Source organism: Nitrosomonas sp., from assembly GCA_031316255.1.
Lineage (GTDB): Bacteria > Pseudomonadota > Gammaproteobacteria > Burkholderiales > Nitrosomonadaceae > Nitrosomonas.
Genome location: JALDQW010000001.1, coordinates 3,690,755 through 3,737,323, shown reverse-complemented (window position 1 = coordinate 3,737,323; position 46,569 = coordinate 3,690,755). Strand labels below are relative to the sequence as shown.

At 46.7% G+C, this 46,569-nt stretch carries 40 protein-coding genes, 3 tRNA genes and 2 pseudogenes (1 of these 45 running past the window's edge); 23 read left to right on the top strand and 22 right to left on the bottom strand.

Annotation, left to right across the window (positions count from 1 at the left end; genetic code table 11):
- Positions 1–113: 113 nt before the first annotated feature.
- The gene (gene traJ / locus MRK00_16660) at positions 114–527 is read right to left on the bottom strand and encodes a conjugal transfer transcriptional regulator TraJ (protein MDR4518999.1); all 414 of its coding nucleotides are present in this window, start codon (positions 525–527) and stop codon (positions 114–116) included.
- 416 nt (positions 528–943) lie between these two features.
- Here traJ and MRK00_16655 point away from each other — a divergent pair, with 416 nt between their 5' ends.
- The 5 genes from MRK00_16655 (at position 944) to MRK00_16635 (ending at position 3,668) form a co-directional block, all read left to right on the top strand.
- A complete protein-coding gene (locus tag MRK00_16655) occupies positions 944–1,267 on the top strand; it encodes a TraK family protein (GenBank protein MDR4518998.1) in 324 nt (107 codons plus the stop codon).
- A complete protein-coding gene (locus MRK00_16650; GenBank protein ID MDR4518997.1) occupies positions 1,267–1,998 on the top strand; it encodes a conjugal transfer protein TraL in 732 nt (243 codons plus the stop codon). The genes MRK00_16655 and MRK00_16650 overlap by 1 nt, the downstream gene beginning before the upstream one ends.
- Positions 1,995–2,423, top strand: coding sequence for a conjugal transfer protein TraM (locus tag MRK00_16645; GenBank protein ID MDR4518996.1), 429 nt, complete (start codon positions 1,995–1,997; stop codon positions 2,421–2,423). The genes MRK00_16650 and MRK00_16645 overlap by 4 nt, the downstream gene beginning before the upstream one ends.
- 25 nt (positions 2,424–2,448) lie before the next feature.
- Positions 2,449–2,778 (top strand): helix-turn-helix domain-containing protein, encoded by a 330-nt coding sequence (locus MRK00_16640; protein ID MDR4518995.1) that lies wholly within the window; start codon positions 2,449–2,451, stop codon positions 2,776–2,778.
- A gap of 77 nt (positions 2,779–2,855) precedes the next feature.
- Positions 2,856–3,668 carry a site-specific integrase gene (locus MRK00_16635; GenBank protein ID MDR4518994.1) on the top strand — a complete coding sequence of 271 codons (813 nt, stop codon included), beginning with the start codon at positions 2,856–2,858 and terminating at the stop codon, positions 3,666–3,668.
- Between the two features lie 35 nt (positions 3,669–3,703).
- Here the strand turns inward: MRK00_16635 and MRK00_16630 are convergent.
- Positions 3,704–3,779, bottom strand: a tRNA-Thr gene (locus MRK00_16630).
- A gap of 179 nt (positions 3,780–3,958) precedes the next feature.
- Between MRK00_16630 and MRK00_16625 the strand changes: the two genes are divergently transcribed.
- A complete protein-coding gene (locus MRK00_16625; protein MDR4518993.1) occupies positions 3,959–4,966 on the top strand; it encodes a metal-dependent hydrolase in 1,008 nt (335 codons plus the stop codon).
- Positions 4,967–4,987: 21 nt separating this feature from the next.
- Here the strand turns inward: MRK00_16625 and MRK00_16620 are convergent, their stop codons facing one another.
- Entirely contained in the window at positions 4,988–5,689 is a 702-nt protein-coding gene (locus tag MRK00_16620; GenBank protein MDR4518992.1) for a type 1 glutamine amidotransferase, read from the bottom strand.
- Between the two features lie 186 nt (positions 5,690–5,875).
- Between MRK00_16620 and MRK00_16615 the strand changes: the two genes are divergently transcribed.
- The 5 genes from MRK00_16615 (at position 5,876) to MRK00_16595 (ending at position 12,135) form a co-directional block, all read left to right on the top strand.
- On the top strand, positions 5,876–7,261 hold the full coding sequence (locus MRK00_16615; protein ID MDR4518991.1) for a DUF2868 domain-containing protein: 1,386 nt from the start codon (positions 5,876–5,878) through the stop codon (positions 7,259–7,261).
- Between the two features lie 6 nt (positions 7,262–7,267).
- A complete protein-coding gene (locus MRK00_16610) occupies positions 7,268–8,686 on the top strand; it encodes a GTPase/DUF3482 domain-containing protein (protein ID MDR4518990.1) in 1,419 nt (472 codons plus the stop codon).
- Positions 8,687–9,526: 840 nt separating this feature from the next.
- Positions 9,527–10,222 (top strand): transposase, encoded by a 696-nt coding sequence (locus tag MRK00_16605; GenBank protein MDR4518989.1) that lies wholly within the window; start codon positions 9,527–9,529, stop codon positions 10,220–10,222.
- 736 nt (positions 10,223–10,958) lie between these two features.
- Positions 10,959–11,498 carry a glutathione peroxidase gene (locus MRK00_16600; protein ID MDR4518988.1) on the top strand — a complete coding sequence of 180 codons (540 nt, stop codon included), beginning with the start codon at positions 10,959–10,961 and terminating at the stop codon, positions 11,496–11,498.
- 4 nt (positions 11,499–11,502) lie between these two features.
- Positions 11,503–12,135, top strand: coding sequence for an HIRAN domain-containing protein (locus MRK00_16595; protein ID MDR4518987.1), 633 nt, complete (start codon positions 11,503–11,505; stop codon positions 12,133–12,135).
- 1,079 nt (positions 12,136–13,214) lie between these two features.
- Here MRK00_16595 and istB (MRK00_16590) read toward each other — a convergent pair.
- On the bottom strand, positions 13,215–14,042 hold the full coding sequence (istB, locus tag MRK00_16590; GenBank protein ID MDR4518986.1) for an IS21-like element helper ATPase IstB: 828 nt from the start codon (positions 14,040–14,042) through the stop codon (positions 13,215–13,217).
- Positions 14,035–15,378, bottom strand: a pseudogene (gene istA, locus MRK00_16585) (IS21 family transposase). Before istA (MRK00_16585) ends, istB (MRK00_16590) begins: the two are co-directional and overlap by 8 nt.
- 172 nt (positions 15,379–15,550) lie before the next feature.
- On the opposite strand from istA (MRK00_16585), the gene istA (MRK00_16580) reads away from it, so the two are divergent.
- From istA (MRK00_16580) to istB (MRK00_16570), 3 genes are read left to right on the top strand one after another with little or no spacing between them, the layout of a single operon-like run.
- The gene (gene istA / locus MRK00_16580; protein ID MDR4518985.1) at positions 15,551–16,132 is read left to right on the top strand and encodes an IS21 family transposase; all 582 of its coding nucleotides are present in this window, start codon (positions 15,551–15,553) and stop codon (positions 16,130–16,132) included.
- A gap of 17 nt (positions 16,133–16,149) precedes the next feature.
- On the top strand, positions 16,150–17,046 hold the full coding sequence (locus MRK00_16575) for a hypothetical protein (protein MDR4518984.1): 897 nt from the start codon (positions 16,150–16,152) through the stop codon (positions 17,044–17,046).
- Complete coding sequence (istB, locus tag MRK00_16570) at positions 17,036–17,782, top strand: IS21-like element helper ATPase IstB (GenBank protein MDR4518983.1); 747 nt, start codon at positions 17,036–17,038, stop codon at positions 17,780–17,782. The genes MRK00_16575 and istB (MRK00_16570) overlap by 11 nt, the downstream gene beginning before the upstream one ends.
- Before the next feature lie 49 nt (positions 17,783–17,831).
- On the opposite strand, the pseudogene MRK00_16565 reads toward istB (MRK00_16570), so the two are convergent.
- From MRK00_16565 to MRK00_16545, 5 genes and pseudogenes are all read right to left on the bottom strand, one after another.
- Positions 17,832–17,984, bottom strand: a pseudogene (locus tag MRK00_16565) (IS21 family transposase).
- A 240-nt stretch (positions 17,985–18,224) separates the two neighbouring features.
- Positions 18,225–19,073 (bottom strand): hypothetical protein, encoded by an 849-nt coding sequence (locus tag MRK00_16560; GenBank protein ID MDR4518982.1) that lies wholly within the window; start codon positions 19,071–19,073, stop codon positions 18,225–18,227.
- A gap of 622 nt (positions 19,074–19,695) precedes the next feature.
- Positions 19,696–20,709 carry an IS110 family transposase gene (locus tag MRK00_16555; protein ID MDR4518981.1) on the bottom strand — a complete coding sequence of 338 codons (1,014 nt, stop codon included), beginning with the start codon at positions 20,707–20,709 and terminating at the stop codon, positions 19,696–19,698.
- Positions 20,710–20,874: 165 nt separating this feature from the next.
- Positions 20,875–22,380 (bottom strand): YifB family Mg chelatase-like AAA ATPase, encoded by a 1,506-nt coding sequence (locus MRK00_16550; protein ID MDR4518980.1) that lies wholly within the window; start codon positions 22,378–22,380, stop codon positions 20,875–20,877.
- Positions 22,381–22,458: 78 nt separating this feature from the next.
- Positions 22,459–22,755 carry an accessory factor UbiK family protein gene (locus tag MRK00_16545; protein MDR4518979.1) on the bottom strand — a complete coding sequence of 99 codons (297 nt, stop codon included), beginning with the start codon at positions 22,753–22,755 and terminating at the stop codon, positions 22,459–22,461.
- Between the two features lie 238 nt (positions 22,756–22,993).
- Here MRK00_16545 and MRK00_16540 point away from each other — a divergent pair, with 238 nt between their 5' ends.
- The 8 genes from MRK00_16540 to MRK00_16505 all read left to right on the top strand — a co-directional run bounded on the left by MRK00_16540 (position 22,994) and on the right by MRK00_16505 (position 33,373).
- The gene (locus MRK00_16540; protein MDR4518978.1) at positions 22,994–23,995 is read left to right on the top strand and encodes a phosphotransferase; all 1,002 of its coding nucleotides are present in this window, start codon (positions 22,994–22,996) and stop codon (positions 23,993–23,995) included.
- 19 nt (positions 23,996–24,014) lie between these two features.
- Positions 24,015–24,713, top strand: a complete 699-nt coding sequence (locus tag MRK00_16535; protein MDR4518977.1) for a nucleotidyltransferase family protein — start codon at positions 24,015–24,017, stop codon at positions 24,711–24,713.
- A 34-nt stretch (positions 24,714–24,747) separates the two neighbouring features.
- Positions 24,748–26,055, top strand: a complete 1,308-nt coding sequence (pepP, locus tag MRK00_16530) for a Xaa-Pro aminopeptidase (GenBank protein MDR4518976.1) — start codon at positions 24,748–24,750, stop codon at positions 26,053–26,055.
- Complete coding sequence (locus MRK00_16525) at positions 26,052–26,459, top strand: hypothetical protein (protein MDR4518975.1); 408 nt, start codon at positions 26,052–26,054, stop codon at positions 26,457–26,459. Before pepP ends, MRK00_16525 begins: the two co-directional genes overlap by 4 nt.
- 24 nt (positions 26,460–26,483) lie before the next feature.
- Positions 26,484–26,753 carry a DUF211 domain-containing protein gene (locus MRK00_16520; GenBank protein MDR4518974.1) on the top strand — a complete coding sequence of 90 codons (270 nt, stop codon included), beginning with the start codon at positions 26,484–26,486 and terminating at the stop codon, positions 26,751–26,753.
- Positions 26,754–26,866: 113 nt separating this feature from the next.
- Positions 26,867–26,941: transfer RNA gene (locus tag MRK00_16515), tRNA-Gly, on the top strand.
- Between the two features lie 82 nt (positions 26,942–27,023).
- A tRNA-Cys gene (locus MRK00_16510) sits at positions 27,024–27,097 on the top strand.
- 870 nt (positions 27,098–27,967) lie between these two features.
- Positions 27,968–33,373: an Ig-like domain-containing protein gene (locus tag MRK00_16505; GenBank protein MDR4518973.1), complete on the top strand. Its 5,406-nt coding sequence runs from the start codon at positions 27,968–27,970 to the stop codon at positions 33,371–33,373.
- 546 nt (positions 33,374–33,919) lie between these two features.
- Here MRK00_16505 and MRK00_16500 read toward each other — a convergent pair.
- From MRK00_16500 to MRK00_16485, 4 genes are read right to left on the bottom strand one after another with little or no spacing between them, the layout of a single operon-like run.
- Positions 33,920–35,401 carry a glycoside hydrolase gene (locus MRK00_16500; protein MDR4518972.1) on the bottom strand — a complete coding sequence of 494 codons (1,482 nt, stop codon included), beginning with the start codon at positions 35,399–35,401 and terminating at the stop codon, positions 33,920–33,922.
- 9 nt (positions 35,402–35,410) lie between these two features.
- Positions 35,411–36,253 (bottom strand): hypothetical protein, encoded by an 843-nt coding sequence (locus MRK00_16495; protein MDR4518971.1) that lies wholly within the window; start codon positions 36,251–36,253, stop codon positions 35,411–35,413.
- Positions 36,253–37,179, bottom strand: coding sequence for a hypothetical protein (locus tag MRK00_16490; protein MDR4518970.1), 927 nt, complete (start codon positions 37,177–37,179; stop codon positions 36,253–36,255). Before MRK00_16490 ends, MRK00_16495 begins: the two co-directional genes overlap by 1 nt.
- Positions 37,179–41,363: a tape measure protein gene (locus tag MRK00_16485; GenBank protein MDR4518969.1), complete on the bottom strand. Its 4,185-nt coding sequence runs from the start codon at positions 41,361–41,363 to the stop codon at positions 37,179–37,181. Before MRK00_16485 ends, MRK00_16490 begins: the two co-directional genes overlap by 1 nt.
- 162 nt (positions 41,364–41,525) lie before the next feature.
- Between MRK00_16485 and MRK00_16480 the strand changes: the two genes are divergently transcribed.
- A complete protein-coding gene (locus MRK00_16480) occupies positions 41,526–41,708 on the top strand; it encodes a hypothetical protein (protein ID MDR4518968.1) in 183 nt (60 codons plus the stop codon).
- Between the two features lie 13 nt (positions 41,709–41,721).
- On the opposite strand, the gene MRK00_16475 is transcribed toward MRK00_16480, so the two are convergent.
- The 8 genes from MRK00_16475 to MRK00_16440 form a co-directional block, all read right to left on the bottom strand.
- Complete coding sequence (locus MRK00_16475) at positions 41,722–42,105, bottom strand: hypothetical protein (GenBank protein ID MDR4518967.1); 384 nt, start codon at positions 42,103–42,105, stop codon at positions 41,722–41,724.
- 72 nt (positions 42,106–42,177) lie between these two features.
- Positions 42,178–43,110, bottom strand: coding sequence for a hypothetical protein (locus MRK00_16470; GenBank protein MDR4518966.1), 933 nt, complete (start codon positions 43,108–43,110; stop codon positions 42,178–42,180).
- Positions 43,100–43,366 carry a hypothetical protein gene (locus MRK00_16465; GenBank protein MDR4518965.1) on the bottom strand — a complete coding sequence of 89 codons (267 nt, stop codon included), beginning with the start codon at positions 43,364–43,366 and terminating at the stop codon, positions 43,100–43,102. Before MRK00_16465 ends, MRK00_16470 begins: the two co-directional genes overlap by 11 nt.
- Positions 43,366–43,803 carry a hypothetical protein gene (locus MRK00_16460; protein MDR4518964.1) on the bottom strand — a complete coding sequence of 146 codons (438 nt, stop codon included), beginning with the start codon at positions 43,801–43,803 and terminating at the stop codon, positions 43,366–43,368. The genes MRK00_16465 and MRK00_16460 overlap by 1 nt, the downstream gene beginning before the upstream one ends.
- Positions 43,803–44,108: a hypothetical protein gene (locus MRK00_16455; protein ID MDR4518963.1), complete on the bottom strand. Its 306-nt coding sequence runs from the start codon at positions 44,106–44,108 to the stop codon at positions 43,803–43,805. The genes MRK00_16460 and MRK00_16455 overlap by 1 nt, the downstream gene beginning before the upstream one ends.
- On the bottom strand, positions 44,095–45,618 hold the full coding sequence (locus MRK00_16450) for a hypothetical protein (protein ID MDR4518962.1): 1,524 nt from the start codon (positions 45,616–45,618) through the stop codon (positions 44,095–44,097). Before MRK00_16450 ends, MRK00_16455 begins: the two co-directional genes overlap by 14 nt.
- A gap of 4 nt (positions 45,619–45,622) precedes the next feature.
- On the bottom strand, positions 45,623–46,042 hold the full coding sequence (locus MRK00_16445; GenBank protein ID MDR4518961.1) for a hypothetical protein: 420 nt from the start codon (positions 46,040–46,042) through the stop codon (positions 45,623–45,625).
- 15 nt (positions 46,043–46,057) lie between these two features.
- Positions 46,058–46,569 carry the 3' portion of a hypothetical protein gene (locus tag MRK00_16440; GenBank protein ID MDR4518960.1) on the bottom strand. 1 nt of this gene lie beyond the right edge of the window, so only the last 512 of its 513 coding nucleotides appear in the window; its start codon straddles the right edge of the window (only 2 of its three bases are visible, at positions 46,568–46,569); the stop codon is at positions 46,058–46,060.

The window sequence follows — 46,569 nt, the reverse complement described above, 5'->3', positions numbered from 1 at the left end:
CGGTCAGGTACTTCACCAAAGCAGAAAAATTGCTTTTGCGTATCGATTTGATGGGTATGATTTTAGCGATCATGGTGTTTAAGCGGCTTAAGTAAGTTTGATTATTCCGAATGTCATTTCCTGAGCTTTATGATTTCATTGAGCATCACACTTTGTGTTTCCCGGATTGTGTCCAGCGTCATATGTAATTGTGATTTGCCGATGTATTTTGTGCGCTTATCATTGGTAAGCCATAATTTAATCAACCCACCAAGTCGCCCCAGGTCGGCATTGATTTTAAGCAACGCATCCACTTGCCGGTTATCGATGATGCTCGGCACGCTATAACCCAGACCCAGATTGCGCAGATACTCTGCAATCGTTAATCCGGCTTCACTGGCTTTTGCTTTAATCATCATTTCTTCCTCCGGCAATACAGGAACTCTGAGGCGCTTGTCACGTTTGGTGTGCTTTGCATGCTTTGTTCCTTTGTTTCGATTAACAATCTTCCGTTTTTCATCACTTCTTTGGCGCTCCAAAACTGTCATTTCCGCTTACCTCGTAGAGCAAGATCAACGTTGAGCAAAATATTTGCGAATAAAGTTTGCGTGGAGATGGCCATCTCCACATATCTTGCCCTGTTGTGTTAGTTTTTTAAAATATACTACCACTATATTATAAGTTTGCAAACAGTTTATTTTCGTTATATTATAATTTCAACTGCTTTAAAAATGCTTTCAAGAAGCTTCTTTCAAGTAAAAGAAAGTGCTTTTGAAACAAAAAGAAAGGATAAAAAAGCAAAAGAAACGGATTGAAACAAAATGAAACCGAAAGAAACGCTTTTGCAAGTTAATGAAACTTGAAAATGCTTAAGAAGTTTTTTTAGCGAAAAATCAAAAAAAACAAAAAGCAACACAAAAAAATTATTTTCACCAAAGAATAATTGGATACGGAGAACATTGTGATGACCAAAACCTTATCAGAACGTATCGCGCTATTTACAGACAAGAACAAAAATACCGGCAAACAGTTTTTGCCGGTATTTATCGCATTGAAGCAGGATATCGAACAGGCATTACAGGATGGTTGGACGGTGCACCAAGTATGGATCACGTTACATGACGAGGGAAAGATTAAATGTTCGTACCAGTGGTTCAGAACGTTGGTTAATCGCCATATCGCTGATGACAGTAAACAAAGGCTGCGCACTGTAACAGGAAAATCAGCAACCACTGATCAGGATGGATTTCGTTTTAATTCTGCAACTGAAAAAGAGGAGCTTATCTAATGGCCAAGATACATATGATTCTGCAAGGAAAGGGCGGCGTTGGCAAATCGTTTATCTCATCGACATTGGCACAGCATAGGATCGCCAAAGGCAAGAACCCTTTGTGCATCGATACCGATCCGGTCAATGCCACATTTTATGGTTTCAAGAAACTCAATGTTAAGCAGATTAATGTCATGAACAACGACGAGATCGATCCCAGGAAGTTTGACGATCTGATCGAACTCATCGCCAATACAAAAACCGATGTCATTATCGATAATGGTGCGAGCACTTTTGTGCCGATGTCGCATTACCTGATCAGCAACCAGATTCCCGCATTGTTGCTGGATATGGGCCATGAACTGGTTGTGCATACGGTAATTACCGGCAGCCAGGCATTGCTGGATACACTTAACGGTTTTGTGCATCTCGTCAAGCAATTTCCGAAGGAAGCATTGTTTGTAGTCTGGCTTAATCCTTACTGGGGTGAGATCACCATGAACGGCAAACAGTTTGAGGAAATGAAAGCGTATCTTGATAACAAAACCCGCGTGTCGGCCATCATTAGAATTCCACATTACAAACCGGAAACATTTGGAAAGGATTTAAGTGAAATCCTGCAATCGAAATTTACGTTTGATGAAGCACTTAAAAACAGCTCCCTGCCGGTCATGGTTCGCCAGCGGTTAACCATTATAAGAAGGCAGTTGTTTACCAATCTTGAAAACGTGGCTGCGGTTTTGTCATGAACAACGACAAGCTGGATGCATTGATCAAACGAATCGCGTCAGAACACGGCATTGTTCTGACAAAAGATGATCCGGTATTGATGATGCATACACTCAATGAAGTATTGCTGGAACAGAATGAAAAAGCGCATGCTGAATTGTTGAACAAATATGAAGCGATTCTGCAGGAAAGTTTTAACCAATGGCATTCATATGCCTGCAAAAAAGCGAATGCACTGATTAATGCACAGCAAAATCATTCCAGCAAAAGCGATAACCCGCTAATAGATCAAAGCATACAGTTGATCAGCGAAAAAATTAGTATCACGATCAATCAAGAAATCCGCGAGCTGACCCGAATTTCCAGGCAGGCGGCCATTATGAATCTACTGGCTGCTGTCTTGGTATTGGTTTCAACAGTTATTGTTTCATTCACGCTGTTATAGCATTTACTCAAAGGTTGGACGGCTTATGAAAACCTTAAACCTAACCGAAGCGGCACAGTTTCTGAAACTGCATCCTGAAGAAGTGCGCCGTCGCGCCAAAGCCGGAATCATTCCCGGCGCCAAATTAGGAAAGCGCTGGGCATTTATTGAAGATGACCTTGCCGATCACATTCGCTCGTTATATGCTTGTACCCGGCAAGCGTTGCAAGTGGGACATGAGGAGAAAAAATTATGTCACTCTTTAAACGCGGTAAAACGTGGTGGATTCGATTCACCGCACCAAGCGGCGAGCGCATTAGATGCTCTGCTGCAACAGAAGACAAAACCCAGGCGCAGGAATTCCACGACAAGCTGAAGGCGGAAGCGTGGAGAGTTGCGAAGGCTGGTGAAAAACCAAAATACACCTGGGATGAAGCTGCTTACAAGTGGTTGATGGAAACGCAGCACAAAAAAACACAGCATGATGATGTTTCTAAAATTAGCTGGCTCCAGCAATTTTTCCGGGGCAAATATCTTCATGAGATCACTCGTGAGGAAATTGCCAGGATAGGTGAGTTAAAGTTAAAAACAACCACTCCGGCTACGGCAAATCGGTTGTTGGCGTTGATTCGTTCTATTTTCCGACGGGCTACTTTTGAATGGGAATGGATTGATAAAGTGCCAACTATTAAGTTGTATCGGGAGCCAAAGCGACGGGTACGTTATTTGAGTGTTGATGAAGCCAATAAGCTCATACAGGAATTACCGGTGCATTTGGCGGATATTGTGCAATTTTCACTAGCAACAGGTTTGCGGCGAGCAAATGTTACAAAACTGGAATGGTCGCAAGTTGACATGCAGCGCAATGTTGCATGGATACATGGCGATCAAGCAAAAGCTGGGAAACCGATTCATGTTTCACTCAATTCTACGGCTATGGATGTTTTAGCGAGGCAAATTGGAAAACATCCTAAAACAGTATTTACTTATAAAGGTAAGTCCGTTATTCAAGTAAATACCAGAGCCTGGCGTAAAGCACTAAAACGTGCTGGTATTGAGGATTTCCGCTGGCATGATTTGCGCCATACCTGGGCAAGTTGGCTAACCCAAAATGGTGTGCCATTAAATGTCATCCAAGAGATGGGGGCATGGGAATCAGCAGAGATGGTTCGACGATATGCACATTTAGCGCCAGCTCAGTTTGCTGCACATGCGCGTGTCGTAGATGCTATGTTTTCTGGCACAAATTTGACACAATCGAAATAATACTTATGTGGATGTGCTTATAAGTTATTGATTATTGGTGCTGTTGCGCGGAATCGAACCGCGGACCTACTGATTACGAATCAGTTGCTCTACCATCTGAGCTACAACAGCATATAAGTACTTCGAGAAATAACAAGTAACCCAGCATTATAATTGCTTGTAGTTAAGCGGGCAAATTAATGATCTGCTTTTTATGAAAGCCCAAACAATTTTCAATGCATATGCATATATACTATGCATGATCAGTATTAAAAAATAATCTTTTTGATTCTATTTTCAAAAACCAAACTATGGATTTATTGACTCAGGGCCTGTTGGGTGCCAGCATGGCACAGTCTGGAGCAAGGCATGATGAAACACGAATTGCCGCTGGAGTTGGATTTCTTGCAGGGGTTATTGCAGATGCAGATATTCTGATTCAGTCAGAAAACGACCCGTTGCTCAATATCGAGTTTCACCGGCATTTTACCCATTCGATTTTTTTTGTTCCATTTGGCGCGTTAATTGCTGCCATAGTGTTATGGCCATTTTTACGCAAGCACCTGCCCTTTGCGCGTATCTATTTGTTTGCTTTTCTGGGGTATTGCCTGAGCGGTGTGCTGGATGCGTTTACCAGCTACGGCACACATTTGTTGTGGCCGCTCAGCGATGAACGTACGGCGCTAAACATGATTTCCGTTATTGATCCGGTGTTTACATTAATGCTGCTGGTGGCAGTTATTTTTGCGCTCAGGAGAAAAACAGTGACTGCAGCACGAGTGGGATTGTTACTGGCGGCCATTTACTTGTCGTTTGGATGGATGCAGTTGCAGCGCGCTGAAGATATAGCCAGGACGCTGGCAGTTGAGCGCAATCATTCCATTGAGCGGCTGCTGGTTAAGCCAACACTTGGCAACCTAGTACTTTGGCGGTCGATTTATCAGACTGACGGTCGTTTATATGTCGACGCTATTCGGATTGGTCCGTTTTCCGATGCGCGTATTTACCCGGGCGATTCGATTGAATTATTCAATTTGACGCGGGATATGCGTGATTTGCCTAAATCGTCCGTACTGGCTGGCGACATTGAACGTTTTACAAAATTTTCCGATGGTCTGGTAGCGCTTTCGACTGAACATTCCGAAGTACTGATTGATGTGCGTTATTCCAATTTACCGATGACGCTGTCTCCGCTATGGGGCATTGAGCTGGATACCACACAACCGGAACGTCATGCCAAATACACGTTATATCGAGATGCGTCGAACGAAACCAGGGAAAAATTCATAACATTACTTATGGGAAGAGATTTGGATTAAGTCGCTCTAATAAGTGAAACACTATTCCAGTGCGGAGATCCATTTAGCATACAGGCGGTCAGCAACGGCGTTCAGTTTTGCCACGCGTTCGGCCAGATTTTTTTCCATCTCGGCGGGCGACTGCACCGCCGGTTCATTCATCTGGATGATTTCCTGGAAATTGACATCACTCCAATCCTTGACCATGCGCTCCGTCATTTCAACATGGCATTGCATGCCCAGATGAATACCCATGGCGAATGCCTGATTTTCGCAGTGAGGGCTGGAAAGAATACAGGTTGCGCCTTCAGGAGGGCTAAAAGTTTCGCCATGCCAATGGAAAGTTTCGAATTCAGTAATGTCATCAAACCATGCACGCGCCACTTGATTTTCTGCCACTGTTACGTTTCCCCAACCCATTTCCTTGAATAAATTGTGTGTGACAAAGCCGCCGAGTGCCTTCGCGATCAGTTGCCCCCCCAGGCAATGCCCCAACAAAGGCACATCATGCCTGACTGCAAGCCGGATCAAGTTCATGGACGGTTCAATCCAGGGCAAATCGTCATTGACGCTCATAGAACCGCCCATAAAAACAAGTCCGCTGTACGAATCTATGTTTGCCGGCAATTTTGCACCCGCATCAATCTTGATCAATTCCCATGGGATATGATTGTTATCGAGAAATGTGGCAAAATAGCCGGGGCCTTCAATGGGCAAATATCTGAAAATTGCAACTGGCTTCATGGGGTTTCCTGATGAAAATAATTAAAAAACTTACGGCTGTGTACTTTATGTGCGCTCATCATATTTTCTCCTGATAACTGATGTCAATTTTGCCCATGTTTTCTTATCCCGATTCCTTTATGATCGAAATGATTTTCTGCGTATAAACCCGTTGGCCTTATTTATTTATCGAAATTTTATTATTCAATGTCTGTGAAAATAAATCCATTTACTGATCTGGTACGTATTGAGCAATTGCGCAAAATAGAATCTGCGAAGGCTAAGGAACTGTCTTATGCCAGCATTGAGGATATGGAAAATCAGACAATGGCAGACTTTAAATACGCCGATTTTACACAACGGCTTTCTACACGCGCAGACCGCCTGATTCAAGACAACGAACTCGAAGATGCGATTAATAAACCGCGCGATCAGTTCAAGCACGCCGGGTGGGCCTGTCTGGCTATCGCGGCAATATTGGGCGCACTGGCTGCCGGAAATGCCGTCAGCGAATTGTATACATTGAATATTTACTGGCTGCTTGCCGTATTGCTGGGATTCAATCTGTTGTCATTGATATTGTGGGTCACTGGCATCGCATTTAATTTACAGGGTTTGAGCAGCGGTATCGCTGCGCAATTGGCCAGCTGGCTTCCTTTTAGGAATAAAGACAACGACACGACCGAATCGCTTGCGCGGCGCGCCTGGTGGGAAAGTAGCCTGACCGGTGGTGTCGGCAAGTGGCGCATCAGCGTTTTGACGCATCAATTCTGGATAGCGTATCTTGCCGCAGGGCTTGTATTGTTGATTCTGCTGATGCTGGCCAAACAATACAATTTTATCTGGGGAACAACATTATTGCCCGAAAGCAGCCTGCCAAGACTGACTGAATCGCTGGGCAAACCTTTGACACTGATTGGACTGGAAATACCCGATGCCCATCAGATCTCTTCAAGCAGAATGGGAGAAGCCAGGCAGGATGCACAAACACGCAGTGCATGGGCTCGATTTCTGCTTGGTGTCTTGCTGATTTATGGATTGTTGCCGCGATTTTTGTTGCTTGCCCTTTCGATCATGCTGTTGAAATGGTCAGAGCACCGATTTAAACTCGATTTGTATTTGCCTTATTACATCGACCTGCGTCAACATCTGATGGCGCGCAAACCAACCCCGAAAATAATTGATGCCGACCCCTTTGCCGGAACGAAACCTGTTGAAGTTCAGCATACGCCGGTCAATAATGCGATTCCCGAAAATGCGCATACTTTAGGCATTGAACTGGATGATAAAATTGACTGGCCGGATTCCGTGACCTGCCGTTTGAATATTATTGACCAGCAGACACAGGAAGAAGCAATTGAATTGGTTAAAAAACTGGACGGCGCACTGTTGATCGGCGTAGCGGCTTATCGTTTGCCCGATCGCGGTGTTCAACGCATCATCAAGGATATTCTTGCCGCCACAAAGTGCAGGCCATGGCTGCTGCTTCTGAATAAAAATCCTGCCGCGCCAGTTTCCAACAGCCGGGAACTGGCCTGGTTCCGTTTGGCGGAAGCGTGTGGAATTCCCGCTGAGCATGTTATTACTCAATAAATGACCATGGCAATACATACTTCATCTCCAGCTTCACATTCATTGCTGAATATCGCCGTTGTTGGGCATACCAACACGGGTAAGACGTCACTGATCAGAACCATGCTGCGAAGCACCGAATTCGGGGAAATCGAGGACGCCGCGGGCACGACGCGCCATGTTGAACAGGCAACGATTTCTGCGGGCGATTTGGCTGTGCTGAATCTGCATGACACACCCGGACTGGAAGATACGCATGCGCTATTTGACTATTTGAAAAAAATGAGTGCGAAATCCAGGTCGGTTGCGCCTGTAAAAATACTGGAGGATTTTGCCGCCAATATTTCGATAAACGATCCACTGGAACAGGAAGCAAAAGTAATCCGCCAGGTGTTACGCAGCGATGTATTGCTGTACGTTATCGATGTGCGCGAACCGTTTTTGGAAAAATACCGCATTGAACTGGAAATACTGACCCGCGCTGCAAAACCAATTATCCCGGTTTTTAATTTTATCGCAGAACACAAGCAGGAATTGTCTTACTGGCGTGAACAACTGGCGACCTACAATATTCATACATCGTTGGAGTTCGATACGGTTGCGTTCACTTTTGAAGCTGAAAAGCGTTTATATCAGAAAATTCAAACACTGGTAGAGGCGCATTACGATAATCTGCAAAAATTGATTGATTATCGCGCCAAGGTATGGGAACGGCTTTGTTTATCCGGCGCAAAACGTATTGCCGAATTGATCGTCAGTGTGGCCTGTTATCGTGAAAGCAAAAAATCCAAGTCCAGTCAAATCACCGATTCGCTAAGTGAAGACCGGTTACATGATTATGTGCGCAAGGCGGAACAAAAATGTCTGAAGGATTTGTTGTCAATTTTTAATTTTTCGGAAAAAGACGTCGCTATTCAGAAAATTCCGGTCAGTAACGGTCAATGGCAACTGGATATTTTTGCGCCCGGCATTCTTAAGGCTTATGGTCTGGATGTCGGCAGTGCGGCTGCAAAGGGCGCCGCAGCCGGCGCAGGCATTGATCTTATGGTTGGCGGTTTAAGTTTGGGCGCTGCAAGTGCGCTCGGCGCAATCGCCGGTGCAGGCTGGTCTACTTTTAAACGCTATGGCGACGAAATAAAGGCTTCGGTACAAGGCACAAAATGGTTTTGTGTGGATGAAAATACGTTACAGGTACTGTATTTAAGACAAAAACAATTGCTTGAGAAACTGATGCATCGCGGTCATGCCGCCTATGACACAATGCAGATTGATACACCGGAAAAAATGCAACTGCCCGACAACTGGTCAAAATTCATCAGCACATTACGCCAGAATCCGGCATGGTATGAATCTACTGCATCCCGCAATAACAATAATCAATATCTGGATATCGAATCCAAACTGATCGCAGGTATTCTTGATTACAAAAAAGTTGCTAAACAGTAACAGAGCAGCAGTGAGTAGTAATGGAAAATAATAATCCGGAATCTGGTCAATGCAGCCTAATCAAAGTGGATACAATATGGTGAAATTGGATTAGCTCTATAGGAGTGGAAATTGACACTTATACCGCCGACCGTTTATTAGATGGACAAACCTTCGGAGATGGTGCTTGAGATTCGCAGTAACGAAGCACAACGCCGTTTGGTCACGTTGCAACTCGGGGTAGGCATTCTGAACCGAGGTTTAAGCTAGTCGTCTCTGAGACAATTCCAAGCATTTGATATTAATCATAGATAGTTGAATTTGTGCTGTCCGAAATGACCAGAAATTTTAAACCCAGATTTTCATTAGAACTTTTTAGGAGTAAAAATGGGGATAAATTTCACGGACAAGGTAAAAGTTCTAGATTTTTCCCATAATCCTTCAAACCATTCACATTGCCGCATGGCAACAGCTAAGTTGATAATTTTTCTGCGGCTGTTTTTGTGATGTAACCTGCTTTGGCAAACAGTTTGTAACGCAATGTTTTAAGGTCAACTCTAAAAATCGAAGTTACAAAATTAAGGCAGGCCAGGAAGAAATGTTATTTTTCTTGTTGGGTGTGTAATAACATTATGTTTCTTAATGTGAATAATCATTTTTGTTGATATAGAATCCAAACATGCAGCTTAGTTTCTTTGACTGTGCAAGCTAAAAGAACTGCTAGAAGAACTGAATCGCACGATCGACTGGAATTTATCCGCTGATCTTCTAAAAGCGACAACCACGAAGCTCAGGAAAAGCGCAGCAGGTCGCAAGCCTTTTGATCGAGTGATGCTATTCAAGAGGCTGGTATTGTAAAGAATGCATAATCTGTCGGAGGACCGGTTGGAGTATCAAGTACGGGATCGATTGAGTTTCATGCGTTTTTTGGGGCTTGATTTGGCGGGGGTGGTACCGGATGCAAAAACGATGTGGGCGTTTCGGGAGGAGTTGAAGGAGAATCAACTGATTGAACGGCTATTTGCGAGATTTGCTGAATGTTTACGGGAGCTGGATGTTGAGCTGAAGTCAGGTCAGATCATTGATGCAACTTTTGTGACGGTTCCCAAGCAACGTAATACGCGTGAGGAGAACAAGATCATCAAGGAAGGTGCGATTCCGATTGAATGGGGGCAAAATCCTCACAAGCTGGCACAAAAAGACATTGATGCGCGTTGGACGAAGAAGAACAACGAATCGTTTTATGGTTACAAAGATCACGTGAATGTGGATCAGTGTACCAAGTTGATAACCCATGGGAATTTACATCAGCGGAAGTTCACGATAGCCAGGTTTTGGCAGAAGTGCTGCAATCCCCTAAAGAGGGAGGGACTGATGTTTACGCGGATTCAGCCTATCGCAGCGAAGCACAGGAAGAAATTCTGGCTACTTCTGGACACACGAGCCGCATTCACGAAAAAGGTGCTCGCAATCATCCACTCACGGACACGCAAAAGTTTGGCAACAAAAAGAAATCACAGGTGCGCGCACGGGTTGAACATGTATTTGGTTCGATGACGAATGAACTGGGTGGAATTGCTATTCGCACCATAGGACTTATGAGAGCAAGTACAAATAGGCTTGCTCAACCTTCGTTTATAACATAAAGCGTGTGGTGACGTTAATTCGCAAAAGGTGCTTCAGTTTCGACAGGATTATTGCGTCAAAAATTGTCTAAAATGGGAAAAAACGAGAGGATAACAATCCAAAATCGCTTTGAATCGAGGAAAAATTAGATTTTTGATCAGAAAAATAATTGAGAATCGAACAAATCGTTCTCCGGCTGGGACAGATTCGCTTAATTTAGGTATTTTTAGAGATGCCTAGTAGTTGATGTTGCAGCTGACTCGCTGAACTACGCCCGAAAAGGTTGCATCTTGAACTTGAATATGCATAGAATCCAAACTTCAAAGTGTGATTAATTAACAAGGGGTACCAGGCGCATGATTGAGTGGTTAGAAATTATTATTTATTCTGTGATGGCGTTGATTTTAGGATTACTTATTGCTGAGATCATCAATGAGAAAATTTCCAAATGAAGAAATTTGCTGTGTGTGTTTGTGTGCGAGAGTCTTTAAGCACCAACCGGAATTCAAGCGGTCTATGAGATGCGTATTGTAAATGTATGGTGGCAGTAGAAGTGGTGGCCTCGAATTCCAGGTAAGCCTGTCTAGAAGTAAAATGTACATTTGGTTTGGCCATGTAACAATTATTTCTCAATTTGATTGTTCAATGAGCGGTATGGAGTAACTCAATGCGACTTTGTCTTTTTTTAATGATGGTTTTTCTGGTGGATCCAGTATTTGGCTGCGACAGTAAACTGCTGGATCAGAATTTTCGTAGGCTTGCGCAGACAGAAACCGTGAATTTGTGCGAGGCTTATTCTGGAAAAGTGTTGCTTGTTGTCAACACTGCGAGCAAATGCGGCTACACGCCACAGTATGAAGGACTTGAGCAGCTGTATCAGAAATATGAACAATTGGGATTCGTTGTGCTGGGGTTTCCATCCAATGATTTTATGGGACAGGAACCGGGGACTGAAACCGAAATTAAGGATTTCTGCCGCCTGAATTATGGCGTCAAATTTCCGATGTTTGAGAAAATCAAGGTAAAACATGAGAGTGCGCATCCTTTTTATGCGCAACTGGCTGAACTATCGGGTACCTACCCGACATGGAATTTCCATAAGTATCTGATTGGCCGGGACGGCAAGCTGATCACTCAATTCAGTCCGCACACAACGCCTTTTGACAAAACGCTTGTGATAGCTATCGAGCAGGCCTTGCAGCCATAAATCGATGGAAGATGAATCCCGTTCTTCTTCAGATCCTTCCAATTCACCGGGTACCCGGAAAACTGAACTCGGTGTCCTGCCAATACTGGTTATTTCCCTGTTTGTTGGATTGATAGCCGGAGCAGGCGTGGATAAGTCGCACATTCTCCCGATAGCAGCCATTGTTGCGGTAGTGATGTTTATCAACAGAAAAAAAATAGCTGCTGAACGCGAAACCACGTTATCCGGTAATGAGACTGAGAATACTGAGCGCACAACAGCAGGTGACTACGTCTGGCCGAAACTTGGTCAGTTTGCTTTTTCTGTCGCGGCGGAATCGTTTCAAAGCGCGATCAAGCAATTGGCGCAGGAAAATATTGATCGTGATGATGATTCGCTTTTCAAGACCTGTATCCTGAAGGCGCAATTAATACCGGACAACGACAATCCCTATGATAGCAACGCTGTTCGTATCGATATTAATAACCGGAGTGTCGGCTACCTGAACCGTGACCAGGCTCTCGGTTTTCACCGCAGGCTGGAAGAACTGGGAATCTCTAATCAAGTCACGTCGTGCAATGCAATGATCGTGAAAAACGAAACAGTTAATGATAATAAGCATGTTTATGACGTAAAGCTTGATATTGAACCGCTTTAAATAGTGTAACGCGCTTGATAAACATGTTTTTCGAGTGCCAAAAAAGCGCACTGATTTGCGTGATTTACTTGACTTGAGTAGTTTGTACTGTGCCACCGTGTAATTAAGGCTATCCCAATGGAGACAGTTGCGACAACACATCAATAGAACCCTGTAAGCCACGCCAGTTCGAATGGGGCAAGCTGCTTGAATGGAATACCGGCCAGTTTTGCGGCATTTGATGCGTAAGTAGAAAATTCAATTAATTGTGCCTGAGCCTTGTATAAAGCCGAATAGTTGCCGAAGCAAAAAACTAAATAGTCAACCCTGAAAAAAGATATTCTGAAAGATCTTAAGCACAATAATTTCAACCAGGGATTCTTTATCTTGCCTGCACACTTTTTTCAGAAATTTCCGGCGGCAATGCTTATTTTTGCCTTATGTTTTACTGCAAAAAACAGCCAAAAAATGGCCAACAGCCATTGTTGTTGATACCGCGCTGTATGACATGCTGGGGTTGACCGGGAACGTCATATCGTGGAAGTCGAGCCATTTTTTATCGTTGTCACTTGCCGAGTCATAGCCAAGTATGGCTCAATTTTGCAAAACAATCGAGTCTGACCCCTTTGGTGTTTTTCGAGTCTGACCCCTTTGGTGTTTTGGAGTCTGACCCCTTTGGTGTTGGGATATCGAATCCAAACTGATTGCAGGTATTCTTGATTACAAAAAAGTTGCTAAACAGTAACAGGGCTGCAGTGAGTAGTAATCGAAAATACGAATCTGAAATCTGGTGTTAAACTATATCTCTTCATCAGAACGCAATCTTTCCTTAAAACCCTTCAGTATTTCTTCGCTGTCTTTATCTACCCAGCCATTTTTTTCTGCAGATTTTTCAGCAGCAATCAAGTAGGAAATAAGGCAGCCATGTCACGAATGGTTGTTTGAACTAATTTCAATTGTCAATAGCGGAGCAAAAATGTACCAGATAGCGCGTTAAAAGTGTACCAGTAAAGTTAATAAAAAAGAGGAATTAATCCTCGGGTTTAGCGCTTTTATTTTTTATATTCCGGGGTTGAAATAAAGCGCAGTGTATTCCCCAACTACTCATTATTTTTTTTGGTGTTCTCCTTTCCTATAAGTGTGGAATTCATTGATTGTTTTTGTCGCTTCTTACTTGCAGCCAGGCGATACGATTCACCATTCATTTCCAGGATATGGACATGGTGGGTCAAACGATCCAGCAGTGCGCCGGTCAATCGTTCTGACCCCAGAACACTTGTCCATTCGTCAAACGGTAAATTCGATGTGACCAGGGTGGCGCCATGTTCGTAACGGCGACTAAACACTTCAAACAAGAGCTCTGCGCCTACTGCAGTAAATGGCACATAACCCAGTTCGTCGATGATCAACAATTTGGTGTTAGCCAGCTGTTTTTGCAATAGACGCAACCGTTTCTCATCACGCGCTTCCATCAATTCATGTACCAAAGCTGCGGCCGTCTTAAAGACAACGCTCAAACCTTTCTGACAAGCGGCCAGCCCTAAAGCTAACGCTGTATGCGTTTTGCCAACGCCCGAAGGCCCCAATGCAATGACATTTTCACGCTTGTCAATCCATTCGCAGCGCATCAGCTCTAATACCAACGATTTATTCAATTCTGGAATTGCAGTGAAATCGAAGGTATCCAGGCTTTTAATCACCGGGAATTTTGCCATACGTATACGCCGCTCAGTATTGCGTCGCTCACGGTCGATACGCTCAAGCTCACATAACCGTAATAAGTAACGCGCGTAATCAACACCTTCATTTGCGCATTCGATTGCAACCTTCTCATATTCACGAGCAAAGGTCGAAAGCTTCAATGCCTTGAAATGATTCTCCAGCAAAACCTGTGGTGTAACTGTCGTGGAAATCGATGTTTCATTCATAATGACTCTCCATTACAGGTTTTTGAGTTGCTTCGGATATTTGCAACAGGCTTAAGTACGTCCTAGGTTCGGTGGGTAGTACATTGGCATTGGGTAGATAGGGGTAACACGTCAGATCGAGTTTCGCTGGCCGTTGTTCAATTGCACACAGAATCAGATGCTTGATCGCGTCAAATCCAATTGAACCCAAATCAATCGCTTTTTTTATCGCATGTTCAACTTGCGCTTGGCTAAAATTCTCCAGTAGCCGCAAAACCTGGATATATTCCTTGCGACCACGCCGTTCCAACCGCGCTTCAAGCAATCGGCGCAAACGATCAAATACTTCGGGCAGCACCCAATCCTGGAGGGGCGCCGCCTGATCCAATGCGCGCGGCTTTTGTTCCAGCAATGCCAAATAATGCAGCGGGTTATAGATGAATTCTTCCCGGCCATAGCTGCGTTGATGTCGTGCAATGGTGTCCGCACCCAGACAAATATCAACATGATCAACGTAACCTTTGACCAGCACTTCCCGATGACCGTACTGAGTGGGTACCGAGTAGTCGTTGGTTCGATAGCGCACCAGAGACAGAGAAGATACACGAGTCGAAATCTTGTGGCATGCATCAAACTCAGCTGCAGGCAATGCCATGAGTGCAGCAGCATCACGCTTCATACGCTCAGCAATGGTTTCAGTTTGCCCACGTAGCTTAGCTTGTTGGCGTTTGATACAACCGTCCAGCAACCTGGTGTTCAAGGCATCAAAATTATCAGCTATCGGCAACGGCACCATGAAATGGCGACGATTGAAACCAACCATGCCTTCAACATTGCCTTTATCATTACCCCGCCCTGGACGTCCAAATTTGTCTTCAAACAGATAATGACTTTGCAGTTCACTGAATGCTTTAGTCCGCTTACGCTTGCCATCACCCAGTATTTTAGCGACGGCGAGCCTGGTATTGTCATATAAAATAGATTGCGGCACACCACCTAAAAACGCAAATGCAGCAACATGCCCATCCAGAAAGGATTCGGTATCTTCCGTCGGATAGGCTTTGACAAAGCAGCCGTCCGAATGTGGCAGATCAAGACAGAAATAATGAAACCGTACCAGCTTGCCACCAATATAACCGTCAGCTTCGCCAAAGTCTACCTGAGCGTGGCCAGGTAAATGGACCAGCGGCATAAACATCTCCTTCTGCTGAATCTTGGCTTTATAAACATAATTACGCACAATGGTATAGCCGCCAGTGAATCCATGTTCATCGCGCAATCGCTCCAATATCCGGGTTGCCGTATGACGTTGTTTGGGATGAACTGTTTTATCAGCTTCAAGAATGGCATCTATAATGCCAGTGAAAGCGGCTAGCTTTGGTGAAGCAGGAGAACTCTTGCGCCGGTAACCTGGCGTGTAAATCGGCATGTAAAACTTACCAGAATTTTCGGAAAATCGGCGTTGAAAAGTTTCCACTCTGAGATGATAAATTACCGGCATTTTGCTGGAGAACTTTGGAGTGATAGAGATGGATATAATTGCCGAAATCAGAAGGCGACATTTTGTCAGTAAAGAAAAAATCAGTTCAATTGCCCGTTCATTGGGGCTGTCCCGTCCTACAGTCAGGAAACATTTAAAGACGGAGGCTGAACCGGAATATCGGCGTCAAACGCAATGTGCGCCGAAGCTAGGAGAATTTAAAGCGTTATTGACCAGTTGGCTGGAAACAGAGGCATTGCTACCGCAAAAGCAGCGTCGAACAGCAATGCGATTATATGAAGGTTTGATAATTGAAGGTTATACAGGCGCTTATGACAGCGTTCGGCGTTTTGTAAAGCAGTGGAAAGCAGAGAACAAGGATACCCCGGCACCCAGGCAAACGTTTGTTCCTTTAGCGTTTAAACCCGGTGAAGTCTGTCAATTTGACTGGAGTCAGGAAGTTGTTGATCTGGGTGGGCGGGAACAAGTCGTCAAGGTGGCGCATTTTCGTTTGTGTTACAGCCGCAAGATGTTTGTCGTCGCTTATTTCAGGGAAGCGCAGGAGATGCTGATGGATGCGCATAATCGTGCATTTGCGTTCTTTGGTGGCGTGCCGCTGCAGATGGTTTAGACAATCCCAAGACAATTGTGGATGCGGTTTTGATGGGCAAAGAGAGAAAGTTTAATCGGCGGTTTATGGCATTGGCGAATCACTATTTGTTTGAACCGGTTGCCTGCACGCCGGCGGCCGGCTGGGAGAAAGGTCAGATAGAGAATCAGGTGGGTAATGTCAGAGAATGGCTGTTCACGCCGCGCATAAAGTTTGCAACGCTGGATGACTTAAACCGCTGGCTGGCGCAGCGTTGTCATGAGCTGTCAAACAGGAAGCATCCTGATTTTGCACAAACCATTGCGGAATGTTTTCAGCAGGAACAACCGTTATTGCGGCAAATCACAACACCATTTGCCGGTTATGTTGAGCACCTGATGAAAGTCTCCAGAACCTGCCTGGTGCGTGTTGACCGGAATCAGTACAGTGTACCGGCCCAATGGTCCGGGAAGGTGGTTTCGGTCAGAGTATTTGCCGGTCATCTTGATATTGTGGCGGAGGGAAAAGCGATTGCGACGCATCAACGCAATTTCCTGCGCGATCAGCTGATCTGTAATCCATGGCATTATTTGCCCGTGCTGGAGAAGAAACCCGGTGCTATCCGTCACGGCGCGCCATTCCAGAACTGGGAACTACCGGAATCGATCCGTCACGTACGTGAGAAACTTCAGAAGCAAGATAAAAATGAACGCGCTTTTGTTGATCTGTTGTTATTGACCCGCGAAGCCGGTCTTGATGCACTTGAGACAGCCTGTGAACTGGCGTTGGAATCCGGTGTTGTCAATGCCAGTGTGTTGCAGAATGCTATACGGCGTTTGATTGAACCAGTTCGTTCCAAGACATTGAATACCGGCGATACCTTACAACTAACCACTGAACCGCTGGCCGATTTCCAGCGTTACGATCATTTGCTTGGAAGCCGCCATGTCCACTGACTTGCTTACCCAACTCAAAGCATTGCATCTGTATGGCATGAGCGACGCCTGGTCTGAGTTAAGCGCTGAAATGCCGCAACGCAAGCAAATATCGCCGGAAACCGTATTAAGCCAACTGATCAATGCCGAAATAGCCGAACGCCAGCTACGCAGCCTGAAATACCAGATGAAGGCTGCAAAGTTTCCAATCCACCGCGACCTGGTGAAATTCGACTGGAATGAAACGCCACTCTCACGCCAACAGATAGAACAGCTCTCAACGGCTGCTTTTATGGATGATGCACATAACCTCATCCTGGTCGGTGGCACCGGTACCGGCAAAACCCATTTGGCCACAGCACTGGGCGTTGCCGCTATTCATCATGGCAAACGCATTCGATTCTTCAACGCTGTGGACTTGGTTAACCTGCTGGAGCAGGAAAAACAACTGAATAAAACCGGACACCTGGCCAGAAGGCTCATTCAGATTGACGCAGTCATCCTTGATGAACTGGGCTATCTGCCTTTCCCGGAATCAGGTGGCGCACTCCTGTTTCACTTGATCAGCCAGCTGTATGAGCGCACTTCACTCATTATAACGACCAACCTGAAATTCAGTGAATGGGTGCAGGTTTTTGGCGATGCCAAAATGACCACTGCATTGTTAGACCGTATTACACATCATTGCGACATCCTGGAAACCGGCAATGATTCTTACCGTTTCAAACATCGAAAACAATGTATAAAAACCAATTAACCAACTAAACAAGGTGGAAACTTTTCGACGCCGATGACTGGAAAATTTTCAATGCCGATTGACAACCTGGCGGTACCGCATATTGACACATCTTCTTAACAGTCTCGCGGTGAATACCAAAATAACGCGCGACTTCTCGCTCGCTTTTGCCTTCAACCATCACCGCCCGTCGTATTTTTACATATAGTTCCACTGAATACATCCTTTCGCCTTTCACTTGGTGCTAAACGCATCAGCTTACAGGCATCAGACTGGCACACTTTTATTCCGCGATATTCGCAAAATCTTGTGCGCTTCAGTGGTACATTTTTACTCCGCTATTTACATTCAATCAGGTGACTGACGAACAGATTGAGCATGTCATGGATAGAGTCAATAATCGACCATGCAGAAGCAGAGGATAGAAATCACCAGACGAATTATTTTGGGACGGCAAGTTGATTTACTTGCCATGTAAGTTAATTGCACTTATTACTTGAATCCAAGATATATTAAAAACCGCTTTCAATAAGAAAATAATAAAAATTAAAAACCAAGCGACTATTACTAGCTTAACAATAAAATTAAATAATTTAGTATGACTTATACCTACATTTATGGCCTTTTCATAAAGGCCATGTAAATTATATGCCCCAATATCAGATGCCGTACGAATAACTATTTTTCGATAATTATGTGCCAAATATGTTAAACGTTTATCGATAAAACAGATAATCAATCCCATTACAAAAGCTAATAGAGAGAAAGCAACTTTACCTAAAGAATCATTAGCATGAACAAATACCGCAGCAATTAATAAGCCATTAGCAGTTAAAAAAAAACCGAATACTTTAAGACGATAATCCAAAAAGAATCTCATAGATTCATATGCCTTTTCAAATTCAAATTTCTTTATCTCATACATAGGCTGAATACATCGCTTTATAAAAAATTTATCATGAGCATAGAAAAGTAAGAAAAAAATCAACCAAAATATAAGCAAATAAAGCTCATTTACTTTTGAATGATTATCGAAATGAGAATTATAGATACCGACAGGGTTATGATAGACCTCCATAATAAAGCCAATCGCGGGAAGCACAGAAAAGCTAAATACACAAGATAATAGGATTCTCTGACCTTCAGTACGTTTTTTTGGCAATTCATAACAAAATATGAAAGAAATTAGAATAAAAGAAATTATGATACTTAGCACACCATAGGAACCTGGTGCCATAAAAACAGCTATAGCAGCAACAACTACAGTTACTGATAATGTAGTCGGGTTACTTTTATCACGAATTTTATTCATACACTATAAAAAAATAATATTAACTTCTACGAAGAGGTACCTACAAAAAGGTACCATTAAGTCTTGCATTACGACATACTGTCCAGCAAAAGAATTTTCCCCATCATTTTTGCTAATGCCTGTCCATCTTTCGATACTGAATCGCTTCGGCAATATGTTGGCTGCTGATTTGATCTACACCCGCTAAATCCGCAATTGCAGCAAAAAGGTGTCACCCATTAGCCGTCCTGAGTCAATAGTCCGAACGAAATACTCGCCTTACGGCGATACATTAATCCTCAATAACACCATTACAAAACAGTTTTGCTGAAAATTTCGCGCCTGTTGCTTCATATTTTTGGTGATGCAAATCGCACCAGTCACCCATCTGGATCAAGTGAGAACAGAATCCTGTTTCACCCTGGCAGCAACGCTGCCCCGGAAGCATCTCAGTGCCGTCTTGTATCCAATTGTTTGTTCAAGTCTGTGGCTACCAATAGGTGCCAACCCTTTCTGGCTTACAATCCGGGCGATTCACTTCAGTCAAACTGTCAGCAATGGCGGATGGCGCGGCGTCCAATCAGGTCCGGTGGCTCGATATCCAACCCCTATGCTGGCTTAACCGGCCATCGCCAAATCTATACTATACAAAACAGCGTTCTACAGAGAATACTTCTCCTGTTCTTAACATGTGATAACAGGCGCGCGCCAGTTTATGCGCAACTGCTTTGATGGCAACAATACCGTTGCGTTTGGCTTTTTTGCGCTGGTAAAACTTTCTTGCCGGTTCGCAATAACGTACTGCAAAGTTGGCCGCTTCAACATACGCCCACGCCAGATAGCGGTTGCCATTTTTAGTGTTACCACTGCCTTTTTTCTTACCGTTGGACAGGTGTGCGCTGCCGACACAACGGCAGTAAGAAACATAGTTACCAGCATCTGCAAACCGCTCGATCTCTCCAGTCTCAAGTAATATGACTGTCGCCAGCACATCGCCAATACCTGCGGTGCTTTTGAGTAACCGAAAAGCGGGATCGGTTCGGCAATAACTTTCCAATACAGCTTCAACACGGCCAATCTGGTCTTGTAGTGCATGCATGACGGCCAGATTGGTTTGCAATCCGAGTATTTCGGTTGAGCCAAGATTCAATTGTTCTAAATCGGACTCAGTCAGTTGTTTGATCGTGTTGCTGTTGGCGCGCGCCCCGGTATAACGCTGCATCGCCGATTCGATTGTAATAATCTGCGCACTGCGTTGCTGTACCAGTTGCATGCGCTTTCGCGCCAGATCGCGCATCGCACGCTTGTCTTTGGGCATGATGTAGCCTTCCGGCAACAAGCCCAGCCGCAACAAATGTGCCAAGTGCCTGGCATCCGATTCATCGCCGCGATGTTTCATCCCGTCATATTGCTTGACCGCCACGGTGTTGACCAGATGCACTGAATAATCCCGCTCCTGCAAACCATCAATCAGCCAGTACCAGTTGAAAGTTGACTCAACTGCAATGCCGGATATTTCGTCCCGATAAGGCGACATAGCCTCAAGAATTTCAACCATATTGTTGCCATGCCGTTTGCTGTACACAACCCGGTCGTCTTCATCAATTATTACTATAAAACTGTTGTTTGAATGTAGGTCTATGCCGCAAAATAACATCTCGTCCTCCGTCGATAAAGTTGGTTCGTACCTTAACTTTATCCTTTCCAGCTACCGCTGGGGCGGGGGACGGCTAGATGATTATCAGGTCTTGTGCAGCAAAAAGGTGTCAGGTCTTGCATTACGACATACTGTCCAGCAAAAGAATTTTCCCCATCATTTTTGCTAATGCCTGTCCATCTTTCGATACTGAATCGCTTCGGCAATATGTTGGCTGCTGATTTGATCTACACCCGCTAAATCCGCAATCGTTCGTGCCACTTTAAGGATGCGATGGTATGCGCGGGCGGACAGGTTCAAGCGGCTGATAGCCTGTTTGAGCAGGTTTTCGCTGACGGTGTCGAGTACACAGTGCCGGTCGATTTCCTTGACGCTGAGTTGACTGTTAGTTTTTTTCTGCCGGCTGGTTTGAAGATGATAAGCGTTTTCCACGCGATGCCGAATCGTTTCGCTTTTTTCTCCCGATGTCTGCTTTCGCATCAGTTCATCTTGCGGTATCGCCGGGACTTCGATTTGCAGGTCGATGCGATCCAGTAGCGGTCCGGAAATTTTTCCGCGATAGCGTGTGATCTGGTCGGGGGTGCAGTGACATTTTCCGGAAGGATGGCCCAGGTAGCCGCAAGGGCAGGGGTTCATTGCGGCGATAAGCTGGAAACGGGCGGGGAATTCGGCCTGACGCGCCGCGCGGGAGATGGTTATTTTTCCGGATTCGAGTGGTTCTCGCAGTACTTCGAGCACTTTGCGGTCAAATTCGGCGAGTTCATCCAGGAACAACACACCATGCATCGCCAGCGAGATTTCTCCGGGACGGGGATGGCTGCCGCCACCTACGAGCGCTACGCCGGATGCAGTATGGTGTGGCGCGCGGTAGGGCCTACGCTTCCAGTTGGCGATATCAAAACTGCCGTGGCTGAGAGACTGGATAGCGGCGGATTCCAATGCCTCGACTTCAGACATGGGTGGCAGTATGCCGGGAAACCGTGCGGCAAGCATGGATTTTCCGGTGCCAGGCGGGCCTGTCATCAGTACGCTGTGATTTCCGGCTGCGGCAATTTCCAAAGCGCGTTTGACTTGAACCTGTCCTTTGACTTCCGCCATATCCGGGTAATCAGGGGTATGGTTTTGCCGTTCGGGAGTGCAGTTATAAATGGCTAATGGTTTGTCTCCAGTGAGATGGGCGCAAATCTGCAATAATGAGTGCGCGGCATAAACATGTGCTTTTTTGACCAGCGCAGCTTCAGATGCATTTTGGTGCGGCAGAACAAAACTGCGGCCTGATTGGGATGCGCTGTAGGTCATGGCCAATGCGCCATGAATCGGGCGCAGTTCACCGGTCAACGCCAACTCTCCTGCCCATTCATACTGATCGAGTTTGTCGACAGGGATTTGACCGGATGCGGCCAGAATGCCCAAAGCAATCGGCAGATCAAAGCGGCCACTTTCTTTGGGTAAATCGGCAGGGGCGAGATTGATTGTAATGCGTTGCGCCGGGATTTTAAAATGCGCGGTTTGCAGTGCCGCCCTGACACGATCCTTGCTTTCCTTGACTTCGGTTTCCGGCAGGCCGACGATAGTGAAGCTTGGCAGGCCGTTGGCGATATGCGTTTCAACCGTAACCAGTGGCGCATCCATGCCAGAAAGTGCGCGGCTGTATAAAACAGCTAGAGGCATTTGGGAAGCATGGGCGCATTTCTTGTGCGCGGGTTCATTAATGCAGCGATGGAAGGCCTGATATCTGCATCCATGCTGTTATGTTGAACTGGTTTGTGCCGTTCCGGTATCTGAAGCTGGCTTAGTTTCTGGCTTGGACAAGCCGAGTTGTTGTTCCAGTTCCTGTACTTTGCTTTCCAGTTGAGTCAGTTTTTCGCGGGTTCGTTGCAGCACTTCCTGCTGGATGTCAAACTCATCGCGTGTGACCAAATCCAGACGGGAGAAAACGCTAGATAGCACAGCGCGCATATTTTTCTCAACATCCTTTGCAGGACTGTTTTGCAGTATCTCACTGACTTTGGAATTGATTTCCTCAATGACATTTTTATTCAGCATATTTTTCTCCATGATATAAATTGTGACTTCTGGTAGGTTGGGAATGAATACGACGTGATAAAATCCCATTACCGTCATTACGATTTCGATGACGGGTGTTTTTCAGTCAAGTACTGCTATTATCTACTGTTATGGACTGCTGTTCCACTTCTGAATATTAAAATATCAACGGTTTGATCGTAACAGGATTTGACGGCAGGGTCATCCTCAGAAATTTTTAAACATTTTAATAATCAGCATGAATCGTTTGCAACACCTTGAAAACTGGATACAACAGCAATATCCTGAAATGTTGTTTACATTGCAACCGGCATCTGCGGATGCCAGTTTCCGGCGTTATTTTCGCGTCATTTCAGATAATGATACATTTATCGCCATGGACGCGCCGCCACCGCAGGAAGATTGCGCCCCGTTCGTGCATGTGGCGCAATTACTCGAGCAGGCTGTAAATGTTCCGACAATACGGGCAAAGGATCTGGAACAGGGATTTTTGTTGTTGTCCGATCTGGGTGATTTAACCTATCTGCAGGCATTGACAGATCAACCCAAAGAAGCAAATCATCTGTATTCTGAGGCGACGGATGCGTTGATCAAAATGCAGTTGACACGACACCTCGATGATTTGCCGCAGTATGATGAAGCGCTTTTGCGTTTTGAGCTGAGTCTTTTTCCTGACTGGTATATCGCCAGGCATTTGCAACTTGACCTGAGCGCCGTACAAAAAACAGTTCTCGAGCAGGTGTTTACACGAATTGTTCAAAACAATTTATCTCAACCGCGTGTTTTCGTGCATCGGGATTATCATTCGCGTAACCTGATGGTGACAACGCCGAATCCCGGTGTTCTCGATTTCCAGGATGCCGTAGTGGGCCCAGTTACCTACGATCTGGTATCGTTGTTAAAAGATGCGTATATTGCCTGGGATGAAGAATGCATTCTCGACTGGGCTATCCGTTACTGGGAAAAAGCGCGCCGCGCTGGATTGCCTGTGGCGTCTGATTTTGGTGATTTTTACCGTGATTTCGAGTGGATGGGTGTGCAGCGTCATGTCAAGGTGCTCGGCATTTTTGCGCGCTTGTGCTATCGGGATGGCAAGAACGCCTATCTGGATGATATGCCGCTGGTCATGAATTATCTGCGCAAAGCGTGCAAACGTTATCATGAATTACGTCCCCTGCTCGATTTGCTCGATGAACTGGGCAATAACGCATCGGAATCAAAAGTTGGCTATACCTTCTGAAACAGCAGGTTACAAAGCGATGATTCTGGCTGCCGGTCGTGGTGAGCGCATGCGCCCATTGACCGATAATACGCCGAAGCCACTGCTAAAGGCGGGCAATCATGCGTTGATTGAATATCAAATCAAAAGCCTTGCGCGGGCGGGTTTCAAGGATATTGTGATCAATCACGCTTATCTAGGAGAAATGATTGAAGCCGCTTTGGGCTGCGGCGAGCGTTATGGTGTCCGTATCACGTATTCACCCGAGAAAGTGGTGCTGGAAACAGCGGGGGGGGTTGCCAATGCGCTGCCATTTTTAACTGATGACGCATGCAGCAGGCCGTTTCTGGTGGTCAATGCCGATATTTATTGCGAATTTGACTACGCGATACTGCTGCCGGTTTTGAAAGTCATGCACCAGGTTGATTCCGCTCCGCTTGCGCACCTGATTCTGGTGGATAATCCGCCGCATCATGCTGCGGGCGATTTTGCATTAATACACAATCAGGTCGAAATGACCGGTGACAATCACCTGACATTCAGCGGTATTGGCATTTATCACCCGTTACTGTTTAAGGATGTGGAGCCCGGTCTGCCGGCGAAACTTGCGCCGATATTGCGTACGGCAATTAATCACAAAAAAGTTACCGGAGCATACTATGCCGGCGCCTGGATGGATATTGGCACACCCGAAAGGTTAAATCAGCTGCATAGACAACTGAGCAATCAATACGGATAATGGTCTAAAGTTTTTAGAGGTTGGACAAGAATTCATGACAGACATTAAACATTATGTGGCGCGACGCAAAGTGATGGCTGCACAAATGCAAAATAGTGTGGCGATTGTACCGACTGCGCCGGAACGGTTGCGCAACCGGGATGCGCATTATCCGTATCGATTTGACAGCTATTTTTATTATTTAACCGGTTTTAACGAACCGGAAGCGGTACTGGTTGTTGTAGCAGAATCGGAAAAGGATGCGGTTAGCCATATTTTGTTTTGCCGCGACAAGGATATTGAACGCGAAATCTGGGATGGTTTTCGCTATGGTCCTGATTTTGCCAGAGAAACATTCGGGTTTGATGAGGCATATTCGATCACAAAACTTGACGAAATGTTGCCCAAATTATTGGCTGACAAGAGCGCTGTTTATTCAGCACCGGGGCATGATCCGGCCTGGGACGGGCGTATAGCGGGCTGGATTAACCAGGTGCGCGGACAAAGCCGCAGCGGCGTGACGGCACCGACTGAAATACGCGATTACCGGACATTGCTTGATGAAATGCGTCTGATCAAGGATGAATCGGAATTGCAGATCATGCGTCGTGCTGCGGATATTTCCGTGCAGGCTCACCGACGCGCCATGCAGGCGACACAACCGGAAAAATATGAATACGAAGTTGAAGCCGAGTTGTTGTATACCTTTCATCGATTGGGTGCGCGGACGCCAGCCTATTCGTCCATTGTGGCTGGCGGCGGGAATGCCTGTGTTTTGCATTATATTGAAAATAATGCACAATTAAAGTCAGGGGATTTGTTGTTAATTGATGCCGGGTGCGAGTTGGATGGCTACGCATCCGATATTACGCGGACATTTCCGGTCAATGGCCGGTTTTCTCCGGTGCAAAAGGATGTCTATCAACTGGTTTTGTCAGCACAGCAGGCAGCCATAGACAAAGTCAGGCCAGGCAATACCTGGAATGATCCGCATCAGGCTGCGTTGCAGGTGCTGGCACAAGGTTTTATTGATTTTGGCTTATGTCAGGGCAGTGTGGACAGTGTACTCGAATCGGAAGATTACAAACGCTTTTATATGCACCGAACTGGTCATTGGCTGGGAATGGACGTTCATGATGCCGGTGAGTATAAGCAGCAGGGTCAATGGCGCGAATTGCGTCCTGGAATGACATTAACCGTTGAGCCGGGTTGTTATATCCGCCCGGCAGAGAATGTACCCAAACATTTCTGGGATATCGGCGTGCGTATAGAGGACGACGTTTTGGTTAAGCCTGATGGCAGTGAACTATTAACTATTGCAGCACCCAAAACGGTGAAAGAGATAGAGGAGTTAATGCAATGAACGATGAACAACGCAGAATTATTATCAGAAGAATATCGAGTTACGGTCAAGATGATGGCAATTCACAGGATCGTGTGCCAGTATCGCCGATAAATCGTTGGGTTGCCATAGCGATTATGATTCCGGTATTGGCCTTGATGGCCGTATTGGGGGTGTTCTTTTTTACTATTTTTGTTGCATTGTTTTCAATTATTGCTGTTGTTTTCGGTGTGAGAATCTGGTGGTTGCGTAAAAAGTTTCATCGTAACATGCCGCAGTCGGAAACAGAGCAGTCAGGACAATCTGGGCAGGCTGTCAATTCTGCGGATTCTGTTATTGTCGAGGATGCCGAAATTATCGAGGAAACGACTGTGATCCGGGAAAGCAAGCAACCGAATAACGCCGATAAAAACAGGAAAAGCTAACACACTTTCCATCCTGAAGTTGCTATGGTAAAAGTAAAACGTATGGTGCTTGACGTGCTCAAGCCGCATCAGCCCAATGGGCTAGAATTTGCCAGCGTCCTGGCCGAACATTGTCTTGATTGTCATATTAAATATTCAGTCGTCGAAGTGGATGAGCAGACCGAAACAACAGTTCTTGTTATAGAGGGTGATCATATTCAATTTGATGTTGTTTTGGAGACGATTAATTCTATGGGTGCTACCATACATAGTATTGATGAAGTTGAAGTCGTCGGACTGCACGCGGAATCCTGATCGGATGTTCTTTACACATGTGTCTTGACAAAAAACACAGGATCTCTATAATCTTCGCCTTGTCTCTTGGGCGTTAGCTTTTGTCAAAAAGAAAACTTCTGATAGTACTTAACGCGGGAATAGCTCAGTGGTAGAGCACAACCTTGCCAAGGTTGGGGTCGCGAGTTCGAGCCTCGTTTCCCGCTCCATTTTGTAATTAATGTATCTTCCTTCAATTCCTACATTTTGCATGCAGGCGAGAAGTAGATATTGCCGTACGCATATTTTAAAGGCGGGGTGGCAGAGTGGTTATGCAGCGGCCTGCAAAGCCGTCTACGCCGGTTCGATTCCGACCCCCGCCTCCAAAAATAACCTTAACGAATTCAAACCGAATGTCGCAGACTGTCCACGAATTTCAACTTCAATCTGAAGCTACCCGAATAAATTCGCAGTGATCAAATTCAGCGTATTCCGAAAAATATGTATTAATATCGATCACTGGATTATCCAACCATTTGATATTAATCAACTAACTCTTTATTTTCGCTGTTCAGATCGATCAGAAGTGTTAGAATTGGCGCTTTTTTCATGCCGTAAATAGTTATTTTTTGATAGCCACAAGTGGCAAAATTTTTTATCAGCTTAATTTATTTGATTCTAAGAAGAGTTTTTGTTCAATTCACAAAATCTAAGATCTGTATTGAATTGTTATCAATGTTTTAAGTATTTTCATAGTGTTAACAAAAGAATTGCTTATTGGCATAATTTAATTAAAAATATGTGTAAATTAATCACACGATATCTGTTTTTATCTGTATACTTTACACGCTCTTAAATCGTATAGCCTTATGCTATAAATTCTGGCAATTAAAATTTGAACAAAAATCTATGTTGGTTCTTTACTATTAAAATCTCACTTCCTTTTAGACATCTTGATGGTTGCATTGATTAATATGTTTTCGAGATCAAGTTGAAATTTATAAATATGCACATGGCCCACGTACGGTTCAAATATTTTTATCAGCATTCCCAATTTTTCATACGCGAGCACTTGAGATAGTTTGGCAATTTAGTTGGAAAGTCAATTGATCTATTAATTGTCATTGATATTTCTATACTCCGAAACAAACGTTTAAATCTATCAAAAAAATTAATCAGAAATAGGTTGTAAATAAAACTGATTGCAGGTGGAAATAATTATTATTTCTATAATTAGAATAAATAAGGTTTTTGTAATGTCAATTAGAATAAAACAATTTTTTGTTATCTTTTTACTCGGTTTATTTAACTTTCCGGTTGCTTATGCTCAGGAAGCTATTGTTTACTCTCAATGTAAACGTACAACTACGGAGTTTGATCTTACTGCCGATGTCACCATAAATGGTCAATTACAGACAGTCACAAGGCGTATGAAGGGCCTGGATGTTTATGATGTGTTGCCTGATGTGACCAATTTTTTATCCACTTTTAATGCGCCATGCAATCTTGTTTACCGCGATGGAAAGGGTAACGAGACAATTATTTATAATTGCTCGGCAGAAACCACACAAACGAAATCTTGTGCGGCACTTGATCCTGCGGTTTCTTTCGATGGTAAAACGATAGCATTTACAGTTTTCCGCGGCAACCTGTTTAATTATCAGGAGAATATTCATTCACAGGTTCTACACCCGGAAGCTGATCCCGTTTATCTCGGTAGAATAGTACTACCCAACAAAAGACTGGCAACAGAGGGTGCTCATCTGCACTTTTATAATATTTCAACCGGAGCGCTCGTTGAAATGCCTTATCAAGCAGGTATCTATGACTCCGGGCCTGCATTTATCAGTAACGAGCGTATTGCATTCACATCAACCAGAGACGAACATACAACGACAGTGGTCTGGGGATCTACTGCATCAAGAATGGGTACCCGGATCTGGACCGTTGACGTGGACGGTAAAAATCCCGATTTGGCGAGCCATCATTCGCTATCACAGGAACAGCATCCATTCATGCTAAAGGATGGGCGTTTGGCCTATACAAGCTGGCAAATTTTCGGTGGACAACCATTTCGTCATGGAAACGGAAAAGCGGGCGGTTTTACAACAATTGACAATTTGTTTCATATTTACGCCCAGGATCCGGATGGCGCAGGTAATTTTCCGATTTACGGACAGCATAGCGGTAATATTGATCCAAGTTATTTTGGCGTAAACCATAAGGCATCGCATTTTATTACGCAGACGAGCGATGACCGCATCTGGTTTGCTGATTATTATCGTGGCAATAATAACGGACTGGGATCGCTTGTTGGTGTGATGCCTGAGCCGAAAGGCCAGGAAGGCATTGGTCCGCACGAAGCCACAACGCCTGGCGATATCTTTGTGCCGCGCGATGCAATTAACTTTGCTTTCTGGGCGCACAATTTCGATAAATTGTCTTTTACGATGGGTAGCCTTGGCGGTCAAATCGTTAATCATCCGAATTATACCGATCCACTGCCATTTGCCGGTAAATTGGGTCACCCGGCTGCATTACCGAATAATGGCCTGATGATGGCATGGGGAAAAGGTACGTGCAGTATAGTTGCCAAGAATGAAATTTTTGCCGAATTCGGTATGGTTGCGCCGCCGTTAACAAATGGTGATGGCAGCGGCGTGGCCATGAATTTGATCACATCGCTGGGTTTGGATACGCCAGGGTGCGATGTGGGTCTCTACCGCGCTACCCGGATCCCGTCGCAGCATCCAAGCGATCTGGAGCTCATTGTTGATTCGCCGGACTGGCATGAGATTATGGGGCGGGCAGTTGTTCCGTACTTTGTCATCCATGGTGTTGATCGACCGGCAGTCATTGAGCGGGCGGATGTGCGCACCACCCATGCGAGCCTGGAAACGGGTACACCTTTTGGGCTGCTCGGCGCTGCGTCGGTTACCGATCGTGAAACCGATCCCAGGGACGGGATACATTTTGCCGGAGAGCATCAATTTAATCTCCAGGGTACCGACACCATTGATTATACTGATGATGATCTGTGCGGCGTGCGTATACTCGGCGTTATGCCGAACCGGAGCAGGAATACAGTAAAAGACATTGCCAACATTACTGGAGAGCGGGTTTCAATTCTGGGTGAATTTCCGGTATTAAACCGCAGTACAGATGGCAGCCGCATCATCGATCAAAGCGGTCATCCCGATACCAGTTTTCTGGTGCGCATGCCTGCAAATATGCCGTACTTAATGCAGGGCGTGGACTGTGACGGACGCACACTGAATACCGACCAGACCTGGCAGAGCCTGCGTCCCGGCGAGCAGAAAACCTGCAATGGCTGTCATGTACATTCAAGACCGGCGCGCACTCAATTTGAGACAACGTTTGCGGCAACATCGGCGTATAGCATTCCGCGCCTGGGCGAAGGCACCGTGCCGCTGCTGGCGGGTAAATCGGGCAATGCTGTTCAGACGCGTACAATACCGGGTTACGGCATGCGTATTGAATTCACCAAGGATATCAAACCTATTTTTGATCAGCATTGCATATCGTGTCACGGTGGCAGTGCGCCGGCTGCGGGACTTGCACTTGATGTTACCGGCAGCGACAACAATACACAAAACTCCACCTGGTGGTGCCTGGTAGCCGATAATAGTCAAAGCTGCGTCGCACCGGAAAACCGGACGGTAACAGGCGAAGGAACCACAGGTACGTCATTTAAACGCCCGCAGATGACGCGTTATATCCGTGCATTCAATTCGCGCGGCAGTCTGCTTTACTGGAAGGCGGCGAATCATCGCACAGACAACAGAAGCGATGCGCAATATGCGGATGATATTGATTTTGGAGGTACCCCCCATCCCACTACGATCAGTGCACAAGAGCTCGGTTTGTTGTCGCGATGGATCGATATTGGCGTGCCGGGTGGAACGCAGGAATTGAAAGACACCCAGAAACCGACATTGCACCTGGCGTCGGCCGATGGCAATGGTGGCGTATCGCGGTTACATGTGGGCACCGTTGATCTGGGCAGTGGTATTAATCCCAATAGTCTTATGGTGTGTATTCTGGGGACCGACGGTAGTTGTAATAATCTTGCAGGCGCTGCTGAAAAACATGGCGTTACCGTGGTTGATCTGGGCGGTGCGTTGAGCGATCCTGATGTTGAAATCTACGCACGTGTGAGCGACCTGGCAGGTAACACGACCGAAGTTTACCGCTCTGTAAGCTGGTTTTTGAACAATACTTCAGGCGTACCCGGAACGGGCGACACTAAAGCACCGAATATTTCAATAACCAACCCAACCGGCGGTGAAGTCTCGGGTGTTATTCCGGTAGCAGTCAGTTATTCAGACAATGTGGGTGTAGTGTCGGTAGAATATTATGTGAATGGTGCGCTTCACGGCAAGAGTACCCAAGAACCATTTGCGTATACGCTGGACACGACATCATTAGCCGACGGTCAAAATACATTAAGTGCTATTGCATTTGATGCTGCGGGCAACCAGGGTTCTTCCGGAGTTACCTTCACGGTGAATAATGGCACTTCAGGTGGAGGTGGAGGTACAAGTGAAGGTGTGGTGATTAGTATTGTTTCGCCGACGAGCGGAGTGGTGTCGGGTACTATTCCGGTGGAATTGAATTATTCGGATACAGCAGGGATAGTGTCAGTTGATTTATATATCAATGATCAGCGTTATGGCACAGATACCCAGGCGCCGTTTATGTTTAACCTGGATACTGCGACAGTTGCTGACGGTGATTATGTATTGACGGCTCATGCCTTCGATGCAAAGGGTCAGCAGTATATTTCCGGTAACGTGGCGATTTCTGTAAGAAACAATTCCAGCTCGTCCGATACGCAAAGCCCGAGAATCGGGATTACATCGCCAATCTCTGGGGAAGTGGTTTCTGGCATCAAACCGGTGACGTTCAATGTATTTGACGATGTCGGCGCAGTTCGTGTTGAATTTTATGCCAATGACGTATTTGTTGGAGCGAGCGAAAAAGCACCGTTTACGATCAACTGGGATACGACGCAAACGGCAAACGGCCCCGGTTATATTCAGGCATATGCCTTTGACCGGGCTGGCAACAAAGGCGTTTCATTCAAGTTCATTCTTACAATCGACAATAACAATCCAACCCCGGCGTTGGATACCAAGACGCCGGTCATCAGTATTGTCAGTCCGGTTGCGGGAACGGTATCCGGAACGATACCGGTTGATTTCAGTTACTCGGATAATGTTGGCGTAGTATCGGTGGATCTGTATGCAAATGGACAACTTGTCGGGAAAAATACCCAGGCGCCATTTACATTCACACTGGATACGAATGCAATGACAAATGGCGATTACAGGCTTACTGCGCATGCATTTGATAAAGCCGGAAACAAAGGTGTATCAAACGCCGTGGCTATTACGGTGAGTAACAATTCAGAGAGTAACAATTCAGCGAGTAATACAACCGATACGCAAAACCCGAGAATCGGGATTACATCGCCAGTCTCTGGAGAAGTAGTTTCTGGCATCAAGCCGGTGACGTTCAATGTATTTGACGATGTCGGCGCAGTTCGTGTTGAATTTTATGCCAATGACGTATTTGTTGGAGCGAGTGAAAAAGCACCGTTTACGATCAACTGGGATACGACGCAAACGGCAAACGGCCCCGGTTATATTCAGGCATATGCCTTTGACCGGGCGGGGAACAAAGGCGTTTCATTCAGGTTCATTCTTACAGTCGACAATAACAATACAGTCACGGCGTTGGATACCAAGACGCCGGTCATCAGTATCGTCAGTCCGGTTGCGGGAACGGTATCCGGAACGATACCGGTTGATTTCAGTTACTCGGATAATGTTGGCGTGGTATCGGTGGATCTGTATGCAAATGGACAACTTGTCGGAAAAAATACCCAGGCGCCATTTACATTCACACTGGATACGAATGCAATGACAAATGGCGATTACAGGCTTACTGCGCATGCATTTGATAAAGCCGGAAACAAAGGTGTATCAAACGCCGTGGCTATTACGGTGAGTAACAATTCAGAGAGTAACAATTCAGCGAGTAATACAACCGATACGCAAAACCCGAGAATCGGGATTACATCGCCAGTCTCTGGAGAAGTAGTTTCTGGCATCAAGCCGGTGACGTTCAATGTATTTGACGATGTCGGCGCAGTTCGTGTTGAATTTTATGCCAATGACGTATTTGTTGGAGCGAGTGAAAAAGCACCGTTTACGATCAACTGGGATACGACGCAAACGGCAAACGGCCCCGGTTATATTCAGGCATATGCCTTTGACCGGGCGGGGAATAAAGGCGCTTCATTCAGGTTCATTCTTACAGTCGATAATAACAATTCAACGAATAGTTCAACGGATACGCAAAACCCGAGAATCGGGATTACATCGCCAGTCTCTGGAGAAATTGTTTCAGGTGTCAAGCCAGTGACGTTCAATGTTTTTGACGATGTCGGTGCTGACCGGGTTGAACTTTATGCCAATGACGTATTTGTTGGAGCGAGCGAAAAAGCACCGTTTACGATCAACTGGGATACGACGCAAATGACAGATGGTCCCGGTTATATTCAGGCATATGCCTTTGATCAGGCTGGCAACAAAGGTGTTTCATTCAGGTTCATTATTACGGTCGATAATAACTAAAGTTTCGGAGTTCGGAATAGTGGTAAATGGTTATTTGATAATACTGTTAGGCAAATAAAGCGGCTTGATCAGCTAAAGGGTGCCTCTAATAATTCAGAGTTCTAAACAAGACGAGGCGGGAACAAGAAATTTTGAAGCAACATAAAACTGAATGTAAGGAATATTTTTTGTGAACAACGACTTATTGTGACGAAACGGCGAAGCATGCAATCCGCGATACGGATGCTCGCAAATATGGATTTTTAGAGGTGCCCTAAAATTGCTACAATGAAAAATTGCCCAATTTATTGACAAATATTGGAGAATCAGGCCGCGGCACATTGTCATGCAATTCATTCTGAAATTCGAGAATTTGTTTAGAAACATGAACTCGAGTCATTCGCAAACCGCCGCTATACTGAATGCTTTTTGCACTGCAATAGGCACGCACAAATTCTATGAGACGGAAGTACAAATTATATGAGACGCGCCAAATTACATAAGATTTGCGCGATCACATTTTATGTGGTGGTATTGACAAAAAGATATAAATGTGATTGCGAATAACTAAACAATGCAACTATAGTACGAACTCGGGCATTGTGAATTCAGCCCGCCAAACTCATCTGCAGTTTGTTCCGGCTCGTTTAGGTGTGACAGGACTCCAGGATAATGACCTGGCTGCCGCGTCCAGAAGATGTAATTAGCGTGCAAAACATCTCTTGCGTATGCATTTAGTTCTGAAATCGTTGGCGTGTGGCCGTTCCCGTCCTTTGACGTGCTTAAGTAGTTAAGCGGTTGAACGGACGGGCACAGCGGAACAATACCGGATAACTGTGAATAGTACGAGTAAATGCCATCAGGCGTATTTGGATTGCCGAACATCGTAAGGCCCGGGTCATCTGGGTGAACATCAGGCCCACCCAAGGCCGAACCAATATTTTTCAGATCATTTACAAACCAGCTTAGAATTGTGCGCGGATAATTGACAAATTGACAAACCATTGTGTTTGGAAAATAAAGCCTGGACATGCGGTTTATTTCAATCAAATTTTTGTAATAATCGTCTATCTGCTCCTGGCTGATTGTTATTGTTCCATCAACAGGTTCGCTCATGGTCGTTTCGATGAAACATATACCTTCGAAAAAAGGGTGTCCATTGTAGCGGTCGCCTAATTGTCTAATAAAACGAATGAACGCTTTTACGACCTCAGCATTCCACGTTTTCAAACTGTATCCGACAGCCACGGACGGGTTAGAAGGGTTGGAAAATTGAAATGATCCGCCTTCATACTCTGGCGTTGTCATATAGTCTGGCGTGGCTAACAAATCTTGGAGATATGTCTTTGTCTGCAGCGTTATTACCAGCCGTTTTCCAATTGCCGAAAACTCCGCCAATAGGTTATCAATCAGAGAAAAATCATAGACGCCTTCTGATACTTCAGTTTCATTCCAGAAAATTCTAGCCTGCACACCACGCAGCGCGGGTGTTGCGAGCAATTCAGACTTAACGTCGGCCAGGTAATAACCCTTATCCCTGCCCCAATCCAGTATCGTGTAATAGTGTCCTGGGTGGAACTTAACCCCAGCAGTTGCATCATAGTTTTTACTTGCCGCAATAAACAAGTCATCAATACGTCGATCCGGCCACCCAAGTGCGTTTCGTACAGACTCAACAAGAGGATGGTCTCTGCGTATTTCTGTTGCGTATTGCCAGTGGATTTTGTCTGAATCGCTTAGCGTCTGAACATGCGCGTCAACAGCCGATAACAGGTCGGAATCGAGCAATGCCAGCCGTGCATTTTTCATAGGCACGACATTTGGCACTGAAGCGGCGGCAACAAATGATGCATGGCTCGGAATGTAACCTGAATCAGCAACGAGTGACCCGCCAACTCTTCTCATTTTGCCTGGCATAACACCATCAGGCAGCGGTCCATCTGTCTGCTCGTCCCACAAAACATTTGCCGGGTCGTTGTAAGCGCCGCCATCATACAGTGTTAGAACTGCTTGCTCACCTGAAGGCTTGTTAACCAGTATTTTCCTCATATCGACACCTTATATAAACCCTAGCCTTTTAACAGAAAAAAGGGATACATATCCGTTATCAGTCTCTGCCGAATTAGCATTATTATGAGGTCTTATGACATCTCCCGCATTGAAACGCATAGTTCTTGACATAAATGCTGCCGATGTTGTTCCTAATGTATCGCTCCCTAAAATAAACTCTTCCATGTTTGTGTTCATGCGAGTAATAAACGATGTTGATAAACCTCCAGAATTACGTGAGGCCCCGATGTACGCGCCAGCAGCCGCTGATGATCCATACCTGGTGACCTCGTAATCTCCAGTCTTATCTATTAAAATACTGTCTCCCAATGTTGGACTGCTCGAATACGACATCCAAATACCCCCTGTGTTTTTTTGCACAGTCCCATATCGCTGTATCGCTGTATTTGTTGTGCCGACTCCCGCATTATTGACAAGCGTAATCTCATTATCTGCCATTACCGGCACAGCACCGTAGAACGACACGCTCCAGTCAGAAAATGTCCCTGATCCGTTCAGCTCTTGCGGCAAAAACACCAAAGCGCCCGTGCTCGGATTGTATGAGATTACAAGACAAACCATGTTGGTCGTCGGTGCAGACGTTCGCGCAACAGTGATGCGCTGCCCAGGGAAATATGATTTATTGGTTTGAACAGTAATGGTTTTCTGTGTGAGCGCCATCGCAACGCTTGTTGAACTTGTGCTATTCATCGCATTAAGATCGAACGCTTGAACTGCGGCTTCTACGTAAGCGGCAAAGGCTGGCAATTCAGTAAACAACAAATTCATCGCAGCATCAAACTGCTGCTCTGTCATGTTTTGAGTATTTGGCAATGGTTGTGTGAATTGCATTATAGACCCTCAACTCTAATATCAAATTTGGCTAATTTATGGTTTTTTGTTGCGAGTTTGAATCTTCTGAAAAACCCGACAATCGTGTGCATTTCGCGGAATGAATCAATTGAATCCATTCCTGAAAAAATAATGACTTTGCCGTTCGAATCTGCTTTGAACTGCCGCGCAAGGTTTATCCTGTTTGCAGCTATTTCTATGGGTGATTCAAGTATAGGGATATCCGGTACCGGATTAAATTCTGCTTCGTTAAACTCGTTTCGCACAACCGCGCTATTGTTTTCATCTTCAAGAGACGAATCCCATTCAATCTCGCCCAAATCAACGGCTAAGCCTGTTGCAAATCTCGATAAATCGCATGTTCCGGAAGAATCAGTCAGCGTCACAGTAACAACCGGGTCAATAACTGGCGGCACTTCAAATGTGCACAACACCTTATCGTAAACCCATGGGCCGAAACACCACTGAAACGGCGTAACGGCATGTCTTGCCAGTAAGCTTTTGTCGATAGTCAGCACTGTCGCGCCGCCGATTCCATCCTGAACAGTAATTGACGCATGGGATGCTCTGATACCTTCCAGCGTAATTGCGTTTATCCGTTTACCTGGACGCACACTGACTATCATTGGCGATGTGCCTGTGCTTTTCTGTCCACGCTTCCAATCAAACATTCTGCGCTGATTAGTGAAGCCTTTGAGTATCCACCACGTGGGCGACGTGGCAGGCGGATGGTTCTGATTGCTGGCTTGTAATGATTCATATACCAGGTGACTATCAGTGGTTATTACGCTAGCAAGATCGCCCTGCGCAAAAACAGTGGTTGTGTTCCAATTTGGCTCGGCCGCATCCGGCTCTGCAATCGTGCTGCTGATAAACCGGGCGTCAGTTATTTCGATTGGCACATAAGCCTTTACCTGTTCAGCCATTACGTTCCCGTCCTTAGCGCTGGTACGCCATTAACTGTAATCGTTACGCTATCCAGTTTGTTTGCAACGCGTTTGTTATACGTGCTGTTGCTTTGCAGTTCTGCAATTAACTGATTAATTGCAGCAACAACATTTTCATTGCTTAGCATATTTCGCAAATCGTTATTACTCGTAATCCTTGCCGGGCCGGTTGCTTCGAGTTCCGGGCCGCGTTCTCCGACAATACGCAGACCACCTGAATGCAAACCGCCGCCAGCGAATCTAGGCAATCCGGTCGTTTCAAAGAATTGATCAATCTGCCTTTGTCCAAGACCAAGGGCCGACGCAATCATGCCCGAGCTGATATTATTCTTTTTGGCCGCATCGAATATCTGCTTTGGCGTCGGGTTTTTCGCGAAAAAGTCGCGTATTGGCTGCAACTCGGCCTGGGTTGTTACTGTGATTGGCCTGTCTGAGCGAATACTTCCGCCAGCATTGGAAAAAGGCAGCAAACCTGGGCTGCCAATATTTGATGGTCCACCGGCCGCAGCGGATGCTGCATTAATGTTTTTCAGTGCATCGGCCAGCGACAAAACACCTGTTTCGATACCTCGCAAACGATCAATCGCTTCACGCCCCTGACCCAACATTGAATCAAGTCGTTGAGTACTGCGATCAAAGCCGTCTTGTAACGCCTTGCGCTGTTCTTCAAGCGCCTGCAAGCTGCGTTCTTCGGTGCTTAACCGGGTATTTGTCAGATCACCCAATTCGCCGACCAGGTTGGCCGTTTTGCGCTGCTCGCGCTCAAACTCAAAACTGCTTGCAAAACCGGAAGTATCGCGCCGGGCCAATGTTGTTAGCGATTCGCGAAGACTGTCCGCTGTCGGGAAATTGCCGGATTGTGCGGCGGCAATTGCATCCCGGATTTGTTGTTTTGCCTGGTCGCGGCTGATCGGGCGCAGCGCGACAACGGTTTGATTGATCGCTGCAGACAATGTCCGCAGTTTGCCAACAGAGTCGGTGACATCGCTAATTTGCTGGTTTACAGCCTCTAGCGATTTGTTGTAATCGTTCGTCAGCCGCTCGCGCTCGGCCGCGACGGATTGTTGCAATGCAGAAAATGCGGTTTCCAGCGCATCGATCGGTGAAACAATCGACTGCGTTGCTGTATTGATCGCATCCCTGTATTGATTGGCCTGCACGATCATCGGCGTTAAATCCAGCGCAGCGACAAACTGCTCCCATGTCAGCTTGCCGCTTGTGACTGCATTGTTTAACTTTTCAATAGTCGGCACTGTTGTAACGCCGTATTTTGCAAGTTCTTTTCGTAAGTCAGCGCTAACAATTGCAAACTTTTGCGTATCAGTCAGCACGTTATTAAAAAAGAATTGTGTCTTGCTGTTTAACGCATCAGTACCGCCAGCCAGTTCAACTGCGGCCGACCGTTGTTCGAGCGTAAATGAACGCAACAGCGTTTGCGCTTCGGTTGATGTTTGACCTAACAGCCTGACAGTGTTTTCCAGCGATTCAAACTCACTGCTTAAACGCACAAGGGTTTGTAACGCTGATTCGCCGCGTTTTGACAGATCGCTGACCTGTGGCAGCAATCCTGTTGCCATTTGCTCGGCAGCTTCGGCTATCACCTGCGCGACTTGCGCGTCAGATAACGCCTGGCCTTTTTCGGACACCAGATCAACGGAAAAAGAAAACTTATCAATGCTGGCCGCGCTTATCCCAAGTGTGTCACCAACATTGCGTAATGATTTAACCGTGCTTGCAACGCTTTCATCCAGTACCTTGCCAAGCTCAATAGCCCGATCAATTGCTGGATCGATAAACTTGGATAATTGCCCGGATACGCCGCTTTCGCTGAGACGCCCGAATTGGTTGAGCAGTGCGCCAGAATCAGTATCGACAATGATATTATCCCTGCGCGAGCTACGAAATACGCTACCTTTAGCTTTGAAACTATCGTTAAATACACCCTCGAAACCCTCTGCAGTAATATTTCCAACCAAATCCTGACGATCCGCTTTGAACGGTTTACGTCCAAACAGAGCGCCAGCCAAACCACCAATTACCGGCACGCTATCGACAAAAGTTCCGGTTTTTCGGCCATTGGCGAGAAACTTTCCAATCTGATCAACTGCCAGCAATGCGATTGCTGGCCCGGCAACGGACGCAACCGAAGCACCCAGCGATGCTGCCGTACCCGCTCCGGCAACAGCACTTTCAGCGCCGATAAATGCGGCCGCCTCAGCGCCACCCGAAAGACCGGCTCCAAACGAACCTAACAAGCCACTGCCGCCTAGCTTTGTTAACCCAGCGCCAGCCAATGAAGTCACGCCAAGCCCGGTTTTAAACAGATTGAGTGCGGTTGCGCCGACGTTTGCAACGTTCAGCGCATTCAGTCCGTTGCCACCCGACGCGCCGCCAGCATTAAAAAGATTCGCGCCAACGTTAATAATGAAAGGTCTTAGTGTGAGCTGATAAAGCAGGTCGATTATGCTGTTTTGTATCGCCCGCCCGATTGATTTCATCGCATCCGTTCCATGCGCAGCGAACTGTATAAACGATGTGCGCGCGGTATTTTCAACGGTTGACCACATCCGGCTCCACTGTTGCTCAACCTCGCGCGCTGCTTCGATTTCTTCTCTTGCTCTGGTTTGTGCCAGCTCTTTAAGCTTTCTGTGTTCCTCGGTTATTCGCTCTTCCGACAGCGTTGCTTGCGCCCAGGCTTGCGCGGAGGCCATGATATCCTGCGCAAGTTCTTTGGTTGGCGCTTTGGCAGCTTCAGCGGCCGCTGCCATCAGACGTTTCTGCACTGTGTTTTTGCCAACTTCCTCGGTTTCGCGCTTTAGCGCATCGATAATGCGTTTTGCGCCGTCAACAGCCCGCTTTTCTTCGTCCTCGCGCGCCTTTGCAGCCCGTTGTGCATCACGAATAACCTGGTCGGCAAGTTTTTTGCGTTCCTCGGCTTCACGTTTCATGGACGCAGAAAATTCGGCAGGCGCTTGTGGCTTCGCGCCTGGGCGGACGATACGGGATATTACTTCCTCGGCTTTTTGCAATTCCTGTGTCGTTGCAACGACTTCGGCGCGTGCATTTTTACCGAGAAGCTGCTCTAAAATACCGCTGGACGCAATATTGCCCAGGATATTATTACCGGTTATTGTTTTGAGTATATTTGACGGCGTGATGTTTGATGCAACCTGACCGACGCCGGGTATTTTGGCGGCTTCATTGGCAATCTTTCTAAGCTGCTCTATGACTCTTGCCGTGATGCCGATAAACTCGGTTGCAGCAACAACACTATCGCTAAACATATCGATAATGCCAGCATCGGCAACAGCCAGTTTTAAGTCGGTAAATGAATTATCCAGCCGGTTGATTTGGGCATTGAGTCCTTGCGCTGCGGCTTGAGATTCTGCGCCGTATGTTCTTTCCAGCTCTCTTGCAAGTGCTGGCAATAGCTGCTCTGCTGTGAGTTCACCACGTTGCAGCATTTCGCCAAGTTCTTGGGTGGTGACATTGATGGATCGCGCGGCAACCTGAAAAGCGCCTGGCAATCTTTCGCCTAACTGGCCGCGTAACTCTTCAGCCGACACCGTGCCCTTCGATATAATCTGCTCAATCGCGGTCAGCGCGCCACCTGTCTGATCTGCCGATAACCCAAGCACGGTCGACGCCTTGGCGATTGACAGAAAGATATCCCGCGTCGCCTGGCCCTCAAGCCGGGTCCCTTTGGATGCCGCAGCCAGTTTTGCGTACTGCTCGGCTGTGCTGGTGAATTGCAGTCCCAGTTTATCTGCTTCTTCACGTAAGAACTTGATCTCGCGTGTAGCGGCCTGCTGACTGCCAAGTCCAACCCGGAGTGAGTTGTTTAACCGCTCCTGCGCCAGCGCTGCCTGTACAATCGCGCGGCCGCCCGAAACGGCCGCATTAAATGAGACGTATGCACCAGCCGCAGCAACCAGACCGGTCTTGAGATTGTTCATGCTCAACGCATGCGCATTGGTCTCGCTGGCCGCTTTTCTGACTTCGTCGTTCTGGCGCTTTACCTGGCTGGTAAAGGATGCTGACTCTGAATTGGTGCGTTTCGCGGCATTGCCTAGGCCGCCAATCGCTGCTTGCGCTTCACGCGAAGCGCCGACCAGGTCTTTCCCGTCGGCAGTGAGTCGAACGCCTACCTCAAAGTTGCTCATTTTCGGTTCAGGACCTCAAGCGCTGCGTCTTCCATTACCATAATCTTTTCAAAGATGGCCGGTCGATCTGTTGCCTTGATTCGCATAAGGCGCATGGTGCTTCCGATTTCGGTTCTAATAATTCCAAAATAATGCCCAGACATAGAATCAACGCGCCAGCAATTGCGAAGACGACAAAAAACAACAACTGCACTACAGTTCTCACTAAAAACCGGATACAGTCCGTCATCATTGTCATTATCTTTTTTTGATTCTTCATGCGCCTGGATTGCCGCCTGCCATTCCTCCGGATCGGCCAGCTTGGGATCATTGAGCGTTGATCCGGAAGGGCGTGATGCCCAATAGCGGGCGGCATCGATTAGTTTTTTCTTGCGGCCGATTTGTTGCCGTACTTCATGGCAATGTAGCCGTTTATGATCGATACGCGTGCATACGGCAGTTTGATCAAACGCTCGCGCGCTTCTTCAGAGAAATCGATATGATTGCCGTCTTTATCGTAGAAACCTTGATCTGTTTTTTCGGGGTCTTTTTTGTTTAGTTTGCCCCAGCCGACCAGCACGCGGCGCAAGATTTCCTTGTCTGCATCCGGACCTTCCGCAAGCTCGGCGTATTCGTCTTCATCGATCATATTGAAATGGCACAGCATTGTTTCTTCGCGCACGCTGCCACCGTTTCTCGGGCTGTTAATCGTAACCGGCCATGCTATTGCCCTCATTTCTTCTTCGGTCATTTCGCGAAACATAAATTTCTCCTTTTGTATTGAAAACGAATAATTTGTTAACAAAAATCCGTTTAACGGTGAGTCGGTGTTTTTTTACTGGGTTTTATAGGTAAACTCGTCGTTGCCTGCTGAACCGTATTTCAGGTTCATGTCCATCGTCAGCATCGCCATGTTATCGGCCTCGTTATAGCGCGGATTCGTTAATTGCACGTTCGGCACATCGATCAACACCTTATTGCCAGCGGTCGTGCCATGCACCAAAGCAAGCGCGCCGAGCGTACCAGCCCGGCAGATATCGACAAACGCCTTGATCCCCACTGTCGGCAGTTCGATGGTGACATTGCCGCTCATTGACCGGCCGGTGTAATGGATGGTCTCGGAATTCGGCCTGTTCTTGTATACATTTGAATTAGCCTGCGTGATTGTGAGACTTGCCAATGGCGCGGCATAACCGTGCAATGTGAATGTGGTGTTGGTTTTGGTCATTGCCAGCGCATTCTGGAATGAAGACAAGTCTGGCGATCCCGGAGTCGATGCAACGATACTGGAGTACACGCCTTCAAATGCAAAATGGAGCAATGGGACATTGCCTTCAGAGAATCGCCATTCCTGCGTCCCCATTGCGCCAATCATTTTATGTAACTGATTTTCCCAGAAAAAATAAATCGTGACTGTTTTCTCTGCATCGGAAATCACGTTATACGTAACCGGGCCGGTTGTTGGCGTTATCGTCTCTGACATGGAGCAGCCAAGCATTGCATCTGAATATCCAGGCACAACAGCAACACCGCCAGCGCCAGCCATTTCAATATCAAACTCAATCTGCATCGTCTCGCCAACATTGATCTGGCCGTTATTACCGAAAAACGGTACGGCAGCATTGCGGTCGATATAACGGATATTTGCCGGTGTAACGCTAACGTTTAGCGCCAGCAAAGCGTCTGTTGCCACGACCGGCAAGGCGTCAACACCCTTGGTTGCTTCGACTTTACACAAGACAATTTTCTTAAGCGCTTTAATCGGCATTTGTTACCTCCGTATTGGTTCTTTTTGCAGCCTGTTTCTCGAGCCGTTTTTCTTCTTCCAGCTTGCTGACCATTTCCTTTGTTGCGTCATCAGCCGGTTCTCGGCATCCCGTCTCTGGGTTGACTATCCAGCGCCCGCCCATGCCAAAGTACGGGCATTTCGTGAAATCGGTGTTTACTTGCTTTTCCGCACTTGCCTGGTCTTCATGCTGTTGCGTGACACCGGCTTGCGCCTGCTCTGGTTTTGTTTTCGCCATTACGCGCTCCTTATAAAATGAGATGTTAAAAACTCGTCTTGCCACCACAACACCTGGTTACTCATGCGTAGCAATCGTCCTCCGCCATACTCAATAGGGATAAACGGATCGTCTGGCTGCCAGCCGTGCAGTATGTTCATGATGTCCTGGCGCAAAATCAGCAAATCAGACTGTGCTTTTTCGCCCCTCGGGTCTCGCAAACTCTGCACAGCAATAATCACTGCAAAGCGAACGGTATTGAGCTGGGTAATGCTCATTGTTCCCGTGTGATTACCTGCGGCGCGATCGGTCATCGGCACAACAAATGCAGCGGGCGTTTGCTTGAGATCGGCGCTTGCCGCTGCCAGACCGGCAGCACCGGACACGCTTTTGAGCTTACCAACATGGGCGTCCAGGTAGTCGATAATGGTCTGGTGGTTGAGTAACTCAATTGCCATCACGCGGCCCTCACCGGCAAAATGCAGCTCAATCCATATTTTTGCTGCCCGACTGCCACAAGCGCCCGCACTTTGTAATAAACCGTATCAACGCCGCCCTGGATCAACTGATAAACAATCGCTCCGCTGATAATTGGGGTATTCAGAATCATGGCCGATGGATTTGCATCTGTGCCTTTGTGTACCGTAACAGCAACGCTCACAACCGAATCAATTGAATCAACCAGGCGCGAAAAGTCGAACGAGACCGCAATGATTTCGTCAGGCGCTTTGGGTGACAACACTGTAGTATCAGGCAGCGACACTGTAGTCCCTCCATTGCGCAGTAACTGTATATCGCGGGTTTGGCTTAATCGTGCTCACACCACCGGACAAACTTGCGCTTGCCAGCGCTTGGGCGACAGCAGCCGCATTAAGTGGGATTTGTGTTGTCAGATCAGCACCCGCTGTGACCAGTGCGGCCGCATCACCTGATATGCCTAAATTAACCGTTAAACTGCCTGTTCCGGACACTACACTTAACGCTGCGCCATCGAGTGTGATACCGGTATTGAGATCGCCTTGGGCGGTTACGGTTGCGGACGCATCGCCAGCCAGTGGCACATCGCTTGACGCAAGCTGGCCGGTTGCTGTTGATTGCCCCGCGGCCGCCCCATCCATTTGAATTTGCGTTGTCAATTCTCCAGTGGCGACTGATTGCCCGGATGCGCTGCCATCCAGATTAACCGGAGCATCCAGACTTCCCGTAGCCAACATCTGCGCCACTGCATCCGCAGCAAGCTGGATTTGTATTGTGAGATTGCCGGTTGCTGTTGCCGACGCATTGGCGTTGCCAGCCAAAGTTGCTGCTCCGCCCAGATCACCACTTGCACTTGATTGCCCGACAGCATCACCACCCAGCAAAATAGATGTATCAATACCGGCAGACGCCAGCGCCTGTGCTACCGCCGCACCCGACAACGTGATCGATGCAGTCAGGTCTGCTGCTGCAGTCGATTGGCCTGCGGCATTACCGCCCAATGAAATGCCTGTCGATAAATCGGCCGTTGCACTTGTATTTCCAGCAGCGTCACCATCCAATTGAATGCCGGTTGTAAGACTCGCTTCCGCAACTGATTGCGCAGCCGCATTTGCGGCCAGATTGATCGGCACATTAAGCGCGCCGGTTGCGGTTGCGACAACAACTGATGCACCGGCAATCGGTATTTGCGTTGTAATTTGTCCGCTTGCACTTGCCTGTCCTGTTGCATCGCCAGCCAAATCTATCGATGATGGCGCTGATCCGTGGACGCCGATGTGCGCGACAAGCTTTTGGTTTCCGCTGCTTAAAAATCGAAGTCGGAATATTGTGCTCGTAAATGTATGCGCGACTTTGACTGCATTTGCAGTCCAATCCGCAGGGGATGTACGTTTTACGCCCGATGCGTCGTAAAAAGCACCGTTACTCACGGAGGCGTCGAGACCGATGGTCGTTCCAAATTTTGTCGCATTATCGTACATCTCGGATTGCACGGCATTAGGCGTTACTGATACAGTGCCTAACGCAAGATCAATTTCGTAATCGCCTGTGGTTGCAAGGTCCACACGATAGTTGGATACCGACCACGCGTTTGCTTTTGCTGCGCCAGCCAGTTTGCTGCCGTCGCTCGTCGACCAATTATCAACCGAATGTGGGGGCTGCTCCCAGCCGACGTTGAGCCCCTGAGGCGTCGTGGTTGGGAAATTTGCGGTTAGCGATGTCTCGGCATACTCATTCACACCATCGCTGACATATCCTGCCGTGCCGCGAAAATTGATCCCCTGGATGAGCGCCATTTAATTAATCCCAGATTGAGACTGGCGGCTGCACATTTGCAATCAGATAATCACACGCCGCGACAATCTCGGCGTATGTCGTTCGCGGCATCGCATCAAAAGCGTCAATGTGATCGGCAACCTCAGCGGCCAACCCGCCGACACTTTGCATTGTGAGCATAAGCTGATCTCCAACAGTCAGAAATCCCGGGTCAGAAGGTATAATCACATCACGGAAATGCCGCAATTTCGCGCGCCGCCACTCGTATGCCGCCAGAACATCTGTAATTTTTGCTTGCAAATCAGCAAGCGGCACAGACTCTGTAACCGCCCACTGCTTATGCACTGCCGCATTATTCGCAACATCTCGTTGCAAGCCAATAACACCTTGTGCTGCTTGCTCAACAAGCATTTTGCGGTGCGCGTCTGTGTGCTGGATTGGCATAATTACATCAAACTTTTAGTTATCGATCTGGAATGTCAGCGCACCCGCTGCAAAACTCGGTGCCGCATCGCCGTTGTTAATTGTTTTTGCAGTGGTTAATGCCGCCCGAAATAGCAGATTGCCAGCCGTTGATGCGTCAAACACACAAAACTCCGTAACCTGGCCCCAGTTTGCGGTCGGCGCTGGAAATGTAATCACATTATTATTGCTGGTCTGACCACCCGTACCCGTGCTCGCCGTTGTCGATCCGGCTGATTGCGTGCCCGCCCAATTTGCGAGCGAGCTGGTAACGGCCACCCTGGCGTAACTGCCGCCGGTCACTTCAGTGCCGCATGCAGCATCCGATCCGGCCGTTGTCGCCAACGCCACGTAAGTTGTGGCTGGCATGGTGTATGCCTGGCCGCGCAAAAATGCATCGATCAGCTTGTTTTCAAGGTAGTTTGATAAGGATGTTGCGCTTGACGCTGCGGAAAATAGCGCAACACACAAGAATATCAACGTTGTACAAAGGTTTTTTACATTAAACA

Bases quoted from the DNA above. Each gene is read 5' to 3' on its own strand.
- MRK00_16505 (MDR4518973.1), top strand. From the start codon at position 27,968: ATGTCAATTAGAATAAAACAATTTTTTGTTATCTTTTTACTCGGTTTA.
- MRK00_16485 (MDR4518969.1), bottom strand. From the start codon at position 41,363: ATGAGCAACTTTGAGGTAGGCGTTCGACTCACTGCCGACGGGAAAGAC.
- MRK00_16640 (MDR4518995.1), top strand. From the start codon at position 2,449: ATGAAAACCTTAAACCTAACCGAAGCGGCACAGTTTCTGAAACTGCAT.
- MRK00_16490 (MDR4518970.1), bottom strand. From the start codon at position 37,179: ATGGCTGAACAGGTAAAGGCTTATGTGCCAATCGAAATAACTGACGCC.
- MRK00_16470 (MDR4518966.1), bottom strand. From the start codon at position 43,110: ATGCCGATTAAAGCGCTTAAGAAAATTGTCTTGTGTAAAGTCGAAGCA.
- MRK00_16535 (MDR4518977.1), top strand. From the start codon at position 24,015: ATGATTCTGGCTGCCGGTCGTGGTGAGCGCATGCGCCCATTGACCGAT.
- traJ (MDR4518999.1), bottom strand. From the start codon at position 527: ATGACAGTTTTGGAGCGCCAAAGAAGTGATGAAAAACGGAAGATTGTT.
- MRK00_16610 (MDR4518990.1), top strand. From the start codon at position 7,268: ATGGCAATACATACTTCATCTCCAGCTTCACATTCATTGCTGAATATC.
- MRK00_16600 (MDR4518988.1), top strand. From the start codon at position 10,959: ATGCGACTTTGTCTTTTTTTAATGATGGTTTTTCTGGTGGATCCAGTA.
- MRK00_16555 (MDR4518981.1), bottom strand. From the start codon at position 20,709: ATGTTATTTTGCGGCATAGACCTACATTCAAACAACAGTTTTATAGTA.
- MRK00_16495 (MDR4518971.1), bottom strand. From the start codon at position 36,253: ATGCAATTCACACAACCATTGCCAAATACTCAAAACATGACAGAGCAG.
- MRK00_16525 (MDR4518975.1), top strand. From the start codon at position 26,052: ATGAACGATGAACAACGCAGAATTATTATCAGAAGAATATCGAGTTAC.
- istA (MDR4518985.1), top strand. From the start codon at position 15,551: ATGGATATAATTGCCGAAATCAGAAGGCGACATTTTGTCAGTAAAGAA.
- MRK00_16445 (MDR4518961.1), bottom strand. From the start codon at position 46,042: ATGCCAATCCAGCACACAGACGCGCACCGCAAAATGCTTGTTGAGCAA.
- MRK00_16465 (MDR4518965.1), bottom strand. From the start codon at position 43,366: ATGGCGAAAACAAAACCAGAGCAGGCGCAAGCCGGTGTCACGCAACAG.
- MRK00_16605 (MDR4518989.1), top strand. From the start codon at position 9,527: ATGCATAATCTGTCGGAGGACCGGTTGGAGTATCAAGTACGGGATCGA.
- MRK00_16520 (MDR4518974.1), top strand. From the start codon at position 26,484: ATGGTAAAAGTAAAACGTATGGTGCTTGACGTGCTCAAGCCGCATCAG.
- MRK00_16595 (MDR4518987.1), top strand. From the start codon at position 11,503: ATGGAAGATGAATCCCGTTCTTCTTCAGATCCTTCCAATTCACCGGGT.
- MRK00_16635 (MDR4518994.1), top strand. From the start codon at position 2,856: ATGGAAACGCAGCACAAAAAAACACAGCATGATGATGTTTCTAAAATT.
- MRK00_16655 (MDR4518998.1), top strand. From the start codon at position 944: ATGACCAAAACCTTATCAGAACGTATCGCGCTATTTACAGACAAGAAC.
- istB (MDR4518986.1), bottom strand. From the start codon at position 14,042: ATGAATGAAACATCGATTTCCACGACAGTTACACCACAGGTTTTGCTG.
- MRK00_16560 (MDR4518982.1), bottom strand. From the start codon at position 19,073: ATGAATAAAATTCGTGATAAAAGTAACCCGACTACATTATCAGTAACT.
- MRK00_16545 (MDR4518979.1), bottom strand. From the start codon at position 22,755: ATGCTGAATAAAAATGTCATTGAGGAAATCAATTCCAAAGTCAGTGAG.
- MRK00_16550 (MDR4518980.1), bottom strand. From the start codon at position 22,380: ATGCCTCTAGCTGTTTTATACAGCCGCGCACTTTCTGGCATGGATGCG.
- MRK00_16540 (MDR4518978.1), top strand. From the start codon at position 22,994: ATGAATCGTTTGCAACACCTTGAAAACTGGATACAACAGCAATATCCT.
- MRK00_16645 (MDR4518996.1), top strand. From the start codon at position 1,995: ATGAACAACGACAAGCTGGATGCATTGATCAAACGAATCGCGTCAGAA.
- MRK00_16500 (MDR4518972.1), bottom strand. From the start codon at position 35,401: ATGAGGAAAATACTGGTTAACAAGCCTTCAGGTGAGCAAGCAGTTCTA.
- MRK00_16620 (MDR4518992.1), bottom strand. From the start codon at position 5,689: ATGAAGCCAGTTGCAATTTTCAGATATTTGCCCATTGAAGGCCCCGGC.
- MRK00_16450 (MDR4518962.1), bottom strand. From the start codon at position 45,618: ATGGCGCTCATCCAGGGGATCAATTTTCGCGGCACGGCAGGATATGTC.
- MRK00_16650 (MDR4518997.1), top strand. From the start codon at position 1,267: ATGGCCAAGATACATATGATTCTGCAAGGAAAGGGCGGCGTTGGCAAA.
- pepP (MDR4518976.1), top strand. From the start codon at position 24,748: ATGACAGACATTAAACATTATGTGGCGCGACGCAAAGTGATGGCTGCA.
- MRK00_16475 (MDR4518967.1), bottom strand. From the start codon at position 42,105: ATGTTTCGCGAAATGACCGAAGAAGAAATGAGGGCAATAGCATGGCCG.
- MRK00_16615 (MDR4518991.1), top strand. From the start codon at position 5,876: ATGTCTGTGAAAATAAATCCATTTACTGATCTGGTACGTATTGAGCAA.
- MRK00_16625 (MDR4518993.1), top strand. From the start codon at position 3,959: ATGGATTTATTGACTCAGGGCCTGTTGGGTGCCAGCATGGCACAGTCT.
- istB (MDR4518983.1), top strand. From the start codon at position 17,036: ATGTCCACTGACTTGCTTACCCAACTCAAAGCATTGCATCTGTATGGC.
- MRK00_16460 (MDR4518964.1), bottom strand. From the start codon at position 43,803: ATGGCAATTGAGTTACTCAACCACCAGACCATTATCGACTACCTGGAC.